The organism is Pseudomonas sp. WS 5011, from assembly GCF_012985775.1.
Lineage (GTDB): Bacteria > Pseudomonadota > Gammaproteobacteria > Pseudomonadales > Pseudomonadaceae > Aquipseudomonas > Aquipseudomonas peli.
In genome coordinates, this window is the sequence record NZ_JAAQXA010000001.1 from 288358 (window position 1) to 344997 (window position 56640).

57 protein-coding genes and 4 tRNA genes (2 of these 61 cut by a window edge) are annotated in these 56640 nt (G+C 60.1%); 17 read left to right on the plus strand and 44 right to left on the minus strand.

Annotated features, from left to right (window positions below; translation table 11 throughout):
- Positions 1-402, minus strand: the 5' portion of a protein-coding gene (gene phnC, locus HBN63_RS01380) for a phosphonate ABC transporter ATP-binding protein (RefSeq protein WP_170048104.1). 435 nt of this gene lie to the left of the window's left edge; 402 of the gene's 837 nt are visible here — the first part of the coding sequence; it begins with the start codon at positions 400-402; its stop codon lies off the left edge, out of view.
- A gap of 393 nt (positions 403-795) precedes the next feature.
- On the opposite strand from phnC, the gene HBN63_RS01385 reads away from it, so the two are divergent.
- A complete protein-coding gene (locus tag HBN63_RS01385; RefSeq protein ID WP_160088101.1) occupies positions 796-1113 on the plus strand; it encodes an Arc family DNA-binding protein in 318 nt (105 codons plus the stop codon).
- A gap of 165 nt (positions 1114-1278) precedes the next feature.
- On the opposite strand, the gene HBN63_RS01390 is transcribed toward HBN63_RS01385, so the two are convergent.
- From HBN63_RS01390 to mgtE, 4 genes are all read right to left on the minus strand, one after another.
- The gene (locus tag HBN63_RS01390) at positions 1279-2415 is read right to left on the minus strand and encodes a sodium ion-translocating decarboxylase subunit beta (RefSeq protein WP_170048105.1); all 1137 of its coding nucleotides are present in this window, start codon (positions 2413-2415) and stop codon (positions 1279-1281) included.
- Positions 2416-2427: 12 nt separating this feature from the next.
- On the minus strand, positions 2428-4200 hold the full coding sequence (gene oadA, locus HBN63_RS01395) for a sodium-extruding oxaloacetate decarboxylase subunit alpha (protein WP_170048106.1): 1773 nt from the start codon (positions 4198-4200) through the stop codon (positions 2428-2430).
- Between the two features lie 25 nt (positions 4201-4225).
- Complete coding sequence (locus HBN63_RS01400; RefSeq protein ID WP_170048107.1) at positions 4226-4477, minus strand: OadG family transporter subunit; 252 nt, start codon at positions 4475-4477, stop codon at positions 4226-4228.
- 163 nt (positions 4478-4640) lie between these two features.
- On the minus strand, positions 4641-6083 hold the full coding sequence (gene mgtE / locus HBN63_RS01405) for a magnesium transporter (protein WP_160088107.1): 1443 nt from the start codon (positions 6081-6083) through the stop codon (positions 4641-4643).
- Between the two features lie 322 nt (positions 6084-6405).
- Between mgtE and HBN63_RS01410 the strand changes: the two genes are divergently transcribed.
- Positions 6406-6921 (plus strand): DUF4124 domain-containing protein, encoded by a 516-nt coding sequence (locus HBN63_RS01410; protein ID WP_170048108.1) that lies wholly within the window; start codon positions 6406-6408, stop codon positions 6919-6921.
- A 102-nt stretch (positions 6922-7023) separates the two neighbouring features.
- Here HBN63_RS01410 and HBN63_RS01415 read toward each other — a convergent pair.
- From HBN63_RS01415 to HBN63_RS01495, 17 genes are all read right to left on the minus strand, one after another.
- Positions 7024-7100: transfer RNA gene (locus tag HBN63_RS01415), tRNA-Arg, on the minus strand.
- Between the two features lie 71 nt (positions 7101-7171).
- Positions 7172-7248, minus strand: a tRNA-Arg gene (locus HBN63_RS01420).
- Positions 7249-7320: 72 nt separating this feature from the next.
- Positions 7321-7397 (minus strand) — tRNA-Arg (locus tag HBN63_RS01425).
- Between the two features lie 52 nt (positions 7398-7449).
- Positions 7450-7540: transfer RNA gene (locus HBN63_RS01430), tRNA-Ser, on the minus strand.
- A 62-nt stretch (positions 7541-7602) separates the two neighbouring features.
- Entirely contained in the window at positions 7603-7788 is a 186-nt protein-coding gene (csrA, locus tag HBN63_RS01435) for a carbon storage regulator CsrA (RefSeq protein ID WP_025165378.1), read from the minus strand.
- Positions 7789-7975: 187 nt separating this feature from the next.
- Positions 7976-9214 carry an aspartate kinase gene (locus HBN63_RS01440; RefSeq protein WP_090251806.1) on the minus strand — a complete coding sequence of 413 codons (1239 nt, stop codon included), beginning with the start codon at positions 9212-9214 and terminating at the stop codon, positions 7976-7978.
- A gap of 114 nt (positions 9215-9328) precedes the next feature.
- Positions 9329-11953 carry an alanine--tRNA ligase gene (gene alaS, locus HBN63_RS01445; protein WP_170048109.1) on the minus strand — a complete coding sequence of 875 codons (2625 nt, stop codon included), beginning with the start codon at positions 11951-11953 and terminating at the stop codon, positions 9329-9331.
- 121 nt (positions 11954-12074) lie between these two features.
- Positions 12075-13079, minus strand: coding sequence for a low-specificity L-threonine aldolase (gene ltaE / locus HBN63_RS01450; RefSeq protein ID WP_170048110.1), 1005 nt, complete (start codon positions 13077-13079; stop codon positions 12075-12077).
- 239 nt (positions 13080-13318) lie between these two features.
- Positions 13319-14329 carry a succinylglutamate desuccinylase gene (gene astE / locus HBN63_RS01455; protein ID WP_170048111.1) on the minus strand — a complete coding sequence of 337 codons (1011 nt, stop codon included), beginning with the start codon at positions 14327-14329 and terminating at the stop codon, positions 13319-13321.
- Positions 14330-14339: 10 nt separating this feature from the next.
- Positions 14340-14627, minus strand: coding sequence for a topoisomerase II (locus HBN63_RS01460; protein WP_090251796.1), 288 nt, complete (start codon positions 14625-14627; stop codon positions 14340-14342).
- A 16-nt stretch (positions 14628-14643) separates the two neighbouring features.
- Positions 14644-15993, minus strand: a complete 1350-nt coding sequence (gene astB / locus HBN63_RS01465; protein ID WP_170048112.1) for an N-succinylarginine dihydrolase — start codon at positions 15991-15993, stop codon at positions 14644-14646.
- Entirely contained in the window at positions 15990-17453 is a 1464-nt protein-coding gene (gene astD / locus HBN63_RS01470; RefSeq protein ID WP_170048113.1) for a succinylglutamate-semialdehyde dehydrogenase, read from the minus strand. Before astD ends, astB begins: the two co-directional genes overlap by 4 nt.
- A 75-nt stretch (positions 17454-17528) precedes the next feature.
- Positions 17529-18545: an arginine N-succinyltransferase gene (astA, locus tag HBN63_RS01475; protein WP_160088123.1), complete on the minus strand. Its 1017-nt coding sequence runs from the start codon at positions 18543-18545 to the stop codon at positions 17529-17531.
- An 11-nt stretch (positions 18546-18556) separates the two neighbouring features.
- Positions 18557-19573, minus strand: coding sequence for an arginine/ornithine succinyltransferase subunit alpha (aruF, locus tag HBN63_RS01480; protein WP_170048114.1), 1017 nt, complete (start codon positions 19571-19573; stop codon positions 18557-18559).
- A gap of 174 nt (positions 19574-19747) precedes the next feature.
- Positions 19748-20983, minus strand: coding sequence for an aspartate aminotransferase family protein (locus HBN63_RS01485; protein ID WP_170048115.1), 1236 nt, complete (start codon positions 20981-20983; stop codon positions 19748-19750).
- A gap of 267 nt (positions 20984-21250) precedes the next feature.
- On the minus strand, positions 21251-22456 hold the full coding sequence (locus HBN63_RS01490) for a patatin-like phospholipase family protein (protein WP_090251781.1): 1206 nt from the start codon (positions 22454-22456) through the stop codon (positions 21251-21253).
- Between the two features lie 113 nt (positions 22457-22569).
- Positions 22570-23496 (minus strand): lipid A biosynthesis lauroyl acyltransferase, encoded by a 927-nt coding sequence (locus HBN63_RS01495; RefSeq protein ID WP_170048116.1) that lies wholly within the window; start codon positions 23494-23496, stop codon positions 22570-22572.
- 158 nt (positions 23497-23654) lie between these two features.
- On the opposite strand from HBN63_RS01495, the gene minC reads away from it, so the two are divergent.
- From minC to HBN63_RS01515, 4 genes are all read left to right on the plus strand, one after another.
- The gene (gene minC / locus HBN63_RS01500; protein WP_160088131.1) at positions 23655-24380 is read left to right on the plus strand and encodes a septum site-determining protein MinC; all 726 of its coding nucleotides are present in this window, start codon (positions 23655-23657) and stop codon (positions 24378-24380) included.
- 91 nt (positions 24381-24471) lie between these two features.
- The gene (gene minD / locus HBN63_RS01505; protein ID WP_090251774.1) at positions 24472-25287 is read left to right on the plus strand and encodes a septum site-determining protein MinD; all 816 of its coding nucleotides are present in this window, start codon (positions 24472-24474) and stop codon (positions 25285-25287) included.
- Positions 25284-25538 carry a cell division topological specificity factor MinE gene (gene minE, locus HBN63_RS01510; protein WP_025165363.1) on the plus strand — a complete coding sequence of 85 codons (255 nt, stop codon included), beginning with the start codon at positions 25284-25286 and terminating at the stop codon, positions 25536-25538. Before minD ends, minE begins: the two co-directional genes overlap by 4 nt.
- Positions 25539-25594: 56 nt before the next feature.
- A complete protein-coding gene (locus tag HBN63_RS01515) occupies positions 25595-26230 on the plus strand; it encodes an RluA family pseudouridine synthase (protein ID WP_170048117.1) in 636 nt (211 codons plus the stop codon).
- 179 nt (positions 26231-26409) lie between these two features.
- On the opposite strand, the gene HBN63_RS01520 is transcribed toward HBN63_RS01515, so the two are convergent.
- Together HBN63_RS01520 and HBN63_RS01525 are read right to left on the minus strand one after the other, a co-directional pair.
- Positions 26410-28011, minus strand: a complete 1602-nt coding sequence (locus HBN63_RS01520) for an ATP-binding protein (RefSeq protein WP_170048118.1) — start codon at positions 28009-28011, stop codon at positions 26410-26412.
- Between the two features lie 10 nt (positions 28012-28021).
- The gene (locus HBN63_RS01525; protein WP_090251766.1) at positions 28022-28744 is read right to left on the minus strand and encodes a response regulator; all 723 of its coding nucleotides are present in this window, start codon (positions 28742-28744) and stop codon (positions 28022-28024) included.
- A gap of 716 nt (positions 28745-29460) precedes the next feature.
- Here HBN63_RS01525 and HBN63_RS01530 point away from each other — a divergent pair.
- From HBN63_RS01530 to HBN63_RS01540, 3 genes are all read left to right on the plus strand, one after another.
- Positions 29461-32367, plus strand: a complete 2907-nt coding sequence (locus HBN63_RS01530) for a ribonucleoside-diphosphate reductase subunit alpha (RefSeq protein ID WP_170048119.1) — start codon at positions 29461-29463, stop codon at positions 32365-32367.
- A 403-nt stretch (positions 32368-32770) separates the two neighbouring features.
- A complete protein-coding gene (locus HBN63_RS01535) occupies positions 32771-34021 on the plus strand; it encodes a ribonucleotide-diphosphate reductase subunit beta (RefSeq protein WP_090382856.1) in 1251 nt (416 codons plus the stop codon).
- A gap of 110 nt (positions 34022-34131) precedes the next feature.
- On the plus strand, positions 34132-35274 hold the full coding sequence (locus HBN63_RS01540) for an FRG domain-containing protein (protein ID WP_170048120.1): 1143 nt from the start codon (positions 34132-34134) through the stop codon (positions 35272-35274).
- 916 nt (positions 35275-36190) lie between these two features.
- Here HBN63_RS01540 and HBN63_RS01545 read toward each other — a convergent pair.
- Positions 36191-36490: a putative quinol monooxygenase gene (locus tag HBN63_RS01545; RefSeq protein ID WP_160088138.1), complete on the minus strand. Its 300-nt coding sequence runs from the start codon at positions 36488-36490 to the stop codon at positions 36191-36193.
- Between the two features lie 321 nt (positions 36491-36811).
- On the minus strand, positions 36812-37555 hold the full coding sequence (locus tag HBN63_RS01550; RefSeq protein WP_170048121.1) for a class I SAM-dependent methyltransferase: 744 nt from the start codon (positions 37553-37555) through the stop codon (positions 36812-36814).
- 173 nt (positions 37556-37728) lie between these two features.
- Between HBN63_RS01550 and HBN63_RS01555 the strand changes: the two genes are divergently transcribed.
- Entirely contained in the window at positions 37729-38415 is a 687-nt protein-coding gene (locus HBN63_RS01555) for a GNAT family N-acetyltransferase (RefSeq protein ID WP_170048122.1), read from the plus strand.
- Positions 38416-38512: 97 nt separating this feature from the next.
- Positions 38513-39859 carry a diguanylate cyclase gene (locus HBN63_RS01560; RefSeq protein ID WP_170048123.1) on the plus strand — a complete coding sequence of 449 codons (1347 nt, stop codon included), beginning with the start codon at positions 38513-38515 and terminating at the stop codon, positions 39857-39859.
- 67 nt (positions 39860-39926) lie between these two features.
- Here HBN63_RS01560 and HBN63_RS01565 read toward each other — a convergent pair whose 3' ends face one another.
- Complete coding sequence (locus tag HBN63_RS01565; RefSeq protein WP_160088150.1) at positions 39927-40232, minus strand: putative quinol monooxygenase; 306 nt, start codon at positions 40230-40232, stop codon at positions 39927-39929.
- A gap of 152 nt (positions 40233-40384) precedes the next feature.
- Between HBN63_RS01565 and HBN63_RS01570 the strand changes: the two genes are divergently transcribed.
- On the plus strand, positions 40385-40966 hold the full coding sequence (locus HBN63_RS01570; protein ID WP_170048124.1) for an NAD(P)H-dependent oxidoreductase: 582 nt from the start codon (positions 40385-40387) through the stop codon (positions 40964-40966).
- Between the two features lie 10 nt (positions 40967-40976).
- Here the strand turns inward: HBN63_RS01570 and HBN63_RS01575 are convergent, their stop codons facing one another.
- Entirely contained in the window at positions 40977-41486 is a 510-nt protein-coding gene (locus HBN63_RS01575) for a DUF2938 domain-containing protein (protein ID WP_170048125.1), read from the minus strand.
- 72 nt (positions 41487-41558) lie between these two features.
- Here HBN63_RS01575 and HBN63_RS01580 point away from each other — a divergent pair, with 72 nt between their 5' ends.
- On the plus strand, positions 41559-41984 hold the full coding sequence (locus HBN63_RS01580) for a helix-turn-helix domain-containing protein (RefSeq protein WP_170048126.1): 426 nt from the start codon (positions 41559-41561) through the stop codon (positions 41982-41984).
- Between the two features lie 24 nt (positions 41985-42008).
- Here HBN63_RS01580 and HBN63_RS01585 read toward each other — a convergent pair whose 3' ends face one another.
- The 8 genes from HBN63_RS01585 to HBN63_RS01620 all read right to left on the minus strand — a co-directional run bounded on the left by HBN63_RS01585 (position 42009) and on the right by HBN63_RS01620 (position 47264).
- Entirely contained in the window at positions 42009-42860 is an 852-nt protein-coding gene (locus tag HBN63_RS01585) for a CAP domain-containing protein (RefSeq protein ID WP_170048127.1), read from the minus strand.
- A 128-nt stretch (positions 42861-42988) separates the two neighbouring features.
- Positions 42989-43459: a hypothetical protein gene (locus tag HBN63_RS01590; RefSeq protein WP_170048128.1), complete on the minus strand. Its 471-nt coding sequence runs from the start codon at positions 43457-43459 to the stop codon at positions 42989-42991.
- Positions 43460-43721: 262 nt separating this feature from the next.
- A complete protein-coding gene (locus HBN63_RS01595) occupies positions 43722-44135 on the minus strand; it encodes an HPF/RaiA family ribosome-associated protein (RefSeq protein ID WP_090251725.1) in 414 nt (137 codons plus the stop codon).
- Between the two features lie 172 nt (positions 44136-44307).
- A complete protein-coding gene (locus HBN63_RS01600; RefSeq protein ID WP_170048129.1) occupies positions 44308-44736 on the minus strand; it encodes a nuclear transport factor 2 family protein in 429 nt (142 codons plus the stop codon).
- 28 nt (positions 44737-44764) lie between these two features.
- Entirely contained in the window at positions 44765-45109 is a 345-nt protein-coding gene (locus HBN63_RS01605; protein ID WP_170048130.1) for a YciI family protein, read from the minus strand.
- 134 nt (positions 45110-45243) lie between these two features.
- The gene (locus HBN63_RS01610) at positions 45244-45429 is read right to left on the minus strand and encodes a hypothetical protein (RefSeq protein WP_170048131.1); all 186 of its coding nucleotides are present in this window, start codon (positions 45427-45429) and stop codon (positions 45244-45246) included.
- 147 nt (positions 45430-45576) lie between these two features.
- A complete protein-coding gene (locus HBN63_RS01615; RefSeq protein ID WP_090251723.1) occupies positions 45577-46338 on the minus strand; it encodes an ABC transporter permease in 762 nt (253 codons plus the stop codon).
- Positions 46335-47264, minus strand: a complete 930-nt coding sequence (locus HBN63_RS01620) for an ABC transporter ATP-binding protein (protein WP_170048132.1) — start codon at positions 47262-47264, stop codon at positions 46335-46337. Before HBN63_RS01620 ends, HBN63_RS01615 begins: the two co-directional genes overlap by 4 nt.
- Positions 47265-47425: 161 nt before the next feature.
- On the opposite strand from HBN63_RS01620, the gene HBN63_RS01625 reads away from it, so the two are divergent.
- Both HBN63_RS01625 and HBN63_RS01630 read left to right on the plus strand, forming a co-directional pair.
- Positions 47426-47725, plus strand: coding sequence for an I78 family peptidase inhibitor (locus HBN63_RS01625; RefSeq protein ID WP_090251717.1), 300 nt, complete (start codon positions 47426-47428; stop codon positions 47723-47725).
- Positions 47726-47799: 74 nt separating this feature from the next.
- Positions 47800-49338, plus strand: coding sequence for a sigma-54-dependent transcriptional regulator (locus HBN63_RS01630; protein WP_170048133.1), 1539 nt, complete (start codon positions 47800-47802; stop codon positions 49336-49338).
- A 9-nt stretch (positions 49339-49347) separates the two neighbouring features.
- On the opposite strand, the gene HBN63_RS01635 is transcribed toward HBN63_RS01630, so the two are convergent.
- From HBN63_RS01635 to HBN63_RS01665, 7 genes are all read right to left on the minus strand, one after another.
- A complete protein-coding gene (locus tag HBN63_RS01635; protein ID WP_170048134.1) occupies positions 49348-50115 on the minus strand; it encodes a crotonase/enoyl-CoA hydratase family protein in 768 nt (255 codons plus the stop codon).
- Between the two features lie 108 nt (positions 50116-50223).
- Complete coding sequence (locus HBN63_RS01640) at positions 50224-51135, minus strand: SDR family oxidoreductase (RefSeq protein ID WP_090251709.1); 912 nt, start codon at positions 51133-51135, stop codon at positions 50224-50226.
- Positions 51136-51242: 107 nt separating this feature from the next.
- Positions 51243-51773: a DUF1569 domain-containing protein gene (locus HBN63_RS01645; RefSeq protein WP_170048135.1), complete on the minus strand. Its 531-nt coding sequence runs from the start codon at positions 51771-51773 to the stop codon at positions 51243-51245.
- Positions 51773-52657 (minus strand): alpha/beta hydrolase, encoded by an 885-nt coding sequence (locus HBN63_RS01650; RefSeq protein WP_170048136.1) that lies wholly within the window; start codon positions 52655-52657, stop codon positions 51773-51775. The genes HBN63_RS01645 and HBN63_RS01650 overlap by 1 nt, the downstream gene beginning before the upstream one ends.
- On the minus strand, positions 52654-53436 hold the full coding sequence (locus tag HBN63_RS01655; protein WP_108489704.1) for a class II aldolase/adducin family protein: 783 nt from the start codon (positions 53434-53436) through the stop codon (positions 52654-52656). Before HBN63_RS01655 ends, HBN63_RS01650 begins: the two co-directional genes overlap by 4 nt.
- A gap of 99 nt (positions 53437-53535) precedes the next feature.
- Positions 53536-54003, minus strand: a complete 468-nt coding sequence (locus HBN63_RS01660) for a cupin domain-containing protein (protein WP_170048137.1) — start codon at positions 54001-54003, stop codon at positions 53536-53538.
- Positions 54003-54455, minus strand: coding sequence for a flavodoxin (locus HBN63_RS01665; protein WP_160088178.1), 453 nt, complete (start codon positions 54453-54455; stop codon positions 54003-54005). The genes HBN63_RS01660 and HBN63_RS01665 overlap by 1 nt, the downstream gene beginning before the upstream one ends.
- A 112-nt stretch (positions 54456-54567) precedes the next feature.
- Between HBN63_RS01665 and HBN63_RS01670 the strand changes: the two genes are divergently transcribed.
- Together HBN63_RS01670 and HBN63_RS01675 are read left to right on the plus strand one after the other, a co-directional pair.
- The gene (locus tag HBN63_RS01670; protein WP_090251690.1) at positions 54568-55029 is read left to right on the plus strand and encodes a PAS domain-containing protein; all 462 of its coding nucleotides are present in this window, start codon (positions 54568-54570) and stop codon (positions 55027-55029) included.
- 51 nt (positions 55030-55080) lie between these two features.
- Positions 55081-55671 carry a hypothetical protein gene (locus HBN63_RS01675; protein ID WP_170048138.1) on the plus strand — a complete coding sequence of 197 codons (591 nt, stop codon included), beginning with the start codon at positions 55081-55083 and terminating at the stop codon, positions 55669-55671.
- Between the two features lie 140 nt (positions 55672-55811).
- Here HBN63_RS01675 and HBN63_RS01680 read toward each other — a convergent pair whose 3' ends face one another.
- Positions 55812-56640, minus strand: partial view of an acyl-CoA dehydrogenase C-terminal domain-containing protein gene (locus HBN63_RS01680; RefSeq protein ID WP_170048139.1) — the end only. It continues 950 nt past the right edge of the window; the window shows 829 of its 1779 coding nt (coding positions 951-1779); the start codon falls outside the window, past its right edge; its stop codon occupies positions 55812-55814.

Consider the following 56640-nt stretch of genomic DNA (forward strand, 5'->3'; position numbering starts at 1 on the left):
CAGTGCACGCTGTTTTTCTTCAGCATTGAACAGGCCGAGGGTGCCGCGCCAGCGAGGCATGCGCCCCAGGCAACCGAGCAGCACGTTCTGCAGCACGCTGAGACGACCGACCAGGTTGAACTGCTGGAAGATGTAACCGATGTCAGCACGCAGACGGCGCACTTCGCCATTCAGGCGGCCGGCGGCCTGTACTTCACGGCCCAGCACCTGAATGCTACCGCCACCGCTGCGGTCGCAGCAGGCCAAGCCGGCAACATGACGCAGCCGGGTCGACTTGCCGGAGCCCGAGGCTCCGATCAGCGCCACCATTTCACCGGGTTCGACGGACAGCGCCAGATCAAACAGCGCTTGCTTGCGGCCGAACGTTTTGTTCAGGCTCTCAACCCGGATCACTGCGCTCATGGAATGCCTCCTTTTTATTAGCGGTTACACCGCGGCTAGCAGCCGCCTTCTGGTGTAGACCAAGGTAGGCAAATCCTGTGTCAGACCGATTAATGGGCCGTGACACTTACGTGACCATTGCTTGAAATTTTTTCTACGCGAGGGTGAATTTCCTTGCTTTTTGCACAGCACGGCGCATTTCTGATGACTGGTGCTGGCATAACGCCTTTACTCACCGCAAAATGCGACACGCGATTGGCGTCAATTTACCGACCAAGCGACTATAGAGTCATACTTGATCTAAGCGGCTTTCTGGCTGAACGGTTAGTGCTATAGGCGGTCAAACCGGTGACAATCCTATAGCCCATTGCCAGTATCGCTTTCCTAAACTAACCGGTTTAATGTACGCGCCCTATGAAACCAGCACTCTATTCCAGCCGTACCGCTGACAAATTCGTAGTTCGTCTGCCCGATGGCATGCGCGAACGCATTGCGGATGTCGCACGTAACCATCACCGCAGCATGAACTCGGAGATCATTGCTCGCCTTGAGCAAAGCATGCTCCAGGAAAGCGCTCTGGGTGATGACCTCAACATGCGCTTGGACAGCCCAGATCTGTCCTTGCACGAACGTGAGTTGTTGCAACGCTTCCGCCAGCTGTCACGCCGTCAGCAGAATGCCCTGGTGGCATTGATTGCTCACGACGCCGAGATGGCTGCCGAAGAAGACTGATTGCGCTGCATAAAGAAAAACCGGCCCAGGCCGGTTTTTTTGCTGCCAATAAAAAATGGCCGGGAGCCATTTTTAACGTTGCTCCGCAACGGCCTGCAAGGTGGCCGCCAGGGATGGCAGGCAATAAAAAACCGCCCTTAGGCGGTTTTTTATTGCGCGTGACAGTCAGCCTACAAAGCTGAGCAGCACACCCGCCGCCACTGCCGAGCCGATTACCCCAGCCACGTTCGGACCCATGGCGTGCATCAGCAGGAAGTTCTGCGGGTTGGCTTCCAGCCCCACCTTGCTCGACACCCGCGCCGCCATCGGCACCGCAGAGACGCCGGCCGAGCCAATCAGTGGATTGATCTTGTTGCTGCTGAATACATTCATCAGCTTGGCCATCAACACCCCCGCCGCGGTACCGGCGCAGAACGCCAGCATGCCCAAACTGAGGATGCCGAGGGTTTTCAGCTGCAGGAAAGAATCCGCCGACAACTTCGAACCCACGGTCAGGCCGAGGAAGATGGTGACGATATTGATCAGCGCATTGCGCGAGGTGTCGGCCAGACGCTCGACCACACCGGCCTCACGCAGCAGGTTACCCAGGGCGAACATGCCGATCAGCGGCGCAGCATCGGGCAGCAGCATGCCGATCAGCAAGCACAGCACGATCGGGAAGATGATCTTCTCGGCCTGCCCAACAGGGCGCAACTGCTGCATCACGATGGCGCGTTCTTCCTTGGTGGTCAGTGCACGCATGATCGGCGGCTGAATCAACGGCACCAGCGCCATATAGGCATAGGCCGCCACTGCAATCGGACCGAGCAGATGCGGAGCCAGCTTGGAGGTCACGAAAATCGAAGTCGGGCCGTCGGCACCGCCGATGATGGCGATGGAAGCAGCCTCCTTGAGAGTGAACTCAAGCCCGGGAATACCCAACGCTGTCAGCGCCAACGCGCCCATCAGCGTGCCGAAAATCCCGAACTGCGCCGCAGCCCCCAAGAGTAAGGTCTTGGGGTTGGCCAGCATCGGCCCGAAGTCGGTCATGGCGCCGACGCCGAGGAAGATCAGCAGCGGGAAGATACTGGTGGGCAGGCCCACCTCGTAGATCATGTGCAGGAAACCCGCACCCTCGGCCATATTGGCTACCGGGATGTTGGCCAGCAGACCGCCAAAACCAATCGGCAACAGCAGAAGCGGCTCAAAGCCCTTCTTGATCGCCAGATAGATCAGCAGGATGCACACCGCCATCATAAACAGCTGACCCGGCTCGACGTGGTACAGGCCCGTGCTCTGCCAAAGCTTGAGGAGCTTATCCATTACCGCGCTCCCTTAACCGATGGTCAGCAGGCTGTCGCCCACCGCCACCGCATCACCCACTTTGACGTTGACCGCAGCAATGGTGCCGGCCTTGAACGCACGGATCTCGGTTTCCATCTTCATCGCTTCGAGGATGATCACCAGCTGCCCTTCTTCCACGGCATGACCCGGCTGCACCAGTACCTTGAAGATGTTGCCGGCCAGCGGGGCATTCTGCGGCTCGCCGGCGCCCACTGGCGCAGCTACTGCTGTAGCGGAATTAGCACCACCGACAGCTTTGAGCCCTTCGATATCGCCGCCTTCGTTGACTTGCACCACGTAGGACTTGCCGCCCACTTCAACGGTGTAAACCTCAGGCTTGCCAGCTTCACGAGCAGGCGCTTCCTTGCCGGTCGGTGCCGGCTCGAAGGCCGCTGGGTTGCCGCGGTTTTCCAGAAACTTCAGGCCGATCTGCGGAAACAGGGCGTAGGTCAGCACGTCATCGATTTCGTCGGCAGCGAGCTTGATACCCTTCTCTTTGGCAATACCCTTGAGCTCGGCGGTTAGCTTGTCCATCTCTGCTTCAAGCAGATCAGCCGGACGGCAGGTAACGGCTTCAGCACCATCCAGCACCCGCGCCTGCAGTTCTTTATTGAAAGGCGCCGGCGCTGCGCCGTATTCCCCCTTCAATATGCCGGCGGTTTCCTTGGTGATCGACTTGTAACGCTCACCGGTCAGCACGTTGATCACCGCCTGGGTACCAACGATCTGCGAGGTTGGGGTCACCAGCGGGATAAAGCCGAGGTCTTCGCGCACGCGCGGAATCTCGGCCAGCACTTCGTCGAACTTGTCCTGGGCACCCTGCTCTTTCAGCTGGCCTTCCATATTGGTCAACATGCCGCCAGGCACCTGGGCAACCAGAATCCGCGAGTCGACACCCTTGAGGTTGCCCTCGAACTTGGCGTACTTCTTCCGTACTTCACGGAAGTAGGCGGCAATTTCTTCGAGCAGCTCCAGGTTAAGCCCGGTATCGCGCTCAGTGCCCTGGAACATTGCCACCACAGACTCAGTCGGCGAATGACCATAGGTCATCGACAACGAGGAAATAGCGGTGTCGACATTGTCGATGCCGGCTTCCACGGCCTTGAGAATGGCCACAGATGACAGCCCTGCCGTGGCATGGCACTGCATATGTATGGGTATAGACAAGGTCGCCTTAAGACGCGTTACCAGCTCAAATGCGGTATAGGGCGTCAGAATGCCGGCCATGTCCTTGATCGCGACCGAGTCGGCGCCCATGTCTTCGATCTGCTTGGCCAGGTCGACCCACATTTCCAGGGTATGCACCGGGCTGGTGGTGTAGGAGATGGTGCCCTGGGCATGCTTGCCCAGCTGCTTGACGGCCTTGAGCGCGGTCTGCAGGTTGCGCGGATCGTTCATCGCGTCAAACACGCGGAACACATCGACGCCATTGAACGCGGCGCGCTCGACGAATTTTTCCACCACGTCATCGGCGTAATGGCGATAACCCAACAGATTCTGCCCGCGCAGCAGCATTTGCTGTCGAGTGTTGGGCATGGCTTTTTTCAGCTCGCGGATGCGGTGCCAAGGGTCTTCACCCAGGTAACGAATGCAGGAGTCAAAGGTCGCGCCACCCCAGGACTCCACGGACCAGAAACCGACCTGATCCAGCTTGGACGCGATCGGCAACATGTCTTCCAGACGCACACGAGTAGCCAGGATCGACTGGTGGGCGTCACGCAGCACTACATCAGTAATTCCGAGTGCTTTCTTTACAGCTGTCATACAGATGCTCCCTGTCAAACCTGACTCACCCGCGACGGGCACGGTGCTGGTGAATAGCGGATTGGATAGCGGCTAACACATCAGCGCTCGGCTCGTCAGAGGCCGGCTTGACTGCCGATGGCACGGATATGGGAATGGGTGTCTTTTCGGCGAAACGCTCGATAACCCACGACATCACGCGGATCATCAACACCAACAGCATCAGAAAGAGGAATACGGTGCCCATGCCGAAAAGCATGAGCTCGACACCCTCAAGCAGGAGTTCACTAGGGGTCATCTTGGCTCCATTAGTAGCTTCATAAGAGCTGCATTAATTATTAGATAGGAGCGCCCGGGAGCTGATCCCGGGCAAAGCTGGCGAACCTTAGCGTGAAACGAGCGTTTGAAGCAAACCCAACCCTAGCCAATGAGACATTTTCTGTAGAGAAAGCGTCATCGACCTAGAGCAGGAACAGACTGGCCAAACCCAGGAAGATAAAGAAACCACCACTATCGGTTACCGCAGTGATCATCACACTGGCGCCCAAGGCTGGATCACGCCCCATACGCACCAGCGTCATGGGGATCAACACCCCCATCAGCGCGGCCAGCAGCAGGTTGAGCACCATCGCGGCCGTCATCACCACGCCCAGCGACCAGCTGTCGTAGAGCAGGTAGGCCACCACGCCAATCACCCCACCCCAGACGATACCGTTAACCAGACCCACGCCCAGCTCCTTGCGGATCAGCCGCGAGGTATTGCCGGTACTGACCTGATCCAGCGCCATGGCGCGCACGATCATGGTGATTGTCTGGTTACCCGAATTGCCACCGATGCCCGCAACAATCGGCATCAGCGCCGCCAGGGCCACCAGTTTCTCGATGGAATCCTCGAACAGACCGATCACCCGCGACGCCATAAAGGCTGTGACCAGGTTGATCGCCAGCCAGGCCCAGCGGTTGCGCAGGGATTTCCACACCGAGGCGAAGATGTCTTCTTCCTCACGCAGACCGGCCATATTGAGGACTTCGCTTTCGCTCTCCTCACGAATCAGGTCGACCATCTCATCGATGGTCAAACGGCCGATCAACTTGCCATTCTTGTCCACGACAGGCGTAGAAATCAGGTCGTAACGCTCGAACGCCTGCGCGGCGTCGTAGCCATCCTCATCCGGGTGGAAACTCACCGGGTCGGTGGCCATGACCTCGCTGACCAGCTTCTCCGGGTCATTGACCAACAGGCGTTTGACCGGTAACACGCCCTTGAGCACGCCGTCATAATCGACCACAAACAATTTGTCGGTGTGCCCTGGCAGCTCCTTGAGGCGGCGCAGGTAGCGCAACACCACTTCCAGGCTGACGTCCTCGCGGATGGTGACCATCTCGAAGTCCATCAGCGCGCCGACCTGATCTTCCTCGTAGGACAACGCCGAACGCACACGCTCACGCTGCTGCGCATCGAGGGTTTCCATCAGCTCATGCACGACATCGCGCGGCAGCTCGGAGGCCAGGTCGGCCAGCTCATCGGCGTCCATGTCCCTGGCCGCCGCGAGAATTTCGTGGTCGTCCATGTCCGCGAGCAGTGTTTCGCGCACTGCATCGGACACTTCAAGGAGGATGTCGCCGTCGCGCTCGACCTTGACCAGTTGCCAGACAGTCAGGCGGTCATCAAGCGGCAAGGCTTCAAGGATGTGGGCAACGTCGGCGGAGTGCAGCTCATCGAGCTTGCGTTGCAATTCGGCGAGGTTCTGCCGATGCACCAGGTTTTCCACGCGGTCGTGGTGCTGGCCTTCCTGACGATGAGTCAGGTCTTCAACCAGCTTGTGCCGATGCAACAGCTCGACCACCTGGGCCAGGCGATTTTGCAGGCTTTCTTGCGGTTTTTTTGCTTCTACTTCAGTCATGGCGCGCTCCACCCCCAGCGGCAGCGCACGCCACAGAGGGTCAATCAGTCAACACGTGATTGCACAATCGAGATTCAGAGTAACTACTGGGTAAGTCCATGGTGGTTTTCCACAAGCCCCGGCGGGGCTGACGCAGCGAATGATACCACCGCCCAGGCGCTTTGCATGTGACAAAAACAATCCTAGAACAAGCGCTTGCACGACAAACTTAAGCGCACTTGCACATCTGTAACTGCGACGTGCCTGGCACTGGCAAAGGCACGCCTGGCGCGGACAAAGGCATCGACTACCCTTGCACATGGACCGTCACGGAGGACGCACCATGCATGAACTGCGCTGCGCAGCTTTCTGCGCCATTCTGCTTTGCCCGCTGCCCACACTCAGCTCAACCGTATTTCGCTGCGAAGACGCCAAAGGCCACGTCACCTTCACCCGCCAGGGTTGCCCCAACGAACACAGCCAAAGCCTGCAACAAGCCTATAACCCCACACCCGGCAGCGGTAAACCAGTGCCTTTGGCCAAACCGCGCAAGGCCAGCCGCGAAAGCAAGAAGAAAGATGAGTATGAGCTGACAGTGATCGGAGTGAAGCAGGACGGCTGCGGCAATCTCCTGAGCAGCAGCGAACGACGCGCCGCCATCATCAAACAGCAGATACGCCTGGGCATGAACCGCAGCGACGTCGAGAGCAGCCTTGGCAGGCCCGACAAGGTCACCGAACAGAACGGCCAGACGCGCTACGTTTACCAGGGTAAGAAAGGCAACAAGCGCAACGTCAGCTTCGATGAAGTCGGCTGCGTCAAAGGTAAGGTCAAACGCAAATCGGCGAGTAAAAAATGACCAACAGTCACTTTTAACGTCGTACAACGACACCCCGCCGGGCGGCAGCCATAAAGCATGCGCAATAAAAAAGGGCCTGCATCGCTGCAGGCCCTTCTTGTTTGGTGCACTCAGGAGGATTCGAACCTCCGACCGCTCGGTTCGTAGCCGAGTACTCTATCCAGCTGAGCTATGAGTGCAAAAGCGCTTTTTAACCAGATCACCGCTGGTTGAAACAAAATGGCTTGCATCGCTGCAAGCCATTTCAAGTTGGTGCACTCAGGAGGATTCGAACCTCCGACCGCTCGGTTCGTAGCCGAGTACTCTATCCAGCTGAGCTATGAGTGCAAATGGCGCTTTTTAACCAGATCACCGCTGGCTGAAACAAAATGGCCTGCATTGCTGCAAGCCATTTCAAGTTGGTGCACTCAGGAGGATTCGAACCTCCGACCGCTCGGTTCGTAGCCGAGTACTCTATCCAGCTGAGCTATGAGTGCATGTCACGCTTGCGCTGCAGACTTCTAAATCAACGCCTACAGCACTAAATAATGGCGGAGAAGGGGGGATTCGAACCCCCGACACCCTTTTGAGATGTACTCCCTTAGCAGGGGAGCGCCTTCGGCCACTCGGCCACCTCTCCGCAACACGGGGCGCATGATAACCATGTTTTCCCCGTTTGCAAAGCCAAAATTTCGATAAAAATTAGTGGCTTGGTTCTTCGCCTTTCTCTTTCTGGATGCGCTGGTAGATTTCTTCGCGGTGCACAGCTACCTCTTTAGGCGCGTTAACGCCAATGCGCACCTGATTACCTTTAACGCCCAACACGGTGACAGTGACTTCGTCACCCACCATCAGGGTCTCTCCGACCCGGCGAGTCAGAATCAGCATTCCTTTCTCCTTACGGATTTCAGTTCAGGACAACAGCAGTCTGCAAAAATAAAATGGTGGCAGCCCCGAACATCTCAAGCAGAGCCTTCACCCAAGTATTGACCAGTGTGAGCAGAAAGAAAGTTCCTGCTCATGCCAACCAAAAAGACGAAAGGCGCGGGATAAACCGCGCCTTTAGGATAATGCCTCAGTCGCCCTGTCGGGCCGGGGCATCCAGTTCAAAAGCAGTGTGCAGGGCGCGCACTGCCAACTCCAGATATTTCTCTTCGATTACCACGGAGACTTTGATCTCCGAGGTGGAGATCATCTGGATATTGATATTTTCCTTGGCCAGCGCCTCGAACATGCGGCTTGCTACGCCGGCGTGGGAACGCATGCCAACACCGACTATGGACACTTTGGCAATCTTGGTGTCACCGATGACTTCACGCGCACCCAGTTCTCGGGCCGTATTTTCCAGCACCTCGAACGCCGCGGTGTAGTCATTGCGGTGTACGGTGAAGGTGAAGTCAGTGGTGTTATCGTGCGAAACGTTCTGCACGATCATGTCCACTTCAATGTTCGCGGCACTGATCGGGCCGAGAATTTTGAACGCCACGCCCGGGATGTCCGGTACGCCACGGATGGTCAGCTTGGCTTCGTCGCGGTTGAAAGCGATGCCGGAGATGATCGGCTGTTCCATGGATTCCTCTTCATCAAGGGTAATGAGGGTGCCCGGCCCCTCTTGGAAGCTGTGCAGCACGCGCAGCGGGACGTTGTACTTGCCGGCGAATTCCACCGAGCGAATCTGCAGCACCTTGGAACCGAGGCTGGCCATTTCCAGCATCTCTTCGAAGGTGATTTTTTCCAAACGCTGAGCCTGCGGCACCACACGCGGGTCGGTGGTATAGACACCATCAACGTCGGTGTAGATTTGGCACTCATCGGCCTTCAGCGCAGCAGCCAACGCCACACCGGTGGTGTCGGAACCACCGCGACCCAGCGTGGTGATGTTGCCGTGCTCATCGACACCCTGGAAACCCGCAACCACCACCACACGACCGGCCTTGAGGTCGGCACGCAGTTTCTGGTCATCGATCTGCAGGATGCGCGCTTTGTTGTGCGCGCTGTCAGTCAGGATGCGCACCTGGTTGCCGGTATAGGACACCGCCGGCACGCCAATCTTGATCAGCGCCATGGCCAGCAGGGCAATCGTCACCTGCTCGCCGGTAGAGACCATCACGTCGAGTTCACGCGGTACCGGCTGACCATCACTGACCTGTTTGGCCAGATCGATCAGGCGATTGGTTTCACCGCTCATGGCGGAAACCACAACCACAATGTCATCGCCGTTTTCGCGGAATTTCTTCACCTTCGCGGCCACCTGCTGAATACGCTCAACAGTGCCGACGGAGGTGCCGCCAAATTTCTGTACGATCAAAGCCATTTCAAAGCCGCCTCAGCCCGTAAAGGGCGCCCATTAAACAGATAACTCAATACCCTGCCAAGGCCCGCCGGGCGTATACCGGGCCTTGCTCTGTAGACTCAAGCAATCCGGTACTTACAGACCTTGCTCAGTAAAAGTAACGGCCAGCGCCAACGCACCATCCAGTGCAGCCGCATCGACACCACCACCCTGGGCCATGTCCGGACGGCCGCCACCTTTACCGCCAACAGCAGCAGCTGCCTGCTTCATCAGCTCGCCGGCCTTCAGCTTGGCGGTCAGATCCTGGGTCACGCCAGCCACCAGCACGACCTTGTCGTCCTGCACGCCACCGAGCAGGATGACAGCACTGCCCAACTTGTTCTTCAACTGGTCGACCATCGCCAGCAGTGCCTTGCCGTCCAGACCGTCGAGACGTGCAGACAGCACCTTGATGCCTTTGACGTCGACCGCCGAGCCGGCCAAGTCGTTACCGGCAGCGCTGGCGGCCTTAGCCTTGAGCTGCTCCAGTTCTTTTTCCAGCTGACGGTTGCGCTCCAGCACACCGGCGAGCTTGTCCAGCAGGTTGTCGCGACTGCCTTTGACCAGCGCTGCGGCTTCTTTCAACTGCTCTTCCGCGCCGTTCAAGTAAGCAAAGGCTGCCACGCCAGTAACCGCTTCAATTCGACGCACGCCAGCCGCCACACCGCTTTCGCTGGTGATCTTGAACAAGCCGATATCGCCAGTGCGCTTGACGTGAGTACCGCCGCACAGCTCAACGGAGAAGTCACCGCCCATGCTCAACACGCGAACCTGATCGCCGTACTTCTCACCGAACAGCGCCATGGCACCCTTGGCCTTGGCGGTTTCGATGTCAGTTTCCAGGGTTTCGACTTCGCTGTTGCCGCGCACTTCGCGGTTGACAATAGTTTCCAGCTCTTTCAGTTGCGCTGGAGTGATCGCCTCAAAGTGGCTGAAGTCAAAACGCAGACGCTGACTGTCGACCAGAGAACCCTTCTGGGTCACGTGCTCGCCCAGCACCTGACGCAGCGCCGCATGCAGCAAGTGGGTAGCCGAATGGTTGAGTGCAGTGGCCTGACGCACGCTGGCGTCCACTTCCGCCTTGACCGAGGTGCCGACGCTCAAGCCGCCTTTGACCGCAACGCCGTGGTGCAGGAATGCGCCGCCAGCCTTGGTGGTATCGCGCACATCGAAACGCACGCCAGCGCCTTCAAGGAAGCCGCAGTCACCCACTTGACCACCGGATTCGGCGTAAAACGGCGTCTGGTCGAGGACCACAACGCCCTCCTCACCTTCGCTCAGGCTGTCGACCGCTTGACCGGCCTTGAACAGCGCAATGATCTTGCCGCTGCCGCTGGTGCCCTGGTAGCCGAGGAACGCGGTGTCACTGTCGACCTTGACCAGGCTGTTGTAGTCCATGCCGAACGCGCTGGCAGAACGAGCGCGCTCGCGCTGCGCCTGCATTTCGCGCTCGAAACCTTCTTCATCCAGAGTCAGTTCGCGCTCACGGGCGATGTCGCCGGTCAGGTCCATCGGGAAGCCGAAGGTGTCGTACAACTTGAAGATCACTTCACCCGGAATCACCGTGCCTTTCAGCTCGGTAAGATCCTGCTCAAGAATCTTCAGGCCCTGCTCCAGGGTCTTGGCAAACTGCTCTTCTTCGGTTTTCAGCACGCGCTCAATGTGCGCTTGCTGTTGTTTCAACTCAGGGAAGGCATCGCCCATCTCGGCCACCAGCGCGGCAACGATCTGATAGAAGAAGCTGCCCTTAGCGCCCAGCTTGTTACCGTGACGGCAGGCGCGACGGATAATGCGGCGCAGCACATAACCACGACCTTCGTTGGAAGGCGTCACACCGTCGGCGATCAGGAAGCCGCACGAACGAATGTGGTCAGCCACCACTTTCAGCGAAGCCTGGGCTTCGTTGGCGCAACCGATGGCCTGGGCCGCGGCGTTGAGCAGGCTTTGGAACAGGTCGATCTCGTAGTTCGAGTTGACGTGCTGCAGTACGGCACTGATGCGCTCCAGGCCCATGCCGGTGTCCACGCTCGGTGCCGGCAGCGGGTGCAATACGCCGTCAGCGGTACGGTTGAACTGCATGAACACGTTGTTCCAGATTTCGATGTAACGATCACCGTCTTCTTCTGGCGAGCCGGGTGGGCCGCCCCAGATGTGATCGCCGTGATCGAAGAAAATCTCGGTGCACGGGCCGCACGGGCCGGTGTCGCCCATGGTCCAGAAGTTGTCGGACGCGTACGGCGCGCCTTTGTTGTCGCCGATACGGATCATCCGCTCGACAGGCACGCCGATTTCCTTGTTCCAGATGTCATAGGCTTCATCGTCCGTCGCGTAGACGGTGACCCAGAGCTTTTCCTTGGGCAGGTTCAGCCAGTTTTCGCCAGTGAGAAATTCCCAGGCGAAGTGAATAGCATCGCGCTTGAAATAGTCGCCAAAGCTGAAGTTGCCGAGCATTTCGAAGAAGGTGTGGTGACGTGCGGTGTAACCGACGTTTTCCAGGTCGTTGTGCTTGCCACCGGCACGCACGCACTTCTGGCTGGTGGCGGCGCGGGTGTAGGCGCGCTTTTCCAGGCCGAGGAAGCAATCCTTGAACTGGTTCATCCCCGCGTTGGTGAACAGCAGGGTCGGGTCATTGCCCGGAATCAGGGAGCTGGAAGCGACACGGGTGTGTCCTTTCTGTTCGAAGAAGCTGAGGAAGGCTTCACGGATTTCTGCGCTTTTCATAGGAATCTTCCAAAAACCAGCGGCCACGACAAAGCCGGCAAAGGGCCGCATTATATCGGGCCTGCGCTAGGGGGCTAGTGCCTTTATTGATAGAGAGCGACTATTCATCGCTCCAAGACAATCAATTCCGGCGAAATTCGGCGAATGCTACGACCACCTGATCGATATCCGCAGTTGAGATATCCAGGTGAGTCACCATGCGTAGCCGCGGCGCAGCAGTGAGTTTGATCCCGCGCTCTGCACAGAAGGCCTTCAACGCACCGGCCTGCTCGCCCACCTGGGCGTAGACCATATTGGTCTGCACCGGCTCCACCACATAACCCAACTCACGCAGGCCTGCGGCCAAGCGCTCAGCGTTGGCGTGGTCCTCGGCCAGGCGCGCCACCTGATGTTGCAGGGCATACAAGCCGGCCGCCGCGAGCATGCCGGCCTGGCGCATACCGCCACCGACCATTTTGCGCAAACGCCGCGCCCTGTTGATCAACTCTACTGAGCCGCACAACACCGAGCCAATCGGTGCGCCGAGACCCTTGGACAAGCACACCGACACCGAATCGAAGTACTGAGTGATCTCCCGCGCCGGCACGCCCAACTTGACTGCTGCGTTATACAGCCGCGCGCCGTCCAGATGTAGGGCCAGACCAAGTCGCGTGGTCAACTCACGCGCGGCCTGCAGATACGCCTGTGGCAGCACTTTGCCCTGCATGGTGTTTTCCAGCGCCAGCAGGCGCGTGCGGGCGAAGTGGAAGTCATCCTGCTTGATTGCTGATTCGACCTTGGCCAGGTCCAGCGATCCATCGGCTTCGCCATCAATGGGCTGCGGCTGGATCGAGCCCAGCACTGCCGCGCCGCCACCTTCGTATTTATAGGTGTGCGCCTGCTGGCCGACGATATATTCGTCGCCGCGCGCGCAATGGGCCATCAGCCCGAGCAGGTTGCTCATGGTGCCGGAGGGCACAAACAGCGCGGCCTCGAAGCCGAGCTCAGCGGCCAGATACTGCTCAAGGCGGTTGACTGTAGGGTCTTCGCCATACACATCATCGCCAAGCTCGGCGGCTTGCATGGCCTCGCGCATACCAGGGGTCGGCTGGGTGACGGTGTCGCTGCGCAGGTCGATAACGGGCATGGCGGGCAGTCCTTAGATGGGGCTAAACCCCGATGCTAAAGCGCGCCCACCGGGCAAACAAGGTACAGATCAGGCGATAAAGCGCAGGACAGATTGCACCAAGAAATCGCCATACGATCTCGCGAGCTAGAGCCATGTAAGGCGAAAGCAGGCAAGGAAGCGGAGTGTACTTTTGTACATGAGCATTCCGAGTCTGTTTTTAACGCAGCAGGGCCGACGCGCAGCAGATCGTAACTGGCTCAAGCCAGTTGGACGTCTTCGGCGGGAATAATCAGGATACCGGCGCGCAGGCCGTTCTTGACCTTGGGATTGGGGAAGATAATCCGTGCGCCCGGCTCATCCACTACCCAGCGGGTATCGGCCAGATCCTCGGCCAGCAGGTAGCCAAGCGGCAGTTCGCTGAAGTTCTCGATATCGGCCGGCAAGTGCAGCTTGAAGGCGTCGCTGTGTTTGATCACTTCACGCGCTACGGCAAACAGCTTGAGTTCGCCTAGATCATCGCTGGCACCTTCGAGCTCGCGGCCTTCGATCAGAGCCTGCAGATGCAGTTCGAGCAGGTCGAGGTTGACCAGCTCGTTCTGCCCAAACGGCCGCGCTTTGCCCAACTCCAGAGTGAAGGCTTCCGCCCCAAGCTGGGTATAGGTGTAGGCGCTGAAAGTGATCGAGCTTTTATTGTGCAGCAGCACCGCCTCAATCCCGGCAGCGCTGAGGCGCGCCAGTTCACGCTGACTGCGCGGGCGGCCTTCCTGAAATGGATAAAGGGCGAACTGCTCGATCTTCGACGCACGAATCGCAGTGTGCAGGTCGTAGTGCAGACGGGTGCGCTCCGGCTTGCTGAAAAAGGCAGCGGCCAGATGCTCCAAATCGCAGGCACGCAACGCTTCGGCACCGGTGTGCTGATCGTGACGGCCATTGAACAGGCGGTTGATGTCCTGCTCGATATAACGCTCGCCGCTGCGCATGGCGGCAGGGTTACCGAACAGAAAGAGAATGCGCGCTCGCGGCTTCAGCTGACTGCGGGCAATGCCCTGCAGCAGACGGTCAAGCAATTCGATCGGTGCGGTTTCATTGCCATGGATGCCAGCTGACAGCAGCAGGTCCAGGCCATTGTCGCTGGCCACCGGCGGCGTTATTTCCAACGCGCCTTCGGCCAGCCAACGCAAACGCGTGCCCTCGGGAGTCAGCTGAATCTTCGCTGCCGGTTCGTGGCCGGCCAGGGTCAGTTCAAGCAGTTTGCCGAGGGCAAGCATGGGCGTTTCCTCAATCGTGGTTGCAGTCAGGGCCGTGCACGTGATCGTCGTCTTCGTCCAGGCCAGCGGCTTCCATTTCCAGCTCCAGGCTGACCAGGTTGGTGGCCAGCGGGCGCAGCAGCAGGTTGGCGTACTCGGCAGCGCCCTCCTCCACGTCCACACCGATCATCAGCTGGTTGTTGCCAACCTGCTGGAACCAGATTTCCTGGCCCTGCCAGATCACGGCAAAACGCGTGCAGGAGGTTTCCAGCTGGGTGCCGTCAGTGTCTTCGAGGATCAGTTGCAGGGCGTCGGACATGGTAATAAGTACTCAATCAAGCTAATTGGAATGGATAAACCGCGCCCAGTTTAAGGATCTGCGTCAGTTCGTCCAAGGCCGCACGGCATTCGTTCAGCAATTGTGGGTCAGCCAGATCGTTTTCGCTCAGGCGATCACGGTAGTGCTTGTCGACCCAAACGTTGAGGCTGTCGTGCAGGGTCGGGGTCATTATCACGCCCTGATTGACCGCTGCCAGCTCGTGCTCCTTGAGCGCCACGCGCAAGCGCAGGCACGCCGGGCCACCGCCGTTCTGCATGCTCTGCTTGAGGTCGAACACCTTGACCTCGCGAATCGGCCCATTACCGCTGGTCAGTTGCTCCAGGTAGCGCCAGACATTGCTATTGTTGCGGCACTCTTCCGGCACGATCAGCAGCATGCCGCCCTCGGCGCGGTTGAGTAGCTGGCTGTTGAACAGGTAGGACTTGACCGCATCCTCCACCGTCACCGCATCACGCGGCACGCACACGGCCTGGAAGTTGCCGCCACGACGGGCGAGCTTCTCACTCAGCTCGGCCAGCACCTTGTCGGTGTCGAGGAAGGCGTCCTGGTGATAGAACAGCACCTCGCCATTGCCCACCGCGATCACGTCGTTGTGGAACACACCCTGATCGATCACCGCCGGCGTTTGCTGGGCGTAGACCACGCCCTCATCGCTCAGACCATGCAGACGGGCAACCGCCTGCGAAGCTTCCAGAGTCTGCCGCGCCGGGTAGCGCTGCGGGGCCGGGAAGCGGCTGTCGAAGGCGCTGCGGCCAAAGACGAAGAACTCCACACCGGAATCGCCGTAGCCTTTGCAGAAGCGCGTGTGGTTGGCCGCGCCCTCATCACCGAACTGACCGACGGCCGGCAGCGCCGCGTGGTGAGCGAAGTGCTGCTCATTGGCGAACATCGCACCGAGCACGCGACTGGTGGTCGGGTGTTCGATCGAGCGGTGGAATTTGCAGTTGAGGTTGGCGGCGGTGAAATGCACGCGACCGTCCGCAGTATCGGCACTCGGGCTGACAGTGCAGGCGTTGGCCGTCCACATACTGGAGGCCGAGCAGCTGGCGACCAGCAGCGGCATGGCGTCTTTCGCGGCCTTCTGGATCACCTGCGCGTCAGTGCCGGTAAAACCCAGGCTGCGCAGCACGGCGACATTCGGGCGTTCCTGCGGGGCCAGCACGCCCTGCTTGAAGCCCATTTCCATCAAGGCCTTCATCTTAGCCAGGCCCTGCTTGGCGGCTTCTTTCGGGTTGGACGCCGCCTGGCTGTTGCTCTGCGAGGCAACGTTGCCGTAAGACAGGCCGCCATAGTTGTGAGTCGGCCCGACCAAGCCATCAAAATTTACTTCGAATGCATTGCTCACAGGCTTACTCCGGGTGTCAGGGTGGCAGGCAGGCTCAGGCTGTCGGATTCCAGCGAGGCCACCGGGTAGGCGCAATAATCGGCTGCGTAATAGGCACTGGCGCGGTGGTTACCAGAGGCGCCCACACCGCCGAATGGCGCGGTGCTGGCGGCACCGGTCAGCTGTTTGTTCCAGTTGACGATACCGGCGCGGCTCTGTAGCCAGAACTGCTCGTAGCGCGCCTTGGAGTCAGATAGTAGGCCAGCGGCCAGGCCGTACTGGGTGTTGTTGGCCTCGGCGATGGCCGCATCGAAATCGGCGTAACGAATTACCTGCAGCAGCGGGCCGAAGAACTCTTCATCCGGACGATTGGCGACCTCAGTCACATCAATGATGCCTGGGGTGAGCAAGGCGGCGCCCTGCAACGGCTGAGTCATCTCCAGCAGCGGTTTGGCGCCCTGGGTCAGCAGGTGCTGCTGCGCCTTGATCAGGTGCTGCGCGGCGGCCAGGGAAATCACCGAGCCCATAAAGGGCGCTGGCTGGGCGTCGAAACTGCCGACCTTGATGCTTGCAGCAACCTCCACCAGACGTTCCAGCAGGCTATCGCCCCAAGCTCCTTGTGGCACCAACAGGCGGCGAGCACAGGTGCAGCGCTGACCAGCGGAGATAAACGCCGACTGGATGATGGTGTACACGGCTGCGTTGAGATCAGCGACCTGATCGACCACCAGCGGGTTATTGCCGCCCATTTCCAGGGCGAGAATCTTGTTAGGGCGACCGGCGAACTGGTTGTGCAGCAGGTTGCCGGTACGGCTGGAGCCAGTGAAGAACAGGCCGTCGATACCGTCATGCGCAGCCAGAGCCACACCGGTATCGCGCGCCCCTTGCACCAGGTTGAGCACACCTGCCGGCAGACCGGCTTCGATCCAGCACTTGACCGTCAGCTCGGCGACTTTCGGGGTCAGCTCGCTGGGCTTGAACACCACGCAGTTACCCGCCAGCAGCGCCGGCACGATATGGCCGTTAGGCAGGTGACCGGGGAAGTTGTACGGGCCAAAAACCGCCACCACGCCATGCGGCTTGTGCCGCAGCACGGCGGTGGCGTCGGCCAGCGGGCCGCTCTTCTCACCGGTGCGCTCGCGGTAGCTCTGGATCGAGATGGCAACCTTGTTGACCATGCTGGTGACTTCGGTGGCGGTTTCCCACAGCGGCTTGCCGGTTTCTTCACCGATGCAGTGGCCCAAGGCGTCGGCATGGCTTTTCAGGGTGGCGGCAAACTGTTCGAGCACGGCGATGCGTTCATCCAGCGAGCGCGAGGCCCAGGCTGGGAATGCAGCACGCGCGGCCTCTACGGCGCTACTAACTTGTGCTGCGCTGGCCGCTTGACCTTGCCAGATGGCTTCCTGGCTGACCGGATTGAGCGATTCCAGGGCTTCACCCTGGCCTGCGTGCCAGGCACCGGCAATGTAATGAGTGCTCATTTTGTTTTATCACTCCCAGCAAGGTATCGACCCGGCCTGCGCCGGATCAGCAAATAGAAACAACGGCGGCCGGCTTTAGCCGCGAGCGGAAACCGCGACGGCACGCACCTGGTCGCCCGCCGACAGCTGCAGTCGCTTGGCGGTTTGCGCGTCGACCACCAGAGTGCCAGCGGCCAAACGCGCCGGTGCGGCAGTAATCCGGCAGGCTTCGCGCTTGCGGTTGTGGATCAGAAACTGCGGCGCGTCATCGCCCGGGGTGCCGACGGCCAGCACCAATACCTGGCTGTCCTGCACGGCGCGAATTTTCGCGGTTTCGGCCTCGATGGCCGGACCGGCGTCGAAGATGTCGACATAGCCCTGGTAGCTGAAACCCTCACCCTTGAGCATGGCCAGCGCCGGCTCGGTGTCCGGGTGGACGCGGCCGATGATGTTGCGGGCGTCCTCGGAGAGGAAGCAGGTATAGAGCGGAAACTTGGGCATCAGCTCGGCGATAAAGGCCTTGTTGCCCACGCCGGTGAGGTAGTCAGCCTGGCTGAACTCCATCTTGAAGAAGTGCCGGCCCAGGCTTTCCCAGAACGGTGAACGGCCCTGTTCATCGGACATGCCGCGCATCTCGGCAATCACCTTGTCGCCGAACAGCTCGCGAAATTCGGCGATAAACAGAAAGCGCGCCTTCGACAACAGCCGGCCATTCAGGCCGCTGCGCTGGTCGCTGCGCAGAAACAGCGAGCACAGCTCGGAGTTGCCGGTCAGGTCGTTGGCCAGGAACAGAGTGGGGATCTGCCGGTGGATGTTCAGCTCTTGCGAGGCGCTGACGGTCAGGCCGACCCGGTAGTTGTACCAAGGCTCGCGCAGGCCAACGGCACCTGCAACAGCCGAGATACCCACCACTTCACCGTTGTCGTCTTCGAGCACGAACAGGTAGTCGGCATCGGCACGCGCGGCTTCACCACGGAAAGTTTTCTCGGCCCAGCCCACGCGGTGCGCCAGACGCTCCTCGTTGGCCGGCAAAGTGGTCAGGCCTGCGCCGGTGCTGCGGGCCAGCTGAAACAGAGCCGGCAGATCGGTGCTGCGGACGGGACGAACGATCATGCGCTAACTCCTTAAACCGCAACCAGGCGTACGCTGACGCCTTCGCCGACGCCCAGGGCCTCGGCGGCCGCAACACTCAGGGTGACCGGCTTACCCGGCACCCAATCCAGCTCCGCGACAATCGCGCGGAAATCCTGCAGCTGACCGTTGCTGACCAGATACGGCCGCCCGCCTTTGCCAGGCTCACCGATACGCACCGGCACCACACGGCTCTGGGCAATCGAGCGAATGCCCGACGTGCGCGCGTGCAGGGTCGGGCCACCGTCGAAAATGTCGATGTAGTGGTCAGTTTCAAAGCCTTCGCGCATCAGAATGTCGAAACTAATCTGCGCCCGTGGATGCACCTGGCCCATGGCTTCCTGCGCCTCATCCGGCAGCAGCGGCACGTAGATCGGGTAATGCGGCATCAACTCAGCGAGGAAAGTGCGGCTCTTCAACCCACACAGGCGTTCAGCCTCGGTGTAATTCATGTCGAAGAAGTTGCGCCCCACGGCATCCCAGAACGGCGAATCACCGACTTCATCGCTGTAGCCAACAATTTCCACCACCACCGCATCAGCAAAGCGCTCCGGGTGATTAGCGAGAAACAGCAAACGACCACGGGAATTAAGTTCCGACCAGGCGGTGTTCACCAGCGGCCGCTCGACGTAGAAGCTGGTCAGCAGACTGTTGCCGGTGAGGTCGTGGCACAGCGAGAGCACGTGGATCTTGTTATGGATCTTCAGCTCGCGGGAGTTGTGCACAAAGGTTTCGTTGCGGAAGCTGTAAAACGGTTCGGAGTAGCCGGCCGAAGCGACAATGCCGGAGCAGCCGACCAGACGACCGCTCTCGCTGTCTTCCAGCACAAAGAAGTAGCTTTCTTCACCGTTGAAGCTGACTTCGGCGGAGAACGAGGCTTCCGAGGCCGCAATCTTTTCGCGCAGACGATCAGCGTCATCCGGCAGTGAAGTCACACCAACCGGGCTGTCCGCGGCGAGACGCTGCACTTCAGTGAGGTCGGCCATTTGCGCGGGGCGCATCACCAGCATGGTGCCACTCCTTTTGATAAAAGCTCCAAGCTGCCCAAACCGGGCGGCCTAGAGAAAACCGCAACCAACGCTGCGGCACACACAGAGACAGGCTTCCTTGCTGTTAGCTCAACCCATCCGTGGGTCGAGCGGGCACAGCCTGATCCACCGTATAACGGCAGGCCAGGCCGGCAATCAGGCTTGGGTCAGCTTGGCCACAGCACGTTCCAAACGCGCCAGACCTTCATCGATATCGGCGTCTTCCACTACCAGGCTCGGGGCGAAACGCACCACGTCGGGGCTGGCCTGCAGCACCATCACGCCTTCCACCGCAGCCGCGTCGAGAATTACTTTGGCCTTGCCCTTCCAGGCATCGGACAGCACCGCACCAATCAGCAGACCGAGGCCGCGTACTTCGCTGAACACGCCGTACTGCTGGCCAATCTGCTCCAGCTTGGTTTTGAAGCGCAGATGCTTGGCCTTCACCCCGTCGAGTACTTCAGGCGTATTGATGGTGTCGATCACCGCCTCGCCCACCGCACAAGCCAGCGGGTTGCCGCCGTAGGTGGTGCCGTGGGTGCCAACGGCCAAGTGTTTGGCCAGTGCTTCGGTGGTCAGCATCGCGCCAATCGGGAAACCACCGCCCAGGCTCTTGGCACTGGAGAGTATGTCCGGAGTCACGCCGTAATGCTGGTAGGCGAACAGCGCGCCACTGCGGCCCATGCCGCTCTGCACTTCGTCAAACACCAGCAGCGCGTTGTGCTGGTCACACAGTTCACGGGCCGCTTGCAGGTAAGCCAGGTCAGCCGGCAGCACGCCGCCCTCACCCTGAATCGGCTCCAGCACCACGGCGCAGGTTTTGTCGGATACCGCGGCTTTCAGCGCGTCGATATCGTTATACGGAATGTGGCTGATGCCCTGGATCTTCGGGCCGAAACCGTCGGAATACTTCGGCTGACCGCCGACGCTGACGGTAAACAGGGTGCGCCCGTGGAAGCTGTTGGTCGCGGCGATGATCTCGCACTTGTCTTCGCCGAACTTATCGAACGCCACGCGACGGGCCAGCTTGAACGCGGCTTCGTTGGCTTCGGCACCAGAGTTACAGAAGAACACCCGATCCGCGAAAGTGGCGTCGATCAGCTTCTTGGCCAGGCGCAGGGCCGGCTCATTGGTGAACACGTTGGATACGTGCCAGAGGTTGCCGGCTTGCTCAGTGAGCGCCTTGACCAGCGCCGGATGAGCGTGACCCAGCACGTTGACGGCAATACCGCCGGCAAAGTCGATCAGCTCGCGACCGCTTTGATCCCATACGCGCGAACCGGCGCCACGTACTGGAATAAAGGCAGCGGGTGCGTAGTTAGGCACCATCACTTGGTCGAAATCGGCGCGTTGTACCGGGTGACGATTCACCGGGTCGTGCTGAACGGACATCTGAGCTCTCCTGACGAGGAACACCTGCATTCAATAGCAGGCGATGTGAAGGATTGTAGGGACTGATCCGGGGCCGGCATTGCCGCCATGCGACAACTTCTTATAGCGCCAACCCGAGGAAATCCGCTGCTTTCGCAAATGCGACAGAAAGCATCGGGAAGGCGCAGTTTAAATGCAGCCACCGGCCTTGGCGCGGTTTTCTCGGCCACGCAGAAAAGGAATTTGGCCGCCCAGGCAGCCGGAATAAAAACAAGAGTGATGGCCTGGCTAGGCGGTTACCGGAATCACTGCCGGTACCGGCGGACTGTCCAGACAGAGAAACTCAATCAAACGGGCTTTCTGCGCCATGGCGTCCTGATAACCCAATTCGATCAGCTCATTGCAGTAACCCGGCTCAAACAACAGGTAACTCAGCACCCCAGCACCGCTGGCCTTGGTCGCCCCCGGGCCACGCAGAAACAGGCGCAACGCCTTGGGCAGTTCATGGCGATGGCGCGCGGCAATCAGGTCCAGCGGCTGGCTGGGGGAAATCACCAGCACATCCACCGGCTTGAGCCCCAGGCCACGCGGGTGATTTTCGGCGGGGATCAGCCGGCCCATCTGGTTAAGCCGCTCAAGCAGCTCGATATCGCTTTCCAGATTGTCAATAAAGGTGCTGTTGAGCATATGCCCACTGATCTGCGCCAGGCTTGGTGGCCGGTTCTGCTGCGACCGCACCACCGGCACCTGAGCCTGTGGCCCAGCCGCCGGATTGCCACTGACCCCGACCACCAGCACCCGCGTCGCCCCCAGGTGCAAGGCCGGACTGATCGGCGCGGACTGGCGCACCGCACCGTCACCGAAGTATTCGCGATTGATTTTCACCGGCGGAAATATCAGCGGAATCGAAGCGCTGGCCAGCAGATGCTCAAGGGCCAGGCGGGTTGGCACACCGACACGCCGATGGCGGAACCAGGGGTCGATAGCGGCACGGCCTTGGTAAAAGGTCACGGCCTGGCCGGTCTCATAACCAAACGCCGTCACCGCCACCGCGCGCAGCTGCCGATGGCGAACGGCGGCGGCAATCCCACTGAAATCCAGCTCACGCCCGAGCAGATCGGCCAGCGGCGCGCTATCGAGCAGCGCCACCGGCACCTGACCACCCAACCCGAGCATGCTGTGGCCAATAAAACGACTGGCCTGGCGCAACACGCCCGGCCAATCGCTGCGGTACACCTGATGGGTATGAAAGCCCTGCCAAACGCTGGTCAGCCGGCGCACCGCTTCAGTGAAGTGCAACGCGCCGCAGGCCAACCCCACCGCATTGATGGCACCGGCCGAAGTACCGACGATAACCGGAAAGGGATTGTGCGCGGCGTTGGGCAGCAAGTCGGCAATCGCCGACAACACCCCAACCTGATAGGCCGCCCGGGCGCCACCGCCGGAAAGGATCAGCCCGGTAACCGGCTGATTGGTTGAAGCAGTGAGCGGCATAGGCTGTTTCCTATTATTTTTCAGCCAGTATAGGAGCCACTCAGGCGCACACGGAACAACCCAACGCCAAGAAACCTCACCTCAGCGCACAACCCGCCAATTGGATGGCGGCCCTAACGCTTCTTCTTATAGAGCTTCGGCTCGCCTTCGGGCCGCGTCTTGAAGCGTCGGTGCGCCCATAGATACTGCTCGGGGCAGGCACTGATCGCCTGCTCGATCCACTGATTGACGCGCAGGCAGTCGGCCTCTTCGCTGTCGGTTGGGAAATCCGCCAACGGCGGATGAATCACCAGGCGATAGCCTTGACCATCGGGCAAACGCTGCTGGGTAAAAGGAATCACCTGCGCACGACCCATACGGGCGAACTTGCTGGTGGCGGTGACGGTGGCCGCCGGCACACCGAACAGCGGCACAAATACACTGCGCTGAGCGCCGTAATCCTGATCAGGCGCATACCAGACCACCCCGCCGGCACGCAGCAGCTTGAGCATGCCGCGCACGTCATCACGACCAATCACCCCAAGCAGGCGCTGCTCGCGGCCTCGACGCTGCACGTAGTCAAACAGCGGATTCTTGTGCGGGCGGTACATGCCGTACATGTTCTGCGCCATGCCAAGCAGGCCGCCGCCCATTTCCAGGGTGGTGAAATGCAGCGCCATGAGGATTACGCCCTGACCGTCGGCTTCGGCCTGGCGAAGATGCTCCAAGCCCTCAATAGTGCCCAAGCGACGCAGGCGCTCAGCGGGCCACCACCAAGCAATGGCCATTTCAAAAAAGGTGATGCCGGTGGAAGCAAAGTTTTCCTTTAACAGCGCCTCGCGCTCGGCGGCGGACATCTGCGGGAAGCACAGCCCCAGGTTGCGCGCGGCAATCTTGCGCCGCGAACTGGCCAGGCGGTACATCACACCGCCCAAGCAACGCCCCAGCCGCAGCAGCACCGTGTAAGGCAGCTGGGCAATCAGCCACAACAGACCCAGGCCTAGCCATAGGGGCCAGAAGCGGGGATGCAGGAAATAAGCGCGAAATACAGGGCGATCCATAACACAGGTCCGAGGCACGCAATAAAGCGCGGCATTCTATCAGGAGTTTGTCCGGCGCCTGGTTTCGCGGCGCGCAACTTGCGAGCGCGCGGCGTTATCGCTATAAGTCCGGCTTACTTTTCCCCCAGTTTCTAAACAAGGGCCGTATCAGGCAGACCATGAGCCAAGCTGATCTCCTCGCGCAAGACCCCGTATTCCAGCTTAAAGGCAGCATGCTGGCCATCACCGTGATGGAGCTGGCGCACAATGACCTCGCCCGCCTCGACCAGCAGCTCAGCGAAAAAGTCGCCCAAGCCCCGGCCTTCTTCAGCAACACCCCGTTGGTGCTGGCCCTGGACAAGCTGCCCGAGGGCGAAGGCATGCTCGACCTGGCGGAGCTGATGGCAGTCTGCCGCAAGCACGGCCTGCGCACGTTGGCCATCCGCGCCAACCGAGAGGCCGATATCGCCGCCGCCGAAGCGCTGGATTTACCCGTGCTGCCGCCCTCCGGCGCACGCGAACGGTTGATTGATCTGGCCCCGCCAAAACCGGAAAAGCCCGCTGAACCCGAATTCAAACCCAGCAAGATCATCACCAGCCCGGTACGCGGCGGCCAACAGGTGTACGCCCAGGGCGGCGACCTGATCGTCCTGGCACCGGTCAGCGCCGGTGCGGAACTTCTCGCCGATGGCAACATCCATGTGTACGCCCCGATGCGCGGCCGAGCACTGGCCGGGATCAAGGGCAATCTCAAGGCGCGGATTTTTTGCCAGCAGATGGGCGCCGAGCTGCTGTCCATCGCCGGCCAGTACAAGGTGGCCGAAGACTTGCGCCGCGACCCGCTCTGGGGCGAAGCGGTGCATGTCAGCCTGTCGGGTGACGTGTTGAACATCACCCGCCTTTAACGGATACTGCCGCCACTTTTCAAACAGGGCAGCCGGACGCCTGAATAGGCCACGGAACCTGCGTTTTCTCTACACTTTAGGGTGAATCACCTTGGCCAAGATCCTCGTTGTTACGTCCGGCAAAGGTGGCGTCGGTAAAACCACCACCAGCGCTGCCATCGGTACCGGTCTCGCCCTGCGCGGGCACAAGACTGTCATCGTCGATTTCGACGTCGGCCTGCGTAACCTTGACCTGATCATGGGCTGCGAACGCCGCGTGGTGTACGACTTCGTCAACGTTGTGAACGGCGAAGCGACCCTTACCCAAGCCCTGATCAAAGACAAGCGCCTGGAAAATCTCTACGTGCTGGCCGCCAGCCAGACCCGTGACAAAGACGCCCTGACCCAGGAAGGCGTTGAAAAAATCATCAACGAACTGCGCGAAAACTTCGAATACGTGGTCTGCGATTCGCCGGCCGGTATCGAAAAAGGCGCGCACCTGGCCATGTACTTCGCCGATGAAGCGATTGTCGTGACCAACCCGGAAGTCTCCTCGGTACGTGACTCCGACCGCATGCTCGGCCTGCTGGCCAGCAAATCGCGCCGCGCCGAGAAAGGCGAAGAGCCGATCAAGGAACACCTGCTGCTGACCCGCTACAACCCTGAGCGCGTGGTCAAAGGCGAAATGCTGGGCGTGGAAGACGTCGAAGAAATCCTCGCCATCCGCCTGCTCGGCGTGATCCCGGAATCGCAAGCCGTGCTCAAGGCCTCGAACCAGGGCGTGCCGGTGATCCTCGATGACCAGAGCGATGCAGGCCAGGCTTACAGCGACGCGGTTGACCGCCTGCTGGGCAAGGAAGTGGCACATCGGTTCCTCGATGTGCAAAAGAAGGGATTCATGCAACGCCTGTTTGGAGGTCGTGAATGAACATTTTTGACTTCTTTCGTGAACGCAAAAAAGAAACCACCGCGTCCATTGCGAAAGAGCGTCTGCAAATCATCGTCGCCCACGAGCGCGGCCAGCGCAGCCAGCCGGACTACCTGCCGGCCCTGCAGCAAGAACTGGTCGAGGTGATTCGCAAGTACGTCAATATCGACTCGGATCAAGTACAGGTTGCACTGGAAAACCAGGGCAGCTGTTCCATTCTGGAACTCAACATCACGCTCCCCGACCGTTAATTGGTTGAGAGCATGCAACGGCGGCCCAGGCCGCCGTTTCTATTTGTGGAAAACCCATGCCGCTGTCGAATGTCGAAATTCTCCACCAGGATGCCGCCCTGCTGGTGATCAACAAGCCCACCCTGCTGCTCTCGGTACCCGGCCGCGCCGAGGACAACCGCGATTGCCTGGTCACCCGCCTGCAGGAAAACGGTTACCCGGAAGCGCGTATCGTCCATCGCCTGGACTGGGAAACCTCGGGGATTATCGTCCTGGCGCGCGACGCCGACAGCCATCGCGAGCTGTCCCGGCAGTTCCATGACCGCGAAACCGAAAAGGCCTATACCGCACTGTGCTGGGGCCAGCCGGAACTGGACAGCGGCAGCATCGACCTGCCACTGCGCTACGACCCGCCGACCAAGCCGCGCCACGTGGTCGACTTTGATCAAGGAAAACACGCGCTGACCTACTGGAAAGTGCTGGAACGCCACGCTGAACATTGCCGCGTCGAGCTAACGCCGATCACCGGCCGTTCGCACCAGCTGCGCGTACATATGCTGTCGATCGGCCACCCGCTGCTGGGTGACGGCCTGTATGCCCACGAACAAGCCCTGGCCGCTTACCCGCGTCTGTGCCTGCACGCCAGCATGCTCAGCCTGACGCACCCACAAACGGGCGAGCGCATGCGCTTCGAGTGTCCCGCGCCGTTCTGACGCGCCAAGCACCGCATCAAAAACAAGCGCCCAGCGCTTAGAACTTATTCAAGATCTCGCGAGCTAGAGCCCTGCAAGGCAAAAACAGGCGAGGAAGCGGAGTGTACTTTTGTACATGAGCATTCCGAGCCGGTTTTTAACGCAGCAGGGCCGACGCGCAGCAGATCGTCGACGGACTCTCAGCCCTGCTTGCGCGGCCAGATCAAACTAAAACAGGCCCCACCCAGTTCTTCGCTGCGGCTGATCTGCGCACGACCGCCGTGCCAGTAGGTGATCCGCCGCACGATGGACAGGCCCAGGCCATGCCCACCCGAGGCGCGGGTGCGGCTGTCGTCCAGGCGCAGGAATGGCGTAAAGATGTGTTCCCAGGCCTCTTCCGGTACGCCCGGGCCGTCATCTTCGACATCCAGGCGACAACGCTGCTGACCCACGTGATAACTGACGCGCACCCGCGATTCGGCATGGCGCATGGCATTACTCACCAGGTTCTGCAGGGCGCGGTGCAGGTAGCGCAACTCGGCTTCAACCTGCGCCCCGCTGCCATCCAGCGCATCACGTGATGGACCGTGCTCGACGCGCACGCTGGCGCGCAGCGGCGCCAGCTCGGTGATCACCTGATCAATCAGTTCGTTCAAATCGACCGGCTGGAAGTTCAGCGCCGGCGCGCCCTGCTCCAGGCGCGCGTAGGTGAGCATCTCGTCGACCAGCTTGTCGAGGTCCTGGATATCGCTGTCCATGCCCTCCATGTATTTGCGTCGCGCCGTATCGGTTTCCGCGTCGCCGATCATCTCCAAGCCAAAGCGCAGCCGCGCCACCGGCGTGCGCAGCTCATGGGACACCGCACGGACCATTTCACGCTGAATGCTCAGGGAGCGCTGCAGGTGCTCGGCCATGGCGTTAAAAGCTGCCGCCAGACGCCCCACCGAATCACTGCCTCGGGTTGGCACACGGGCATCCAAACGGCCACTGGCGATGCGTGTAGCCGCGCCCTCCAGATCACTCAGGCGCTGCTCCAGCGGCCGCACCAGCAGGTAAACCATCAGCCCGATCAGGCTCAGGCCCAGCGCGCCGATCAGCACCAGCCATTGCGCCGGATACGGGTTCATCTGATACAGCGGGCCGATTTCCAGCACCCAGGGCGTGTCGACGATGCCGGAGAACACATGAATGCTGTCACCGCCTCGGCCCAGGGCCATCACCGTATCGCCTTCATCCACGCGGCGGCGCTGGTCAGGGTCGAGGTCGGCTTGATCGAGGCGCACCAGGCGCAGGTCAAAACCGAACTGTTTGTCCTGTTTCAACGCGGCCAGCCGTCGCGGCTGCTCATCCCAGGGGTAGCGCACCAGCTCGTCGATCAACAGAAAGCTGGTGGCACGCGCGAGCTGCTCACTGACCTGCTGCACGTCGGCAATCAGCAGCAGCGGCTTCCCATCGAGCTGGCTGAAGATGCGCGCTTCATGCGGGCCGGTCTGGTGCACCACCACCTGACCACGGCGCAGGCTATTGCGCGCGCCGCTGTCCAGCCCGGCACCCTCCAGCGCCTCGATGCGCAGTGGAATGCCGAGCAAACGCCCCCACACCGTCACGGCGCGACGCCGCTCGATGTCGACCATCGGCGCGAGGTTATCGGCCATCAGGCGGAAGGTGCCCTGCGCCAGGCGCTCACGGTATTGATCGACCCGCACTTCGTTCAGCAGCTGCAATGCACCGACGCCGAGCAGCGCAACGAGCACCAGCACCGCGAGCATGCCGCCATAAATACGCAGGAAGATTGAGTTCATGCCAGCGACTTCATGTCAGTGCTTCAGCCGCTTCGGCCACAAACAGATAGCCCTTGCTGCGCACGGTCTTGATCAGCCGTGGGTGCATGGGGTCGTCGCCGATTTTCGGGCGAATGCGTGAAATACGCACGTCGATGGAGCGGTCCTGGCCGTCGTATTCGATGCCGCGCAGGGCGTTGAAGATTTCCTCGCGTGAGAGAATCCGTCCGGCGTTGGAGGTCAATAACCACAGCAGGTCGAACTCGGCACTGGTCAATTCGATGCTCTGCTCACCCAGCCACGCTTCACGCATGGCGCTGTCGATCACCAGCGGGCCGAACTGCAAGCGCCGGCGCTCGCTCGGCGCTTGCACCTCACTGCCTTCATGACGGCGCAACAGCGCGCGGATACGCGCCAGCAGCACGCGCGGGCGCACCGGTTTGCAGACGTAATCATCGGCGCCCATTTCCAGGCCCAGCACCTGATCCATGTCGTCGGTACGCGCGGTCAGCATCAGGATCGGCCCGTCGTATTGCCCACGGACCTTGCGGCAGATCGACAAGCCATCTTCGCCCGGCAACATCAGGTCGAGAATCACCAGGTCAGGCTGCTCTTGCAGAATGCGCGCAGCGGCCTTCGCACCATCCATCTCGATGGCGACATTCAGGCCATTGCCCTGCAGGTACTCACGGGTCAACTCGGCCAGGCGCTGGTCGTCTTCGACAATAAGAATGTGCCACGACTGCTGCTCCACAACGGACTCCTGCCAACACGGAAACGGCCGGCATTGTATCAATGCCCCGAGCACTGCATAGCGCATGCCACATTTCTGTAAAAACACTAGATGTAGTATCACGCTGAGAGATAGGCCACGTCTGGGCAACCGGCAGAAATAGGCCAATCAACACCGACGAACGGTACACCCCAGCAAGCATGCGGGCTTGCCGTCGATCGCGCGGTTTAACCCACAATTCACCCACAACTTATCCACAGGTTGTTCTTGCTCTCTCGCCTTGCAATACCCCAGATAGCGCATTATCTTGTATGCCAATCGCGCGACACCCACCACATGTTGGGTTTAGCTTGGCAACCGGATACAAAAAGAATGACTCGCACACGGCCTGATCCCAGCCCGTCACCGGTCGCCTGAAAGACCTTTGCAGTACGCCTGCTCTACCGCAGCAGGCCACCCTTCAGTGCAGCGCTTGGCGCGCCTGAAAATGAATAAAGCGGCGACCGCACACGCGGTTGCACCACTAGATGTAGTAGTTGAGGCGCCAAAAGCGCCTTGACGTGTGACTCTTGAGCCAGGAAGGCGCTTTAGTCGTACCTTCCCTGCCCAATTTGCAAGTCCCCATGTGCCCGGCCTCTGGCTGCGCCCATGGCATTGTTGAAATGGAATGAATGGCAGTAGCCACAGTGATCGACGGCAAAGCGTCTAACTAATAAATACAGAACATGGAGACTTTCATGCACACCGACACCTCCCGCGAGAACCCGCAGGCCAATGCGCCGCAGGCTAACGATGACAACCAGAGCCTGAGCGCCACCGCGCCGGGTCAACTGCGTGTGATCAAGCGTAACGGCACCGTGGTGCCCTACACCGATGACAAGATCACCGTTGCCATCACCAAGGCCTTTCTCGCTGTTGAAGGCGGCACTGCAGCCGCCTCGTCGCGTATCCATGAAACCGTGGCGCGTCTGACCGAGCAGGTCACCGCTACCTTCAAGCGCCGCATGCCGTCCGGCGGCACCATCCACATCGAAGAAATCCAGGACCAGGTTGAACTGGCCCTGATGCGTTCCGGCGAGCAGAAAGTCGCCCGCGACTACGTGATCTACCGTGAATCGCGCAGCCAGGCGCGCAAGACCGGCGCCGCTGATATTGCCGAGCCGCACCCAAGCATTCGCGTTACCCACCTCGACGGCACCGTTGCGCCGCTGGACATGGGCCGCCTCAACACCATCGTCACCGAAGCCTGCGAAGGCCTGGCAGAAGTCGACGGCGCGCTGATCCAGAAAGAAACCCTGAAGAACCTCTACGACGGCGTAGCGCAAAGCGACGTCAGCACCGCACTGGTGATGACCGCACGCACCCTGGTTGAGCGTGAGCCGAACTACAGCTACGTCACCGCGCGCCTGCTGATGGACAACATCCGCGCCGAAGGCCTGGGCTTCCTCGGTGTCGCCACCAGCGCCACACACCACGAAATGAGCGAGCTGTACGCCAAGGCCCTGCCGGCTTACATCGCCAAGGGTATCGAGTTCGAACTGCTCAACCCGGTGCTGGCCAGCTTCGACCTGGAAAAACTCGGCAAAGCGATCAACCACGAGCGTGACCAGCAGTTCACCTACCTGGGCCTGCAGACCCTTTACGACCGCTACTTCATTCACAAGGACGGCACCCGCTTCGAACTGCCGCAAGTGTTCTTCATGCGCGTGGCCATGGGCCTGGCGATTGAAGAGAAGCAGAAAGAAGACCGCGCCATCGAGTTCTACAACCTGTTGTCGTCCTTCGACTACATGGCCTCGACGCCGACCCTGTTCAACGCCGGCACCCTGCGTCCGCAGCTGTCGTCGTGCTACCTGACCACCGTACCCGACGACTTGGGCGGCATCTACGACGCCATCCGCGACAACGCCCTGCTGTCCAAATTTGCCGGCGGCCTAGGCAACGACTGGACCCCAGTACGTGCGCTGGGTGCCTACATCAAAGGCACCAACGGCAAGTCGCAAGGCGTGGTGCCGTTCCTCAAAGTGGTCAACGACACCGCTGTTGCAGTTAACCAGGGCGGCAAGCGCAAAGGCGCGGTCTGCGCCTACCTGGAAACCTGGCACATGGACATCGAAGAGTTCATCGAGCTGCGCAAAAACACCGGTGACGACCGTCGCCGCACCCACGACATGAACACCGCCAACTGGATCCCGGACCTGTTCATGAAGCGCGTATTCGATGACGGCCAGTGGACCCTGTTTAGCCCGTCCGAAGTGCCAGACCTGCACGACCTGACCGGCAAAGCCTTCGAAGAGCGCTACGAGTACTACGAAGCCCTGACCCAGTACGGCGGCAAGATCAAGCTGTTCAAGACCATCCAGGCCAAAGACCTGTGGCGCAAGATGCTCAGCATGCTGTTCGAAACCGGCCACCCATGGCTGACCTTCAAGGACCCATGCAACCTGCGCAGCCCGCAGCAGCACGTGGGCGTGGTACACAGCTCGAACCTGTGCACCGAGATCACCCTGAACACCAACGCCGACGAAATCGCCGTGTGCAACCTGGGTTCCGTGAACCTGCCAAACCACATCGTCGACGGCAAGCTGGACACCGCCAAGCTGGAAAAGACCATCAAGGTCGCCGTGCGCATGCTCGATAACGTTATCGACATCAACTACTACTCGGTACCGCAGGCGCGTAACTCCAACTTCAAGCACCGCCCAGTTGGCCTCGGCATCATGGGCTTCCAGGACGCCCTGTACCTGCAGCACATTCCGTACGGCTCCGACGCCGCGGTGGAATTTGCCGACAAGTCGATGGAAGCGGTCAGCTACTACGCCATCCAGGCCTCCTGTGACCTGGCCGACGAGCGCGGCGCCTACTCCACCTTCGACGGTTCGCTGTGGAGCAAAGGCATCCTGCCGCTCGATTCGCAGCAAATCCTGATCGAGCAGCGCGGCCAGAAGTACATCGACGTTGACCTGACCGAGTCCCTGGACTGGGCGCCGGTACGCGCCCGTGTGCAGAAAGGCATTCGTAACTCCAACATCATGGCCATCGCACCGACCGCTACCATCGCCAACATCACCGGCGTATCGCAGTCGATCGAACCGACCTACCAGAACCTCTATGTGAAATCGAACCTCTCGGGCGAATTCACCGTGATCAACCCGTACCTGGTTCGCGACCTCAAAGCCCGCGGCCTGTGGGACTCGGTGATGATCAACGACCTCAAGTACTACGACGGTTCCGTGCAGCAGATCGAGCGCATCCCGCAAGAGCTGAAAGACCTGTACGCCACCGCGTTTGAAGTCGACACCAAGTGGATCGTTGACGCCGCCAGCCGTCGCCAGAAGTGGATCGACCAGGCGCAGTCGCTGAACCTGTACATCGCCGGTGCATCGGGCAAGAAGCTCGACGTGACCTACCGCATGGCTTGGTACCGTGGCCTGAAAACCACCTACTACCTCCGTGCCCTGGCCGCGACCAGCACCGAGAAGTCCACCATCAACACCGGCAAGCTGAACGCCGTGTCCAGTGGTGGCAGCGAAGGCCTGAGCGCAGCACCGGCCAAGGCCCCGGAAGTGGAAATGAGCGCAGGCCCAGCGCCAGTACCAAAGGCCTGTGCGATCGATGAACCAGACTGCGAAGCCTGCCAGTAAGGTGTTCGGCAGCGCGCGGATCTGAGCGGCATTCGCGGCGTTACCTGCCGGAGCGGCCCCCATCACGTACATGCGTACGCTCAGGGGCTCCACTCCAGCAGGTGCCTTGCGACTACTCGCTCAGCTACACGCTTGAACGTCGAGCAAAAGTAAAAGCAACACACGGTCAGTCCCCTCGCCCGCTTGCGGGAGAGGGTTAGGGAGAGGGCAAAAGCTCTCCCACTTATTACCAACCTCCGCCCTACCCGGCGTGGGCTTCGGGGCAACGGCCAGTCATTAGAGCCACCCCGACCAGCGGTACCCGTTTTACCCTTGCGCGCGATACGCAACGGAACATAATCAGAAATATCTGTATATCCATACAGGCCGGTTATTTCACCGGCCCGCAAGCAGGAGCCAAGCCATGCTGAGCTGGGATGAATTTGACAAGGAAGACGGCGCCGACGCCGTTGTAGCCAATAAAGCCTCTGCCCAACTGGCAGACATGAGCATCGACAAACTCGACCAGGTGGGCGGTGCTGCCGCCGTTGAAGCCCGCGCCGTGGCCGCTGACGACAGCGACGCCGTGGCCCGCGCCAAAGCCTCGCTCGACCAACTCGACATCGCCGAAGGCCTGGCCGAGCTGGAAGGCACCGCCGCGCGCGTAGCCGTCGACGAAAAACGCATGATCAACTGCCGCGCCGACCTCAACCAGCTCGTACCTTTCAAGTACGACTGGGCCTGGCAGAAGTATCTGGATGGTTGCGCCAACCACTGGATGCCGCAGGAAGTGAACATGAACGCGGACATCGCGTTGTGGAAAACTCCGGACGGCCTGACCGACGACGAGCGCCGCATCGTTATGCGCAACCTCGGCTTCTTCTCCACCGCCGACAGCCTGGTTGCCAACAACCTGGCCCTGGCCGTGTACCGCCTGATCACCAACCCGGAGTGCCGCCAGTACATCCTGCGCCAGACCTTCGAAGAGGCAATCCACACCCACGCCTATCAGTACTGCATCGAATCGCTGGGCATGGATGAAGGCGCGATCTTCAACATGTACCACGAGATTCCATCGGTCGCGAAGAAAGCCAGCTGGGGCCTCAAGTACACCCGTTCGATCTCCGACCCGACCTTCAACACCGGCACGGTCGAGACCGACAAAGAACTGCTGCGCAACCTGATCGCCTACTACTGCGTACTGGAAGGCATCTTCTTCTATTGCGGCTTCACCCAGATCCTCTCCATGGGTCGCCGCAACAAGATGACCGGCGTGGCCGAGCAGTTCCAATACATCCTGCGTGACGAGTCCATGCACTTGAACTTCGGTATCGACGTGATCAACCAGATCAAGATCGAAAACCCACACCTGTGGGATGCCCAGCTCAAAGACGAAGCCACCCAGATGATCCTCCAGGGCACCCAACTGGAAATCGAATACGCACGCGACACCATGCCGCGCGGCGTACTGGGCATGAACGCCGCGATGATGGAGGACTACCTCAAATTTATCGCCAACCGTCGTCTGACCCAGATTGGTTTGAAGGAAGAGTACCCAGGTACCACTAACCCGTTCCCATGGATGTCGGAAATCATGGACCTGAAGAAGGAGAAGAACTTCTTCGAGACGCGGGTTATTGAGTATCAGACGGGTGGGGCGTTGAGCTGGGATTGATTCCCAGCCACTCACTGAAGAGTTAAGAGCGCTTTACCTGAAATGGATGTTTGGGGTGGCGAAAAAACTAAAAGCCCCGCCTTGTGCGGGGCTTTTTGCTAGGTGAGAACATGAAGCAAATTTTCCTTTCTATAAGCACTACTGGGACACCTGTAGTCGACGGCCATCGCATTATTGAAATAGGGGCCGTAGAAGTAAAAGACAAGGAGCTCACGGGAAGACATTTCCACTGTTATCTAAACCCAGATAGAGAAATAGACGAATCAGAAACAGCCATCCACGGAATAACTAGTGAGTTTTTAAAAGACAAGCCGAGATTCGGACTCATAGCTGACGAGTTCAATAGCTTTCTTTCTGACACAGATTTGCTATGCACATCAGATAAAACCACTAGCTTCATAAAGAATGAATTATCACTATTAAGAATCACATCACCAAATCCTCAACTAAAAGAAGAAAGTATAGCGCTAGCAATAGAGGACACACTTAACCCCAGCGCAAGAGAAACATTCATAGCAGCCAAATCAGCCTTCAGAAAAGAATCAAAAGATATTTACGGCGCCTTATTAGAAGCCGAAATATCAGCAGACGCATACCTATCTGCAACAAAAAACGAAAAAATAATTAAAAACATAAATGAATTCTTAGAAGAAGTTAGCAACAGCGACCCAAACGATTTGTTTCGCGGAGTATCTGACAGAAGCTTTAGATTGCTTCCATCACTATTTAGACACTCTTCGGAAGGGCACCAAGTGAGAGAAGACAAGATGATGTGGGTTTTCAAGGCACACTCTCGCCCTCACTTGGAAAAATATCCAGAGAACGAAATCCAGTGGTTAACATTAGCTCAACATCACGGACTACCAACACGTCTTCTCGATTGGAGTTTCAGCCCATTAGTAGCTTGCTTTTTCTGCGCCAAAGAAAACCCAAATAAAGATGGAGCCGTTTATTTATACAAGGCCAGAGACTACAAACGAGAGGAAAATATAAATATAAAAACACTAAAAAAGCCTACTGCCTTCCTTCCCTCTCATGGTTCAAGAAGGATTACCGCCCAGTCCGGGGCTTTTACACTACACCCTGACTGCTGTTACGAAATCGACGAACCAGAAATACAAAAATATATAATACCCAAAAATCTTAAACCATCATTTATCAAAGCACTTTCGAAATATGGAATAAACAACTCAACCATCTTCCCTGACCTAGATGGGCTATGCTCACACATTAAAACCCTCCAGGGCTATTAATTGAAAACCCACTGAAGAAAGGAGTCTATGAAAGCAAGCGAGCAGCCCGGACAGCCACCGTAATGATGGATAAATAAAACGTCACCCACCCTACGGAGCACCGATATTCCTGCGTAGGGTGGACAACGCGAAGCTTGTCCACACAAAGCAATCAGCGAACAAGCTTATTTTCTGCGTAGCCTTTTTCTACTGGTTTCGGCTTCACGCCGAGTCACTTTCTCTTTGCTAGCGCAAAGAGAAAGTAACCAAAGAGAAAGCGCGCCCGGCATCCGGGTTTCGCTGCGCTCAACTGCCCTCGCTCCGGTGCTGTTCCGAGGGTCGGCGTGACGGGCCATCCATGGCCCGGCACGCCTCGTTTGGCATCCATGCCAAACGCCCCTCTCCACACCACCTCCACTCGGCCTCCTGACGGGATTCGGAGATCGCGTTGTTTGGGCGATTTGTGGACGGTAGAACGAAAGGCAAAAGCAGAGCATAAAAACCGAAGCAAAAGCATCGCGGACGAACCCGCGCCTACGGATTGCGGCCGATTCGTAGGATGGGTGGAGCGCAGCGATACCCATCAAAAAGCGGTGGTTCTGCTTTTGGTCATCAAACCGCAATGGCACAGACGACGCCAAACGCCCCATCAGAAGGCCGAGTGGAATCGTTGCGTAAGGGGTTGAGCGGCATGGATGCCGCGAGAGCCACGATGGGCCAGGGATGGCCCTTCGCGGCGTGCCCCTGGAGTAATGATGGAAAGAGGGAACCCGACGAAGTCGGGCCGGATGCAAGGGGCAAGACCTCTTGGTTACTTCTGGGGCGTTTGCCAGAAGTGACCCGCCGTAAGGGCGGAACCGTTCGACCAGACAACATATAAGCGGTGCCTGAACACAACTTGGGCCGTTTAAAAACGACAACGGCCCATGGCTAGCACTCAGTTCGAAACCTGCTCCAAGAAAATCAGCTGCAATGGCTCACTGAGCAAATCATCAGCCGTAGCGGCAAACCGCTGAAAATACGGCGTCGCAAAATGCGCATCCAGCGCCGCCTGGTCCTTGAACGCCTCACGCATATAGAACGTGCCCGGCTCATCCCGCCGCTCAAACAACACGTAATCCAGGTTGCCCGGCTCGGCCCGCGTCGGTTCGATCAGGGTCAACAAGCCGGCTTTAAGCGCCTCTTCTTTACCGGGTTTGGCTTTGAGTACAGCAAGGGATACCAGTGGTTTGTTCATGGGGTTGGCTCTTTCAAGGGGTTGGCTTGCACATCCGGCGACGGCAGTGAACATCAGCGCACACAGGCAATAACCTAAGTGCTTGATCGGAGGTTTCATCGTTATCACTCGCTGTGGACTGGGCTCATCCTTGTCGATCCCGCCACGAAGAAACACCGACAAAACGCGCTAACACTTTCTTCCACAGCTTGAAAATGAAGCGCCCAACATCGCCATTACCCTGATTTAAGCCATCAATCAGCGCCCTTGAATGAAGAACAGCCAGTAGCCCGGACAACCGCAGCAGCAGTGGATGAACACAGCGTCATCCACCCTAGGTGGCTAGCGCTTTACGCAGGCAAACAACGCATTCCCGGAAACGCCATCCCACGGGATAAGTTTCTGGTAGTCATGCTCAAACACATGCACGTCAAAGTACGGCTGCAACAACGCCTGCAACTCCACAAAGCCCACCGCCACCATCGGGTGTTCGTCGTGCCACACCAGGGTTTCACCGGCCGTGGCCTTTTCGATGCGCAGCCGTAACACCTGCTGCTCACCTTCGCCGGCGTAATGCCAGCCGGAACTGAAGGTGAACTGGCCATCTGCGTACTCAGCGCTGTGTGCGGTAAACAGGCTGTTGTCGATTTTGCCCTTGTCGACCACGTTGAAGCAGAACAGCCCTTCAACCTCAAGCGCCGCATGGGCGCTGGCGATGCAGGCTTTCAGCCGTTCGATGCCGCCGCTGTAATGGATGGAATAGAGAAAGCAGGTGATCAGGTCTTGCGGCTCGCTCACGGTGAACGCGCACATGTCCTGCACCGCAAAGTGCGCCTGCGGGCAGCGGATGGCGGCCTTGTCGAGCATCGGCTGGTTAATATCCAGGCCGCTGCTGGTGTAGCCGGCCTCAATAAAATGCTGCACATGCGGCCCCGTTCCGCAGGCCAGGTCGAGGTGGCGGCTGCCGGCATTGCCGAACAGCTGCTGCAGCCGATGAATGCAGTGGCTTTGCGCCTGGTAGTCGATATCGGCGCACATCAGATCGTAATAATCGGACAGGTCGGTGTAGAGGGCATTGATGGACATAGTGACCTGATGATGGGCGAGCCGCTGTGGCGGGCGCGCATCATAGCCCAAGCGTGGTCATCGCCTTACAGATCCTGCCCAAAGGCCGCCCTCCGCTCGCACGCGCATGCAAACACGCCCGGCCGAGGGCGGTACAATGCCGCCCTTGCCGACCGCCCGGAGCCAGACTGACGATGTTCACCCTTGTACACCTGAACACCCCTCCGCCCGAGTCGCTGAAAAGCCAGGTGCTGCAGATGGTGGTGGACTACTTCAGCGATATCAGCCCGGTGTCGCTGACGCCCAGCAACCCGCTGTATCAGCTGTACCAGTACGTGATCGGCTACGAAATGCACCTGTACCTGCAGGCCATGGACAGCACCCTCAACAGCCGCGCGCAGTTGCTGCTGGCGCTTGATGACGTGGACCCTTCCCAGGTGCTCGGTTTTGCGCTCTACCTGCCAGCCCAGGATGATCCCGAGGCCTGCACCCTGGCCTACATGGCGGTGCGGGCTAAACAGCGTCGTCGCGGGATTGCCCGCGCCCTGCTGCAGCAGATGGTCGCCCAGTACCCGCACGCTGAACTGGCCTGCGTCGCCAGCAAGGTTTCAACCTTCGAGGCCATGGGTTTTCAAGTGCTGGCCGCGCAGGGGCCACAGGTGCTGATGAACACCCGCAGCCAGCGTTCGAACGGTTTGGTGGCGGTGCAGGATCTGGCGCCGATCTTCCGCTCCACCGAAGTCCAGCAGATCCACGCCTACCTGGTGAAACAACACGGCAAGCGCGCCATGAGCGATGCCGAGAAGCAGCGCGACCGCCTGCTCGACCAGATGGCCCAGCACGCGCAAGCGCTGGTACGCGAGCGATTGACCGTACATTGATTAAGCGCAGCATGCCTGGGCAGGCACAGACCAACCGCGCGCGGAGAGCTACCATAGCTTTAGCGAACCGCGCAAACAGGGCAGTATATTCACGGCCATGACGTCAAACCCGCACCTGCCTCACGACAAACTACTGGATCTGCTGCTGGACGTTGTCTGCGTAGTGGATGTAGAGGGCCGCTTTCTGTCCGTCAGCGCGGCCAGCGAACGGGTTTTTGGCTACCGCCCCGAAGAAATGGTCGGCCGCACCGCCTTTGAACTGATGCCCCCGGACGACCGCGCGGCTACCCGCGCGCTGGTCAAGCAGATCAATTCGGGCCAGCCCTCGCACGACCACGAGAACCGCTACATCCACAAAGACGGCCATATCGTGCACATCATGTGGTCTGCCCAGTGGCTGGAGGCCGAGCAAGTGCGCGTTGGTGTGGCGCGTGATATCACCCAACGCAAGCGGGCCGAGGCGGTGCAAGCGGCGTTGTATGCGGTCTCGGAAGCGGCTCACGCGGCGGGTGATCTGCACATGCTCTACGGCCGCGTGCATGAGGTGATGGCGCAGCTGCTGCCCGCCCGGCATTTCTGCGTGGCTCTGTATGACGCGGTGAGTGATCAGTTGAACCTGACCTATCAGATCGAGCAATGCGCCACACCCACGGCCACCAGCCGCTTTTGTGCTGAGGTGATCCGCACCGGCAACGCTTTGCTGTTGACGCCGGAAACCGCCAACCAATGGCTTGCCCAGCATGAACCCGAGGCCGCGCCGCGCGCGCTGGACTGGCTGGGCGTGCCGCTGATCTCCGGCACCCAGACCATCGGCGCACTGGTGCTGCAGAACCACAGCGCCAAGGTGCGCTACACCGAACAGGACCAGGCGCTGCTGCAGTTTGTCTCCAGTCAGGTGGCGACGGCGATTGAGCGAAAACGCACACAGTCGCGCCTGGAGTTTCTCGCCCAATACGACCAGCTGACTGAACTCTCCAACCGCACGCTGTTTCTCGACCGCCTGCGCAGCGCCTTGCAGCGCGCCAAACGCGACACCTTGCAGCTGGCGGTGCTTTACCTCGATATGGATAACTTCAAGCAGATCAACGACAGCTTCGGCCACAGCACCGGCGATCTGTTGCTGCAGGAAGTGGCCCGGCGTTTACGCCAGTGCGTGCGTGAGTCCGACACGGTGGGTCGCCTGGGCGGTGACGAGTTTGCGGTGATTCTGGATAACATCGGCCGCCAGGAGGATGCCACCCTGGTGGCCGAGAAGATTATTACCGCCCTCAGCGCGCCCTACCTGCTGGATGGGCATCGCTTGCTCAGCGCGCCAAGCCTGGGCATCGCGGTGTACCCCGAACACTGCCAGAACGAATTGCAGCTGGTGCAGTTCGCGGATGAGGCCATGTACGTGGCCAAACGCAGTGGCGGCAAACGTTATGTCGTGGTGGAGAAACCGTAGACATAGTGCTTGGCGGCTCTCTCACCGGAGAGTCGCCCCTTCACTAAAGCCATACAGACGCGCGCCGTCAGCCTGCCGGGCTGAGCATCTCGATCTCACGAATCTCGAAATCACTGCGCAGGTATTCCATGCGCCGCTCATGAAACTCACGCATATGCGGCAAGGCGCTGTGAGTGGCCAAGTGCGCCCGTGACTGCCAGACCTCATAGAAGATAAACAGCGTCGGGTCCTGTTGGTCACGCAGCATGTGGTAAGCGATACAGCCAGGCTCCGCGCGGCTGGGTGCAACATACGCACGGAACAGCGCCTCGAACTCGGCGGCTTTTTCCGGGCGGGTATGGGCGTGCAGGATAAATCCGTAGTGATCAGCCATCGTGGGCTCCTGGCAGGGTGGGTTTAGTTACCCTACAACAACCAACCTCGGCGTATTCATGCGTTTTAGTCACATGTCATTTGCCCGCCAACGGCTGTTTCGACTCGCCTGCACGACCTAGCATGCGGCCATCATTTACCGAGGCTCATGCCATGAAGAAGATTCTGCTGCTCAACGGCGGTAAACAGTTCGCCCACTCCGACGGCCGCTACAACACCACCCTGCACGACACCGCGCTGGCCTTTCTCGACCACGCAGGTTTCGACCTCAAGCACACCCACATCGACAGCGGTTACGACATCGCTGAGGAAGTGCAGAAATTTCTCTGGGCCGACGTGATCATTTATCAAATGCCCGGCTGGTGGATGGGCGCGCCCTGGACGGTGAAAAAGTACCTCGACGAGGTGTTTACCGAAGGCCACGGCAGCCTCTATGCCAGCGACGGCCGCACCCGCTCGGACGCCTCGCAAAAATACGGCAGCGGCGGCCTGATTCAGGGCAAGCAATACATGCTGTCACTAACCTGGAACGCCCCGCAGCAAGCCTTCGACGACCCGAGCGACTTCTTTGAAGGCAAAGGCGTGGACGCCGTTTACTTCCCGTTCCATAAGGCTAACCAGTTCCTCGGCATGAGCGCCCTGCCGACCTTCCTCTGCGTCGACGTGATGAAGCGCCCGGCCATCGAAGCAGATATCGCCCGCTACGAGCAGCATCTGGCGCGGGTACTGGGCTAAGCAGCCGGCCTTAGGGGCAGAGAGGCAAAGCCAGCAGCTGCGCCACAACCCAACTGACCAGGTACACGCCCAGGCCGAACACCAAATGGGTAACCAACGCACGCAGTCTGATCTGCCGGGGGTTGGCCATGCGTGAGGCTGCCAGGCCCATGCCGAACGCTGGCTGCATCAGCAGCAACGGCGCCGCCACGCTGATAACACCCAGCAGCAACGCCGGCAACAGCGTTGGTCGGCACAGCCACTGCGGCCCGACTAGCGCCACAAACAGGCTGACAAAGGCCACGCCGATCAGGTAATGGCTGCACCAGCCCAGTAACCGCTCGCCACGTACGGGTTGCGCCTTACCAATAGCCGCATGCTGGAAACGGCCATGGCGCATATGCCCCAGCCAGCGGCCGACCAGGGCGTAGTCCAGCGAGGCAATGCCGAACAAGCGCCGCCGCGCCAGCGCCCAGGCATCCATCAGCAGCGTTGCGCCCACGCCGACCAAGAGCACGTGCAGGATCAACTGACTGTTCATATCCACCTCTTTTGCTTTGTCTGAAAGGCTGTTTTCATAAGCCTGCCAGTTCAAGTCAACTTGAGGTCAAGGATGAAAGAGATGGATATCGGCAAAGTCTCGCGCTGGTCAGGTTTACCAGCATCGACCCTGCGCTATTACGAAGAGAAAGGCCTGATCCGCTCCATCGGCCGCAACGGCCTCAAACGCGTGTTCAGCGACTCAGTAATCCAACGCCTGGCACTGATCGCCCTCGGCCGTGAGGCGGGGTTTTCCCTGGATGAAATCGCCACCATGCTCGCCGCAGGCAGCCAGCCGGAGATTGACCGCGCGCAACTGCAAGCCAAGGCCGACGAGCTGGACCGCAGCATCAAACGCCTCAGCGCCATCCGCGACGGCCTGCGCCACGCCGCCTCCTGCCCGGCAGAAAACCACCTGGAGTGCCCTAAGTTCCAGCAACTGATGAGCCTGGCCGCACGCACCAAAGCCAGGAGCCGGGTTCATCCGCCGATCAAGTAACGGATTTGAGCGGCATTACCGCCATTACGGCGCGCCAAACAGCGCCGTCCAATAGATCCCGGCATCGCTTTTCGGGTCGTTGGCGTAAGCCGCGCCCAATTCGCTGAACTGCGGGTTCATCAGGTTGGCGCAGTGCCCCGGGCTGGCCAGCCAGCCGGCGATCACTTTGCTGGCGGTATCAAGCCCGGCAGCGATGTTCTCGCCGACACGTTGGCCGCTGTAACCCGCCAGCTCCGCGCGATCGCCAGGGGTGCGGCCATCAGGGTCTTGGTGGTCAAAGAAGTTGCCGTTGGCCATGGCGCGGCTGTGGGCTTCAGCGGTACTGCCCAGGGTGGCATTCCAGGTCAGCGGCGCGGCAGCGGCAAAGGGTTGATTACCGCACTGACGCGCGGTGCTGCGCGCACTGTTGACCTGCTCAAGCAGCTTCTGCCCTTCGGCCTGCCAGTCGCCCAGGCGTGCGGTGAGCAGCGGTCGGGCCAGCAGAATACGCCACTCGCGGCCCTGCTGATTGACGCCGATATCGACAAACTGCGGGTCCAGCACAATCGTGCAGAAGCTCTCCCGCAACACGGTCAGCGCCGCCGCCGCGTCACGCGGCCCGGACAGGCTGATGGCCTGCACGTTGACCATCGGGTAGCCGGCGGCGCTCATCGCTTGCTGCAGATCCCCCGCGCGTCCTACCGGTTGCACCAAGCGTGGATCTGCCGTCAGCGGCGGCAGCTCGGCAGAAGCCTGCTCGCCACACCGCTGCACTTCGCTGCGGTAGCTGTTGATCAGCCCAACCAGTTGCGCGTCCTCGGCGGCTTGTGCACCCGCAGCGCACAGCAGCGCCAACCCCGGGGCGACGATCGCCCGAATAAAACCCTTGCTAGCCATAATCCCCCTCGACCTGAACAGGCTCACTGGCATGCCCATCAATGTGTTCGGATGATCTTGGCGCACCTCGCGCGTTGAAACCAGCCCAATGCGCTGGACGCCCAGCGGCAATATCAACGGCCGAATGCTTAGACGTAAATACTGACGCCGCCCCGGGCCTGCAGCCAATCACGGTAGGTGGTCAACGACTCTGTCTGTTTGTCGCCGTTGTAACCCACAAAGCTGTCGGTCTTGTCCAGGCCGGCGTCGACCAGCTTGTTGATTTGCGCCAGCAGTTTGGCTGCATCTTCACGGTCCAGTTCAGCGACATCCGGCAAGGCAATTTTCGACGTATCGCTGGCCTGCTCGGTTACCGGGCGGAAGCGATCACTGGCAATCGCATTACTGGCACCGCTGCTTTCGGCGTTCATCGCGCGCAACAATCCGCCGCGGCTGTTGGCCACCATGCCGCTGGCAAAGCGGTGAATTTCCGCAAGCGGGTCAGTGGCCGCAGCGGGTTTGTCCTTGCTGTTGGCGCTGCCCGCAGCACCATCCGTCGTGGGTTTGGCGGTGTTGGCAAAGTAGCTCGCCAGCGGCGAGTTGTTGGAAATACTGGTCATGGCGAATCCCTGCATAGGTCAGCTGGCAGGCATTTCTGCAGAATATGGGCCAACCACCTACACGCCAGTAAAACCGGGCTTTCTGCGCACTCAGCCTTGAACGAAGAGGAAACGCTTTGCCGCCTCAGGCAGGCTGTTGCCGCTGGCAGGCAGCGCACCACTTAGTGAGGCCCTGAAACGACAGCGCCCCCGCAAAAACCTGCGGGGGCGCGTGTGATGGGTTGATGGGCAGCCAGCCTGGCCGGTTGCCCGTGACGTTTACCTAGACAGCGCGCAGACGTTCCTCAGCGAGGAAGTCCTCTTCCAGCAATGCGTCCTGACCGGGAATATCGTTCGCCTCATCGGCGTGCAGTGGCGTGACGCGCTTGCTGCGCAGTTTGCCGAATTGATGCTCAAGGGCGTGGTGCAGTTTTTCGATGGAGCCGTCGATGGCCTGTTCCAGTGACTCGGCCTTGTGGGTGACGGAAATAGGTTGCAGGCCTTTTGGCCGTGCTTCGATCTGGCAGCGTTTGTCGTGCGCGCCGGCTTTGGCGCCGTTGTCGTCATGCAGGTGGACAACGATGCGGGTCAACTCGTCATCGAAGCGCTCCAGTTTGCTGGAAACACTGGCACTCACCCACTCAACCAGACGAGCACTGCCTTCGATGTGGTTATCGCTGTGAACTTGGATTTGCATAAAGCTTTCCTTCTTCAACTGTTCGCGAAAGCGTCGCCAAGCAAGGCGACAACTCCAGCCTACGCCACTAAGCCCCCCTGTAGGCAACCCCTAAGACGTTGGTCGCAGCCACAAATATGCAATATCAATACTGTAGAAGTGCTCAAACCCTTGCCCCCCGTGAGTTACAAGACTAGGGCTGCAAATCAAACAAAATTTTTCCGCTTTCCATGTCGCCCGGCATGGAGAAATGCTCGTGGGCGATCAACCATTGCCCTCCCAGCAGGCGGAAACACTGGCTGACGCGCATCCAGCTGCTGTGCAATACGCCCTGGTCATCGGTTCCGCCGCAGTGGAACAGGTAGTGCACCACGGCCAGCTCGCCACTGAGCAAAAAGCTCGGCTGATGAATCTCGAACAAGCCCGGGCCGGGGCACGCTTCCATGCAAGCCTGCCAGTGTGCCTGATAGGCCGCACGGCCAACAAAGCGCAGCGGGCCAATGGCATCGTAGGCCACCACATCCTCGGCGTAGTGGCGCATGATCTGGCTGACATCCTTGCTGCGGCAGGCGGTGGCCCAGGAGTCCAATTGCTGTTGAATCTGTGCTTGAGTGCTGCTCATTTCGACGCTCCTTGCTCTCGTGGTGGGGTCAAACCTGCAGCTCGCGCACCGGGCGGACTTCCACACAACCGACGCGCGCCGCCGGAATATGCCCGGCCAGCTGGATGGCTTCGTTCAGGTCGCGGGCCTCGACCAGATAGAAACCGGCCAGCTGCTCTTTGGTTTCGGCAAACGGCCCATCGGTGATCGACCGCTTGCCGCCGCGCATGCGCACCGTGGTGGCTGTCTGCACCGATTCCAGCGCTTCGGCGGCGAGCATGCGGCCGCTCTGCGCCACCGACTCGGCGTAGGCGAAACACTCCTCGTCACGCGGGCTGTCGGGCGAGTGATGAAGCGCATGCTCGTTTCTGTAGAACAAGCACGGGAATTTCATGGCGTTCTCCGGGGATGCGGCGCGGTTACTGACTAATCTATCGGCGCAGCGCTGAATCGATAGCGCCGTCCAAAATATTTTCAGGCCCGACCAACGGTAGCCAAGCTGCGTTTATCCGCCAGGCGGATATCGGCTTAGCCGGTCGGCAACTCGTCCAGGCGCATCTGCAGAAACTGCCGATCAGCGCCCTGCTGCGCCAGTTGCAGTGCCCGCTGATAGGAATCACGGGCAGGCTGGACGCGGCCCAGGCGGCGATTGAGAAGCGGCGCGTCATCGACCAGGTCGAAATCGCCCAGCAGATAGATCAGGGTGGGCAGCACGCGCGCGATTCATCGCGGTAGAGCTGCGCCAGCAGAGCTGGCAAGGCGGCAGAATGGTCCATTGCATTGCACTCCATAACGGCAGTGGCTGCGTGATGCACCTGCCGCGCAGCAAGAACCATTTCACACTAGCGCATCAAGCGCGCTTCAGCTTTTCAACCGATAACCGGTCTTGAAGATCACGCCCACGGCCAGAATGCACAGCAGCAGAAAGCCGAGAATCATCGCCAGGCTGAGGCCGACGTTGACGTCGGACACGCCGTAGAAACTCCAGCGGAATGCACTGATCAGGTACACCACCGGGTTGAACAGCGTCACCGTCTGCCAGGCCGGTGGCAGCATGCTGATCGAGTAGAACGCGCCACCGAGGAAGGTCAGCGGTGTGACGATAAGCGCCGGCACCACCTGCAACTTCTCCCAGCCGTCTGCCCAGACGCCGATGATGAAGCCGAACAGGCTGAAGGTCAGCGCGGTCAGCACCAGAAACGCCAGCATCCACAGCGGGTGGAGAATTTCGAAATCGACGAACAGCCGCGCGGTAATCAGGATCACCAGGCCGAGAATGATCGACTTGGTGGCCGCCGCGCCGACATAGCCGATGAGGATTTCCAGGTAAGACACCGGCGCTGACAGCAGCTCGTAGATGCTCCCCGAATACTTGGGCATGTAGATGCCGAACGAGGCGTTGGAAATGCTCTCGGTGAGCAGCGCCAGCATGATCAGCCCCGGCACGATAAACGCGCCGTAACTGACGCCCTGCACCTGGGTCATGCTCGAACCGATGGCCGAACCGAACACCACAAAATACAGCGAGGTGCTGATCACCGGGGTGGCGATGCTCTGCAACAAGGTGCGCCAGGTGCGCGCCAGTTCGAACAGGTAGATGGCACGGATTGCGTAGAAATTCATGCGCGCGACTCCTTGACCAAAGACACAAAGATTTCTTCCAGCGAACTCTGGCTGGACTGCAAATCCTTGAAGTCGATGCCGTGCTGGGCCAGGTCCTTGAGCAGTTCGGCGATGCCGGTGTGCTCGCTCTGGGTGTCGAAGGTGAACACCAGCACGCGGCCCTCGTCGCTCAGTTCCAGCGGGTAACGCGCCAGCTCAGCCGGGATGCTCGCCAGGGGCTGTTGCAGCTGCAGCGTCAGCTGTTTCTTGCCGAGCTTGTGCATCAGCGCCTGCTTGTCTTCCACCAGAATGATCCGGCCTTTGCTGATCACCCCGATGCGGTCGGCCATTTCCTCGGCCTCTTCGATGTAGTGGGTGGTGAGGATGATGGTCACACCGCGCTCACGCAGACGGCGCACCATGTTCCACATATCGCGGCGCAGTTCGACATCGACGCCGGCAGTGGGCTCGTCGAGGAACAGAATCTGTGGCTCATGGCTCAGCGCCTTGGCGATCATCACCCGACGCTTCATGCCGCCGGACAGCTCGAAAATCTTCGCGTCGCGCTTTTCCCACAGCGACAGGTCCTTGAGCAGTTGTTCCAGATAGGCCGGATTGGGCTTCTTGCCAAACAGGCCACGGCTGAACTTCACCGTCGCCCAGACGGTTTCGAACACATCGCTGACCAGCTCTTGCGGCACCAGACCGATCTGCGAGCGCGAAGCGCGGTAGTCCTTGATGATGTCCTGACCGCCCACCAACACCCGCCCACCGCCTGGATTGACGATGCCGCAGATGATGCTGATCAGGGTGGTCTTGCCGGCGCCGTTGGGGCCGAGCAGCGCAAAGATTTCGCCGGGGCGAATGTCCAGGTTGATGTCCTGCAGCGCCGGATGGCCGCTGGCGTAGGTCTTGCTCAGCTGTTGAATCGAGATCACCGCTTGCACAGAACCTCCTGCTCTGGGGAAAAGCGCAATTGTAGGGAAGTTGGCCGGGCTTGCGGAAATGCTGATGCAGTAACCTGTACGGATTGAGCAGCCCAACGTTGAGCTACAACGGATACGGCTGCTAGGCTGACCCGAGTTTTATGCAGACAAGGAAATAGAACATGGCACTTCGTCACGCCCTCACCGGCCTCAGCCTCCTCGCCCTACTGGCCGGTTGCAGCTCACAGCAGCCCGCCCAACCAAGCGCCGAAATCAGCGGCGACTGCAATGTCGAGCAGGTTCATGGCGTACTCGGTCAGACCGCCAGCAGCGAGCTGATCGAGCAGGTGCAGCAGCAGGCCAACGCCAAAACCCTCCGCGTGCTCGCCCCCGGCGACGCCGCGACCATGGATTACAACCCGCAGCGTTTGAATATCGATATCGATGAAAGCGAAGTGATCATTCGCCTGACGTGCGGTTGAGCGCCCCTCGGTTAACTAAGCCCCACAGACCGGGCATACTGGCGCACCTGTAAACCAGTCGGCCGCCCGTTTTCATGCGTATTCACGTCAGCTTTATCGACCGCGTTGGCATCACCCAGGAAGTGCTGGCGCTGCTCGGTGGGCGCAATCTCAATCTGGATGCGGTGGAGATGGTGCCGCCGAACGTCTACATAGACGCGCCGACCTTGAGCACCGATGTGCTCGACGAGCTGCGCGAGGCGCTGTTCAAGGTACGTGGCGTGCAGGCGGTGACCATTGTCGACATCCTCCCCGGCCAGCGCCGCCATCTGCAGCTCGACGCCCTGCTTGCGGCCATGACCGACCCGGTGTTGGCGGTCGACAGCCAGGGCCGCGTGCTGTTGGCCAACCCGGCGCTGATCGAACTCTGTGGCCAACAGCCTGATGGCCTGGGCATTGGCGAGCTGTTCGCCGACAACGATCTGCACCAGGCGCTGCTCGACCAGGGTTTCCGCCTGCCAATGCGCGAGGTCACGCTCAAGGGCCAGGCGCTGCTGCTGGATGCGCAGCCGATCACCGAAGGCGTCGATGGCGGCGCGCGGCAACTGGCCGGCGGCCTGCTCAGCCTGTATGCGCCGAGCCGCATCGGCGAGCGCCTGGCGGCACTGCACCACGACCATGCCGAAGGCTTCGACTCGCTGCTCGGTGACTCCGCACCGATTCGCAGCCTGAAGACCCGCGCCCAGCGCGTTGCTACCCTGGATGCGCCGCTGCTGATTCAGGGAGAAACCGGCACCGGCAAAGAGCTGGTGGCGCGCGCCTGTCACGCCATCAGCACGCGACGCACAGCGCCATTTCTCGCGCTTAACTGTGCGGCATTGCCGGAGAACCTCGCCGAAAGCGAGCTGTTCGGCTACGCCCCCGGCGCCTTTACCGGGGCCCAGCGCGGCGGCAAGCCGGGGCTGCTGGAACTGGCCAACCAGGGCACGGTGTTTCTCGATGAAATCGGCGAAATGTCACCGTACCTGCAGGCCAAGCTGCTGCGCTTTTTAAGCGATGGTACTTTCCGCCGCGTGGGCGGCGAGCGTGAGGTCAAGGTCAATGTGCGCATCCTCAGCGCCACACACCGCGACCTGGAAAAGATGGTCAACGAGGGCGCGTTCCGTGAGGACCTGTTCTATCGCCTCAACGTGCTCAACCTGGAAGTCCCGCCCCTGCGCGAACGCGGCCAGGACATCCTGCTGCTGGCGCGGCACTTTATGCAGCAGGCCTGCGCGCAGATCCAACGCCTTCCTTGCCGCCTGACGCCGGACACCTACCCGGCGCTGCTGGGCAACCGCTGGCCGGGCAATGTGCGGCAGTTGCAGAACGTGATTTTCCGCGCCGCCGCCATCTGCGAAAGCAATCTGGTGCAGATCGATGATCTGGATATCGCTGGCACCGCAGTAGCAGCGCAGCAGGCCGAGGGCGAAGTCAGCAGCCTGGAAGCGGCAGTGGACCAGTTCGAAAAAGCCCTGCTGGAAAAGCTCTATCCCAGCCATCCCTCGACCCGGCAACTGGCGACCCGTCTGCACACCTCGCACAGCGCGATTGCCATGCGTCTGCGTAAATACGGGATTCCGGGCAAACCGTAAACACGCGGCTCAGAATTTGCCGTGTCGCCCCGTACCATCCTTGAAGCGCTGTGCGCCGGCCTGGGTTTCGCCACTGGCAATCACCGCCATGCCGCCGGCAAACTCGTTGCCCAGCGCCTGCGCAAAAGGAAGATCCCACTGCGCATAAGCGCTGGCGCGGTCAGCGAGCATGCAGCGTTGTGGGAAGCCGGCAATCTCCAGTGCCAGTTGCTGCGCTGCAGCCAACGCGCTACCGGCTGAGACCACCCGATTGACCAGGCCCATGCTCAGCGCTTCCTCGGCCACTACCGGGCGACCGGTGAGAATCAGATCCAGCGCGCGGCCCTGGCCGATAATCCGTGGCAAACGCACGGTGCCGCCGTCGATCAGCGGCACGCCAAAGCGCCGGCAGAACACCCCAAGTACGGCGTTATCGGCCATCACCCGCAGGTCGGCGAGCAGCGCCAGCTCCAGGCCACCGGCTACCGCGTGACCTTCGATGGCGGCAATCAGCGGTTTGCTCAGCAGCATGCGACTCGGCCCCATCGGCCCGTCACCCTCGGTTTCCAGGCGATTGGCGCGCTCAGCGCCTGCAGCCACCGCACCCAGATCAGCGCCGGCGCAGAAGGTTCCACCCGCCCCAGCCAGCACCGCCACCCGCGCCTGCTCATCCGCCTCGAATGCACGTAGGGCAGAGGCCAGCGCCTCAGCCGTCGGCCGGTCGACTGCATTGCGCACCTCAGCGCGGTTGATGATCAGGGTAGTGACCGGGCCGTTTTTTTCGATAATGACGCGCATAACCTGCTCCCTAAAAAGCCGAAGGCCGGCATTTAGCCGGCCTTCACCTTAAAGCCCTGCGCGGTGGAAATCAGCCTGCTGACCGATCTCCCCGCCAGAGTGGCGCAATCAGAGGGCGAACTTCTGCAGGTTGGCCATCATCTCTTTCATCGCTTCGATATTGTCCTTTGGATGGGCCGCACCTTCGAAGTCGCAAATCTGCGCGAAGTTGGCCGCCACGTCTTCCGGGCTGTAGCCTTCACGCGGATCGAAGCCAGCACCCAGGCTGCGCTCCCAACGCACTTTGCCCATCCAGCCACCGCCGACTTCGAACAGGCCGGAGGTTTCTTCGCAGGCATTGCTCGCCAGGTACACCACCAGCGGGCTGACCAGCTCAGGCTTGAGCTGCTCGAACACTTGCGGCGGAATCAGGCCTTCGGTCATGCGCGTGCCGCCAGTAGGCGCGATGGCGTTGACCAGGATGTTGTTCTTGCGCCCTTCGAGGGCCAGGGTGCGGGTCAGGCCGTACAGGCCGAGCTTGGCCATGCCGTAGTTGGACTGACCGAAGTTGCCGTAAATGCCCGACGTGGATGCGGTGAAAATCACCCGACCATAACCCTGCTCACGCATATGCGGCCAGGCGGCGCGGGTGACCTTGTAGGCACCTTCGACGTGGACTTTGTAAACCAGGTCCCAGTCGGCGTCTTCCATCTTGTGGAAAGTCTTGTCGCGCAGGATGCCGGCGTTATTCACCACCACATCGATGCGGCCAAAGGTATCCAGGGCGCACTGCACGATCTTCTCGCCGTCGGTCACTGAGTCGTGGTTGGCCACAGCGGTGCCGCCCGCTGCGCGGATTTCCTCAACCACCTTATCGGCCGCCGAGGCATTGGCGCCTTCACCGTGGGTGCTGCCGCCCAAGTCATTCACCACCACCTTGGCACCGTGCTTGGCGAACAACAGCGCATGGGCGCGGCCCAGGCCGCCGCCGGCCCCGGTGACGATTACAACCTGATCTTGAAAACGGATGGCGTCGCTCATGCAGCATTCCTCGGCAGATTAACAATGCGCCGAGTGTCCAACAGTCGCGCTCTGGTCACAATAGCTACGCGCAGCGCTGAATGGTGCGCAATAAAGCAGCGGGATAGTCAGGCAGGGCGGATCAGGCTCAAGTGGTTATACAGATGCAACACATGGGCCTGAGCGTAATCGGCATGACTAAGCGCGCCGTAGGCAAAATGCGGCTGCAACTCGCCCTGATACGCAGCGAAGTCGGCAAAGGCTTGTTGCAAACGCTGTAGCGCGTGGGCTTGCGTAGCTGGCGCATTCAGCGGGGCCGCGCCGGGAATGGCCTCATTCAGCGGATGACGCATCGCCCCACGCGCGGCAAATACGCTAAAGGCCAGCGGGCCGACGCTGCTGCGGAACCAACCCGGCTTGAGTTCGGGATAACCACTGATGGAGTACTCGATGCTCTGCGCACAATGGTTGAACACTTCAGCCGGGCTCCAACCCTTGAGGCTGCGCAATGGCTGATCGACCAAACCGGCCAAAAGCTGCTGGGCCGCATCCAGGCTGACTGCGGCTGGCGCCTCACCGCTGGGCAATGCCCAGAACCCGGCCCCCAAAGCCGCTACACCACCGATGGCGGCACCTTTCAGAACAGTACGTCGTTGCATTATGTGGCCTCCAGCCCTTCACGAAATTGCAGGTAATGCGCCAGCACCTGAGCTGGGGCCTCGGTCTGCGGATAATGACCAATGCCCTCCAGTAGCACGGTGTCCGGCTGGGGGATCAGCTCGCGGTAACGCGCCACCATATGCGCCCCGGAAATCGGGTCGACTGCGCCATCGATCACCCGCATCGGCACCGCCGTGGACTGCATCGCCGCCACCCAGCGGTCGCGGTTGACGCGGCGCTCGGGCATATAGCGGATCAAGCGGTGCATCACCGCCGGGCCGTTGTGGGCGGCGATCAGGCTCCAGAAGTCATCCAATTCACGCTCACTGGGCTGGGTCTGTGGGCCGAACACTTTGGCAAAACTCTGCGCCAGCTTCTGGCGGCTGAATAGCCGGCCAATCAGCGGGCCGATGGGGCTGAGTAGCAGCTTCTGCACCAATACCGGATGGTGGGTTTCCGGAAACAGCCCGCCATTGAGAAAGACACAACTGGCGAGTTGTACGCGCCCGTTCTGATGCCGTGCCAGCAGCTCCTGCGCCACGCTGTCGCCGTAGTCGTGGGCCAGCACATGCACTGGCTGACCAATCCCCAGATGCGCCAGCAGCGCCTGTTGCAGATCAGCCTGTTCCAGCAGGCTGTAGGCATGTCCACGGGGTTTGGCCGAGTCACCAAAGCCGAGCATGTCGCAGGCAATTACCTGGTAACGCTCAGCCAGTGAAGCCCACAGGTAATGCCAGTCCCAGCTGGCGGTCGGAAAGCCGTGAATCAGCAACAGCGGCTCGCCCTGACCGGCCGTCCAGTAGCAGATGCCATGGCCGTTAAAGCTAAAGGTCAGCCCCGCACTGCGCCAATCCGCCAGGGCAATCCCTGGCAGCGCCGTCATGCTGCGTAACCTGGCATCTGTTGATCCAGCTTGCGCAGCAGCGCCGGCCACGGCAAAGCGCCACCCATGCCCTGCGGACTTTTCATCACGCCGGCAATCATCGCCCGGGCACCGTCGAGGACCTGTTGCGGGATATGGATCAGCTCCGCCCCGCCACTCTGCGCCATCACCTGAATCTCGCAGGCGCGCTGCAGGGTAAACATGCCGAGGAAGGCATCGGCGATGCTGCCGAAAGCGGTAAGCAAGCCATGGTTGGGCAGGATCATAAAGTTCTTGTCGCCCAGGTCCGCCTGCAGCCGCGACTTCTCGTCATGGTTCAGCGCCACCCCTTCATAGCCGTGATAGGCCAGGCTGGCGAGAACGAACAGCGACTGCTGCGACAGTGGCAGCAAACCCTGCTTTTGCGCGGATACGGCAATCCCCTGCGGGGTGTGGATATGCAGCACGCAACCAACATCGTGGCGCACCTCGTGCACGGCGCTGTGGATGGTGTAGCCGGCGGGGTTGATGTCGAACGGGCTGTCCATCAGCTTGTTGCCGGCCAGGTCGATCTTCACCAGGCTGGAGGCTGTGATCTCATGGAACATCAGACCATAGGGGTTGATCAGGAAGTCTTCGCTGCCGGGAATTTTGGCCGAGATATGGGTGAAGATCAGGTCATCCCAGCCATACAGGGCAATCAGCCGGTAACAAGCGGCCAGGTCTACGCGGGTCTGCCATTCGGCAGCAGACACCTGATCCTTGAGGCTGACAACAGGCAGTGCGTGGGCAACGGTCATGATGAATTCCTCGGCTTTTGTTATTGAAGTGCCAAGGAGTCTAGCGAGGGATGCCGCAAAGGTGAGTCGCTCTAGCGGCCAGCATGGTGGCCTTGCAGGTCAAACCAGCTCGGGATGCAGCTGCGCCAGCATGGGCCAGTCGCGCTGGGCCTGAGGGTCATCGCTGAGCAACTGGAAGCCGGCGAAGTCGAAACCCGGCGTCACCGTACAACCCACCAGGGTAAACGCCCCGGTGCTGCGCGCCGCCTGCCAGGCATGTGCTGGCACTAAGCGCTGCGGCAGTTGACCAATTGCCACCGGGCCCAAGCGCGCACAGCGCACGGCATCGGGCTGCTCGGCGACCAGCAACTCCAACGGCGCACCTTCATAAAAGTGCCAGAGCTCGTCGGCATCCACCCGATGCCAACGGCTGACCGCGCCGGCGGGAAGCAGAAAGATGATCGCCGTGCCGCACAGACGGCCACCGTCAAGCTGCGCAGACGATTCATACAGGCGGCGGTAATAGCCACCTTCCGGATGCGCCTGGAGTTGCAGCGCCGTGATCAGCTCTTGCGCGCGCGGGTGCATCAGCCGTGCAGCGCCGCAATAAAGTCCGCCAGCCAGGGCTCGGCGTCGGTTTCCGGGGTCACGCTTTCGCTGCTGTCCAGGCGCAGCATCGGCTGCACTTCACGGATGCCCAGCTCGGCATACAGCTCGCGCACCAGCTCCCCACCACCGCAGAAGGTGTCGCCATAGCTGGAGTCGCCCAGGGCAATTACCCCGCCCGGCAGACCACTCCAGGCCGGCAGATGATCACGAATGGCGTAGTACAGGGGCTGCAGGTTATCCGGCAATTCACCCATGCCGGTGGTCGACGTCACCGCCAGAAAAGCTTCAGGAGCAAACGCCTGAATATCCGCCAGACTGGCGCGCGGGTTGTGCCAGGCCTCATGGCCGGCGGCCTTGAGCAGACGCTCGGCGTGGCGGGCAACTTCCTCAGCGGTGCCGTACACCGAGCCGGAAAGGATGGCGATTTTCATGCAGAACTCCGAAACAGTCAGAACCAAATCGATAAGCACGGCATTATGCCGCAAGTAGACAGAGCGCCCGGATGTTTTAGAATGCAGCCGACATAGACTGGGAAATCGCCTCATGATCAACGCCAAACTGCTGCAACTGGTGATCAACGCCTCCAACGACGGCATCGTGGTGGCCGAACAGGAAGGTGACGACAACATCCTGATCTATGCCAATCCCGCCTTTGAAAAACTCACGGGTTACGCCAGCGAAGACATCCTTTATCAGGATTGTCGTTTTCTGCAGGCTGGCGACCGCGATCAAGCAGGCCTGGATGCCATCCGTGAGGCGGTCAAAGCCCACCGTCCGTGCCGGCAGATCATCCGCAATTACCGCAAGGACGGCAGCCCGTTCTGGAACGAGCTATCAATCACCCCGGTGGTTAATGACGCCGACCAGCTGACCTACTACATCGGCATCCAGAAAAACGTCACCGAACAAGTGCTAGCCCAGGAACGGGTCAAAGAGCTGGAAGCCGAGATGGCCGTCCTCAAAGCCGAGCTGGCACGTTTGCAGGCGACGACCGGCACTAACTAATCCCCAGATCAGCGGTCACAACAGCTCCAGAGCTTGATATAGACCGCTCCCATGCAAGAACAAGCACTTCTGACTCAGGCCGAACTGGCCTTTATCCGCCAGCTGCATCAGCCCACGAACAGCGTGCCGCCCAGACAAACGGGCGTGCCGGTTGAACTGGGCAAACAGCTCAGCGAACTGCTGTCGCAGTGTGCGGCCAATGAACAGCTGAGCCTGCATGCGCACATCGCCAACCAGCACCTTAGCCAGGATGAACGTAATGCACCCTGCCTGCAGCTCGGCGCGCCGCAGATCATCGATGAAGGCGAGATCAACCGTGCATGGCGCTCGCCCCTGCCCGAGCCGTTACCGCTGTACAAGCCCAACACACAGCCGAGTGACCTGTGGATTCATCAGTTGTCTGCGAACGGTGCACTGATCGAACACCGCGCACAGCGCAAGGCACCCAAGAGCTTTCAACTGGTGTTACCCGTGGATGAACACGCACCAATTGCCGTATCGGGGGTCTTTGTCCGCGAAACCGCAGACGGTCTGCAGGCCTATCAGCTGCATACCCTTGACCCGCAAGGCGATGAGCAGCTGCGCCACTACATTTACCAGCAACACCTGCTACGCGAACAACCACAGGCACGCCACGGCTGAACAACGCCCACAACTAACAGACAAAAAAAGACCCGCAATCAGGCGGGCCTAAAGTGCAGGCTAAATGCCTGCAGCAGGGATAAAAAAATCCGATAACCGAAAATGGGCGGAACTTGTGGCTATCGGATTGCGCAGTCGTTTTAGGCAGCAAATTCCTCATCGCTGAAGGCCATCAAGGTGGCTTTACCAGCTTTAACCTCAGCCAGCAGGCTGTGGGTTTCCGTCAGGATGCGCGCCATAAAGAAGTCTGCAGACTTCAGCTTGGCGCCATAAAAGGCTGTTTCTGTGCTGCCTTCGGCAAGCTTGGCTTTGGCCACCGCAGCCATACGTGCCCACATCCAGGCCAGGCTGGTGAGGGCGAACAGACGTAAGTAAGGTGTAGCTGCAGCACCCGCTTGCTCAGGATCTTTCATGCCTTCGGTGGCAATCCACATCGTGGCTTGCTGCAGTTGCTTGAGTGCACCACCCACGGCCATTACGTGATCAGCCTCGGCATGCGCCTTGAGCCAACCCTCGATGAGGGCGAAGTAATTGCGCACAGCACGTCCCCCACCCAGCGCTAGCTTGCGACCCACGAGGTCAAGCGCCTGAATACCGTTGGTCCCTTCATAAATTCGTGTGATACGTGAATCACGCACCAGCTGCTCGATGCCCCAGTCCTCGGTAAACCCGGAGCCGCCGAGTACCTGCAACCCTTCGTTGGCACTGTTGAAGCCTTCGTCGGTGAGGAAGGCTTTAACCACCGGCGTCAGCAACTGCACCAGATCATCGGCTTGCTCACGCACAGCTGGGTCTTCATGGTCATGAGCCACATCCTCGTGCAGACCGGTGAAGTAGGCCAGGGCACGGCACCCTTCGATGGTCACCTTCTGGCGCAGCAACATGCGGCGTACGTCCGGATGCACAATGATTGGATCAGCAGGTTTATCAGCGGCTTTCGGGCCCGACAGCGAACGGCTTTGCAGGCGC

Bases quoted from the DNA above. Each gene is read 5' to 3' on its own strand.
- HBN63_RS01560 (WP_170048123.1), top strand. From the start codon at position 38,513: ATGACGTCAAACCCGCACCTGCCTCACGACAAACTACTGGATCTGCTG.
- HBN63_RS01400 (WP_170048107.1), bottom strand. From the start codon at position 4,477: ATGACCCCTAGTGAACTCCTGCTTGAGGGTGTCGAGCTCATGCTTTTC.
- HBN63_RS01520 (WP_170048118.1), bottom strand. From the start codon at position 28,011: ATGAACTCAATCTTCCTGCGTATTTATGGCGGCATGCTCGCGGTGCTG.
- HBN63_RS01485 (WP_170048115.1), bottom strand. From the start codon at position 20,983: ATGTCCGTTCAGCACGACCCGGTGAATCGTCACCCGGTACAACGCGCC.
- HBN63_RS01660 (WP_170048137.1), bottom strand. From the start codon at position 54,003: ATGCACCCGCGCGCGCAAGAGCTGATCACGGCGCTGCAACTCCAGGCG.
- HBN63_RS01495 (WP_170048116.1), bottom strand. From the start codon at position 23,496: ATGGATCGCCCTGTATTTCGCGCTTATTTCCTGCATCCCCGCTTCTGG.
- HBN63_RS01390 (WP_170048105.1), bottom strand. From the start codon at position 2,415: ATGGATAAGCTCCTCAAGCTTTGGCAGAGCACGGGCCTGTACCACGTC.
- minE (WP_025165363.1), top strand. From the start codon at position 25,284: ATGAACATTTTTGACTTCTTTCGTGAACGCAAAAAAGAAACCACCGCG.
- HBN63_RS01595 (WP_090251725.1), bottom strand. From the start codon at position 44,135: ATGCAAATCCAAGTTCACAGCGATAACCACATCGAAGGCAGTGCTCGT.
- HBN63_RS01600 (WP_170048129.1), bottom strand. From the start codon at position 44,736: ATGAGCAGCACTCAAGCACAGATTCAACAGCAATTGGACTCCTGGGCC.
- HBN63_RS01410 (WP_170048108.1), top strand. From the start codon at position 6,406: ATGCATGAACTGCGCTGCGCAGCTTTCTGCGCCATTCTGCTTTGCCCG.
- HBN63_RS01460 (WP_090251796.1), bottom strand. From the start codon at position 14,627: ATGTCCGACGCCCTGCAACTGATCCTCGAAGACACTGACGGCACCCAG.
- HBN63_RS01565 (WP_160088150.1), bottom strand. From the start codon at position 40,232: ATGGCTGATCACTACGGATTTATCCTGCACGCCCATACCCGCCCGGAA.
- HBN63_RS01585 (WP_170048127.1), bottom strand. From the start codon at position 42,860: ATGGCTAGCAAGGGTTTTATTCGGGCGATCGTCGCCCCGGGGTTGGCG.
- ltaE (WP_170048110.1), bottom strand. From the start codon at position 13,079: ATGCCCGTTATCGACCTGCGCAGCGACACCGTCACCCAGCCGACCCCT.
- HBN63_RS01615 (WP_090251723.1), bottom strand. From the start codon at position 46,338: ATGAATTTCTACGCAATCCGTGCCATCTACCTGTTCGAACTGGCGCGC.
- HBN63_RS01630 (WP_170048133.1), top strand. From the start codon at position 47,800: ATGCGTATTCACGTCAGCTTTATCGACCGCGTTGGCATCACCCAGGAA.
- HBN63_RS01535 (WP_090382856.1), top strand. From the start codon at position 32,771: ATGCTGAGCTGGGATGAATTTGACAAGGAAGACGGCGCCGACGCCGTT.
- alaS (WP_170048109.1), bottom strand. From the start codon at position 11,953: ATGAAAAGCGCAGAAATCCGTGAAGCCTTCCTCAGCTTCTTCGAACAG.
- aruF (WP_170048114.1), bottom strand. From the start codon at position 19,573: ATGCTGGTGATGCGCCCCGCGCAAATGGCCGACCTCACTGAAGTGCAG.
- HBN63_RS01530 (WP_170048119.1), top strand. From the start codon at position 29,461: ATGCACACCGACACCTCCCGCGAGAACCCGCAGGCCAATGCGCCGCAG.
- HBN63_RS01665 (WP_160088178.1), bottom strand. From the start codon at position 54,455: ATGAAAATCGCCATCCTTTCCGGCTCGGTGTACGGCACCGCTGAGGAA.
- HBN63_RS01440 (WP_090251806.1), bottom strand. From the start codon at position 9,214: ATGGCTTTGATCGTACAGAAATTTGGCGGCACCTCCGTCGGCACTGTT.
- HBN63_RS01545 (WP_160088138.1), bottom strand. From the start codon at position 36,490: ATGAACAAACCACTGGTATCCCTTGCTGTACTCAAAGCCAAACCCGGT.
- HBN63_RS01575 (WP_170048125.1), bottom strand. From the start codon at position 41,486: ATGAACAGTCAGTTGATCCTGCACGTGCTCTTGGTCGGCGTGGGCGCA.
- HBN63_RS01640 (WP_090251709.1), bottom strand. From the start codon at position 51,135: ATGAGCGACGCCATCCGTTTTCAAGATCAGGTTGTAATCGTCACCGGG.
- HBN63_RS01540 (WP_170048120.1), top strand. From the start codon at position 34,132: ATGAAGCAAATTTTCCTTTCTATAAGCACTACTGGGACACCTGTAGTC.
- HBN63_RS01625 (WP_090251717.1), top strand. From the start codon at position 47,426: ATGGCACTTCGTCACGCCCTCACCGGCCTCAGCCTCCTCGCCCTACTG.
- oadA (WP_170048106.1), bottom strand. From the start codon at position 4,200: ATGACAGCTGTAAAGAAAGCACTCGGAATTACTGATGTAGTGCTGCGT.
- minC (WP_160088131.1), top strand. From the start codon at position 23,655: ATGAGCCAAGCTGATCTCCTCGCGCAAGACCCCGTATTCCAGCTTAAA.
- HBN63_RS01570 (WP_170048124.1), top strand. From the start codon at position 40,385: ATGAAGAAGATTCTGCTGCTCAACGGCGGTAAACAGTTCGCCCACTCC.
- mgtE (WP_160088107.1), bottom strand. From the start codon at position 6,083: ATGACTGAAGTAGAAGCAAAAAAACCGCAAGAAAGCCTGCAAAATCGC.
- astE (WP_170048111.1), bottom strand. From the start codon at position 14,329: ATGCTTGCCCTCGGCAAACTGCTTGAACTGACCCTGGCCGGCCACGAA.
- HBN63_RS01655 (WP_108489704.1), bottom strand. From the start codon at position 53,436: ATGACCGTTGCCCACGCACTGCCTGTTGTCAGCCTCAAGGATCAGGTG.
- HBN63_RS01670 (WP_090251690.1), top strand. From the start codon at position 54,568: ATGATCAACGCCAAACTGCTGCAACTGGTGATCAACGCCTCCAACGAC.
- HBN63_RS01635 (WP_170048134.1), bottom strand. From the start codon at position 50,115: ATGCGCGTCATTATCGAAAAAAACGGCCCGGTCACTACCCTGATCATC.
- csrA (WP_025165378.1), bottom strand. From the start codon at position 7,788: ATGCTGATTCTGACTCGCCGGGTCGGAGAGACCCTGATGGTGGGTGAC.
- HBN63_RS01550 (WP_170048121.1), bottom strand. From the start codon at position 37,555: ATGTCCATCAATGCCCTCTACACCGACCTGTCCGATTATTACGATCTG.
- HBN63_RS01555 (WP_170048122.1), top strand. From the start codon at position 37,729: ATGTTCACCCTTGTACACCTGAACACCCCTCCGCCCGAGTCGCTGAAA.
- HBN63_RS01490 (WP_090251781.1), bottom strand. From the start codon at position 22,456: ATGCCGCTCACTGCTTCAACCAATCAGCCGGTTACCGGGCTGATCCTT.
- HBN63_RS01675 (WP_170048138.1), top strand. From the start codon at position 55,081: ATGCAAGAACAAGCACTTCTGACTCAGGCCGAACTGGCCTTTATCCGC.
- HBN63_RS01605 (WP_170048130.1), bottom strand. From the start codon at position 45,109: ATGAAATTCCCGTGCTTGTTCTACAGAAACGAGCATGCGCTTCATCAC.
- HBN63_RS01385 (WP_160088101.1), top strand. From the start codon at position 796: ATGAAACCAGCACTCTATTCCAGCCGTACCGCTGACAAATTCGTAGTT.
- HBN63_RS01515 (WP_170048117.1), top strand. From the start codon at position 25,595: ATGCCGCTGTCGAATGTCGAAATTCTCCACCAGGATGCCGCCCTGCTG.
- HBN63_RS01590 (WP_170048128.1), bottom strand. From the start codon at position 43,459: ATGACCAGTATTTCCAACAACTCGCCGCTGGCGAGCTACTTTGCCAAC.
- HBN63_RS01650 (WP_170048136.1), bottom strand. From the start codon at position 52,657: ATGACGGCGCTGCCAGGGATTGCCCTGGCGGATTGGCGCAGTGCGGGG.
- astA (WP_160088123.1), bottom strand. From the start codon at position 18,545: ATGATCGTTCGTCCCGTCCGCAGCACCGATCTGCCGGCTCTGTTTCAG.
- HBN63_RS01645 (WP_170048135.1), bottom strand. From the start codon at position 51,773: ATGCAACGACGTACTGTTCTGAAAGGTGCCGCCATCGGTGGTGTAGCG.
- HBN63_RS01580 (WP_170048126.1), top strand. From the start codon at position 41,559: ATGAAAGAGATGGATATCGGCAAAGTCTCGCGCTGGTCAGGTTTACCA.
- astD (WP_170048113.1), bottom strand. From the start codon at position 17,453: ATGAGCACTCATTACATTGCCGGTGCCTGGCACGCAGGCCAGGGTGAA.